This is a genomic window from Gilliamella sp. W8128, from assembly GCF_016100545.1.
GTDB classification, from domain to species: domain Bacteria; phylum Pseudomonadota; class Gammaproteobacteria; order Enterobacterales; family Orbaceae; genus Gilliamella; species Gilliamella apis.
In genome coordinates this window covers 1-54,491 of sequence record NZ_JACFSE010000011.1, presented here as the reverse complement: position 1 = coordinate 54,491, position 54,491 = coordinate 1, and the positions used below count along the sequence as shown (strand labels likewise).

The window sequence follows — 54,491 nt, the reverse complement described above, 5'->3', positions numbered from 1 at the left end:
ATAAATCATAAAATTGGATTGACAAGGATATCTGATATGGATTATAATTTTCAACACACAACACACAACACACAACCTGCCCAACTTATAATTTCACCTTTCTAAAGTTAAGCTCATACCGTTTATTATTTCACCGCAGTTTATTATTTCGACAATTTCCAAAATTTCCGCAATTCCGGCAAAATTTTTCAAAATTTCTTGGTTTAGCCTGTTTATCTCGGCCGATGGTTTTGGTATTAACCGTAATTGTTTTACAGTCTATCTCTTTTTCTAATTATGCATTAACCACTAAAACGACCAATATTATTTATGGCTCAGCGCCTTATTTAACCTTTGATGGAGGTCGAACTCGGGTAACAAATACTGAAGCGCTACTCGGGATATCGCTTTCTGATGGAAGAACATTTACTCCGACAACCAATAATTCGAGTTCAACTAATCCTATTGAGTTACCTGTTGTTGGTCAGAGTGTTAATGATATTGGTATGTTAATACCAACGGATACTAATTCTATTGCATTAAGTTCACTTATTGGCACACCGTATAATTATTGGGGTGATGATGATGGCGATGGTCAGGGAGTTAATGGTGTCACCGCTACTGGTAGTTTAAATTTATCTATTGTCGATAAAAATAATCAAGCTGTTGCCCGTAATGAAGTGCCGACTATTTGTAACGGTAAAGCGCCTTATAAACTAACGTTATCTAATACTAACGGTAGATTAAAAACACGTTATGGTGTGCCTAATGAAAGTTATTTTACGGCAGGTAATGTCACTTATTATATTAAACCTAAGGGAACGGCAGCGATTTGTTATGCAAGACCTAACTTAAGGGGTAGTGGTATTTCTGCTGCCATTTGGAACCCTGATAAGGGTTTTCTAACCCAGTCAGTTACGCCATCGTCTTATAGTTTAAACTTCCCGACTACTGGTGCTAATAATTTATATTTTGATTTAGATATTAGTGGTAGTACTCAGGCCTTATCTTGGGCTCCGGTTTCTCATGGTGGTATTACGGCGACGATGACCGATTCAACAAATACCAGCGTTCGAGTCACCCTAACAGGTCCTGCCGTTACAGACCCTAATCAATGGGAATCAGAAAATCCAGATAGAATCGCCAGACTATCTTTACCGCAGACATTTGAGTTAGTCGGTCGTGATAGCAGTGGTAATGCGGTGGTCAAATATGGATTTGAGTTAAAGCAGTGGTTTGTTAATCGTGGTAATTATGCAAGTACCCATTCTAGTATAGAATCTTGGTGTAATAGTTTTGGATACCGTGTTCCAAAGGTCAAGGAATTAACTAATTCGGTTTGTCGGGAATGGAATTCAGGTCCTTATTGTCGAGGTGCAGTAAGTGCAACGCCTTCGTCACCTGATGAGGATTTCAGACGTCATATTGGTGCAGGATTTTTCACGGAATGGGGGATAATGAGCTCTTACACTGGATACCCTGGAGCCAACTTCAAAGGAGATTACAGTAATGGAGGGCCGTATTTGACGAGTGATAAGTCGAGTCATAACAATCTAATCTTTGTGATTGATGGGTATTATAATGGTTGGGTGCGTTGGACATATACCAACGGCAAAGCCTACGGACTCTGTGTCTATCCTTAGCTATTATTTCTTAATCCTTAGTTATTGAAACTGAGGATAAGAAAAATAATGTTAGGACATTAAACAATCATTGTCTTGCCAAGGCAATGGCGTTGACGAAGTCGGCGATAAAAGCGAACGCAGGCGGAAGGCAGTCACATCGTGACCACTTGCGTGGTCGCCGCGGGAGATTGTAAAGAGGATTGGCGCCAACCCTCTTAACTCGGACGTAATCGCCGTATAGAAACAACCGCAAAACAACAAACGTCCGAAACTCAAACAACCAAAAATTTTGAGGAACGGGGTTTTTAAAACTTAAATTCCTACTTATTGCTAACCCTTTTTTTTGACTTAAAATAAAATAATTAAAAATCAATATGTTGAAAAATGGCTCAAAAAAAGGGTTTTTAATAGTAAAATTGCGCTTTTTCTTTTTGCCAACTGCATTTATAGTATATTGGATTCTAGTTCACTACCGTGTAGGTAGCTTAGAAATGATAAGAAGAAAACTAAGAAAACCAAGAAAAGTTTACTACCGTGTAGGCTTTTTAGTTAGTAATTAAAATGGATTTTTAGTATTTAAAACTCGCTGTTCTCAAATATATCTATGAAATAATTAAAACGCTTATATAAGCGTTTTAACTCTGATTAATATCATTATATCTACTATAAACTATTAGAACATTAATAGTTGTACAATTAAATTGCAGTCATATAGACCTGATTATTCAGTAAGTTTTTAGGATCAAACTGTTGTTTAATTGCACGCATTAATTGGCGATTTGCTTCAGGAATGGCAGCATTGTAATAATTTACTTTCGCCGTTCCGATGCCATGTTCTGCTGAAGGCAAACCTCCTAATTCAAGACATTTTTGATAAAGCGCTTGGTGAACATTTTGCAGATCAGATTGCCATTGTTTGTCATCACGATTATCACGCAAAATGCATAGATGAATGTTACCATCACCAGCGTGACCAAAGGCTAACATGCGCATTTGAGTTTGTGCTTCTAGCTGTTTAGTGAAATTGATAAAATCGCTAATGCGATTTATTGGTACCACAATATCGATCGGATCTTGTTCGGTGATTGCTTCAACTGCACGTACTAGCGAACCACGAATCGTCCAGATTTGACTGGTTTGATTGCTATCTTGAGCAACAAAATAGTCACACCCGCCTAAATTTGCTAGCAGTTGTTTGCGTTGTTGTTCAATGGTTTGTAGATCGGAACCATCAAGCATAATAATTAGATAAGCTTGGCTATTTGGTAGTGGGAATTTAAAGCCTGAGTACTGTTCACCCCACTGTGCGACTTTACGTTCAACAAACTCCAATGCAGTAGGTGTAAGGGTATGTAATACGGTGGTAATACTGTTAATAGCTTGTTCAATAGTGTTAAAACCAACAATAAAAGTTTGTGATACTTTTGGTTTGGCTATCAGTTTTAAAGTACATTGTGTGATAATACCTAAAGTACCTTCACTGCCGATAAAAAGGTGTTTTAAGGCTAGTCCAGTGTTGTCTTTAACATTTTTACTGCCAATATTTAATACACTACCATCAGCCATTACAACTTCAATTGCTTGCACATAATCTCGAGTCACACCATATTTTACCGCCCGCATACCGCCAGCATTAGTACTGATATTACCACCAACGGTGGCATTTTTAGCGCCCGGATCTGGCGGATAAAAAAGGTCATGTTGTTCAACAAACTGTTGCAGGTCTTGCAGTAAAATACCCGATTGCACAGTGACGGTGAAGGTTTGCTTGTCTAGTTCAACAATATGATTCATCATCGATAAATCAAGAATAATACCGCCATTAGGAATAGTAGAGCCGACTAAGTTAGTGCCAGCACCACGGGTAGTAATATTAAGATTATTGGTATTAGCGTATTTAACAATGCCAGCTACTTCTGCTGTAGTTTTGGGGTAGACTAATATCTCGGCATAGCCATATTTTAATTTTAAACCATCAGTTAAATGCGATTGTGGAATAGCATTTTTTGCAATGATACGTTTAGGATCTGTAATAATGTCTGTGAGTTTGTTCATGCTGAATTACCGACTATTTATAACTTTTATCGAAGTGGTTAGCTAACTTGTCACCAAGATATTGAATCACCATCACAATAAAAATAAGAATAATAATACATAAAATGAGGATTTCGGTTACATAGCGTTGATAACCATAACGAATGGCTAAATCACCAATACCACCACCGCCAACAACCCCCGCCATTGAACTAAAACTAATAAGCGAAATGGTGGTAACCGTTGCGTGTCGAATTAATTGTGCCATCGCTTCTGGAAATAAAATACCGAATATAATGCGGATATGCGATGCCCCACTTGCTACTGCTGCTTCGATCACCCCTTTATCTATTTGACTAAATGCATTTTCAGCTAACCTAGCATAAAATGCGATAGCTGCAAGTGAAAGAGGGAAAATTACCGCTTTGGGTCCTACAGTCGTGCCGACGAGTAACGCTCCCAAAGGTAGTACGGTAACCATTAAAATCAAAAAAGGAATTGAACGAGTGGCATTGATGATAAAATTAGCGATACTATTGATAATTCTGTTTTTGAAAAAGAATTGATTTGACATTAAAAACAGTAATAAACCTATGAGTGTACCGAATATTAGACCAGCTAATAATGACCAACTTACCATGATAAATGTTTCGTAAGCTGCTTGCCATAACATTTGCGCCATTTCGGCAATGGTGAGCTTTATCATTAATTTATTTCCTCAATAATAACTTCTTGCTGTGCTAACTTTGTTATCAGTTTTTGAATATTATCAGGTTCCCCAATAATTTCGATCACCAAATTACCTAACGCTTGGTTATCAAAATACTCTATAAAACCATGTAAGATATTGAATGCCACTTGAGTTTCAATTGCTGATTGATATAGTATTGGTTGGGTAGTGTTTTCGTTAATATAACGCAAACGTACCAATTTACCTTTGGCATTTTGTTTGATGATATCAGGTAAATGAGTGTTTTCATCAATATTGAGAAATTCTTGCGTGAAGGGCTGTTTAGGGCAGGCAAACAGATTAAAAGTAGTATTCATTTCCACTATTTCGCCCTGTGACATTACTGCAACTCGATGACAGATCTTTTTAACCACATCGATTTCATGAGTAATGAGTACTATGGTCAATGCAAATTTTTGATTAAGCTCTTTTAATAAATCAAGTATTGCGCTAGTGGTAGTTGGATCTAATGCACTGGTCGCTTCGTCACACAATAGAATTTTTGCATCATTGGCAAGTGCTCTAGCAATGCCAACTCGCTGCTTTTGCCCACCACTGAGTTCGGCAGGGTAGGCATTAGCTTTATCACTTAACCCAACTAAAGCAAGTAATTCGTTGACTCTATTTTTTACAGCATCGCCTTTTTTTCCTGCTGCTTTGAGCACAAAAGCAATATTTTCATAGACGGTTTTCGATGTCGCCAAATTAAAGTTTTGAAAAATCATCCCAACTTGAAAACGAAATGCTTGCAGTTGACGACCGTGCAAGGTTTTTATGTCAACGCCATTGATAATGATTTGTCCGGAAGAGGGATCAGCAAGTCGATTAAGGGTTCTTACTAATGTACTTTTACCTGCACCGCTCGAGCCGATAATACCGAAGATCTCACCTTGATTAACATCAAATGAGACCTTTTTTACGGCTTCAATCACTTGCTGGTTTGCTTCGAATCTTACCGAAACATCTTTTACCTGAATTAATGGGTTAGTTTGCATAATTAAAATAACTGATAATCTGGTTTTTGGAAGGTATAGAAAATACCATTTTTATCATTAATCACTTGAGCAAATTCTGGTGATTTAAGTACTTCGATAATGTCTTGACCTAATTTATCTTTAGATTCATTGCGAATCGCAATAACATTTTTTAGATCTTTATCTAATACTTCTTGATAAAGTGCTTTTGAAAGATCTAATCCAGCACCGATGGCATAATTGCCATTAACTACTGATAATACAGCACTATCTAAAGAACGTGGTGTTTGTGGTGCTTCAATAGGTACAATATTTAAACCATAACGATTTTCGATTACGTTGTTAGGGGTGAGATTATTTTTATCCACATTTGGATCGAGTTTAATTAATCCAGCAGCTTCTAAAATACGTAATGCTCGAGCTTCATTGGTCACGTCGTTAGCTATCGTGACTTGATCACCTTGTTTTAACTGTGAAAAATCAGTGATTTTATTTGAATAAATTCCAGCACCAGCAGTTGGTACAAAGCCAACGGCAGTAATATCTAAATTACGCGCTTGTTTAAAGTTATTAAGGTAAGTTAAATGTTGAAACAAATTAACATCGATCTCTTTATTGGCTAATGCTAAGTTTGGTTGAACATAATCGCTAAATTCACGAATTTCTACTTGATAACCTTTCTTTTCAAGACCAGGTGCGATAGCTTGTTTAAACATATCTCCATATGGCCCAGCGGCAACACCTACGGTAATTTGATTTTCTTTTTTAGCATTGTCACAACCAGTTAAGACAATTAGGGACGATAAAATAGCTAAACTAGCCACAATTAGTTTTTTAAACATGATAATTTTTCCTTGAGTTTGGATAATCTTTCTAAAGCTGCAATTAGCGTTGGTTCTTGTTTTGCAAAATGGAAGCGAATATAGCGATATTCAGGGTGCTTAAAAAAGGCGGAGCCTGGTACGGCAGCTACACCAACCTCTTTAATTAGCCATTCGCAAAATTCAAAATCAGTGTTAAAAGGATTAATCTCTGAAATATCAACTAATACATAATAAGCACCTTGAGGTTCATAATAAGTAAGTCCTAAGTCATCTAATCCCTTTAAAAATAAACGACGTTTATCAGTATAGATTTGGGTTAATTTTTGGTAGTAATCTTCACCTAAAGCTAATCCAGCACAAGCAGCTTTTTGTAATGGTGCTGCAGCACCAACGGTAAGAAAATCATGAATCATCTTGCAACCATCAATAATTTTCTTATCAGCAATAATATAGCCAAGTCGCCAACCAGTTATCGAATAGGTTTTCGATAGTGAGCTACAGCAAATTGTTCGCTCTTTCATATTAGGGAAACTGGCTAAATAAAGATGTTGATGTGGTGCATAAACCATATGCTCATAAACTTCATCGGTAATAATGTAAGCATCAAACTCAATAGCTAGTTGGCTAATATAGTCAAGTTCTGCTTTGGTAAATACCTTACCACAAGGATTGCTAGGGTTACATAAGATTAACGCTTTGGCTCCTTGCTCAAAAGCTTGTCGTAGTTGTTGCTTATCAAATTCGAAGGTAGGTGGAATGAGTGGCACATAGATTGGCGTCGCATCAGACAAAATAGCATCCGCGCCGTAATTTTCATAAAAAGGAGAAAAGATAATCACTTTATCTTTCGGATTACAGACTGTCATCACTGCGCACATCATTGCTTCGGTACTACCACATGTTACCAACACATTTTCATCTGGATTGATATCAATATTCATTAATTTTTGTTGTTTTTTTGCTAACAGATGGCGAAACTCGGCTGAACCCCATGTGATTTCATATTGATGAGGACCATCATCCGCAACTTGTTTTAACGCATCAATTAAAGGCTTAGGAGGCTCAAAATCAGGAAACCCTTGTGACAAATTGATTGCTTGATATTGATTAGCGATCCGAGTCATCCGACGGATAACTGAATCAGAAAAGTGATCGAGTCGATTGGCTAATTTATGCATTGTTTTTTTTGTTTATTAAAATTATGAAGCAAGTGATTATAATATAAAAACTTAATTTAGCTGTTAAATAATATATTTATATATAGTTATATTTTTTTTTTATAACAAAGTTAATAATTGATATTAGTTATGCAAAAAATTTTGAGGAGAGCACTTTTTTAAACGTGAAAATTTATGAAAAAAGGGGACTCATAATTTATATTTTTCTATCAAAGTAAACAAATAAACCTGTATAACTTGATCTTATTCTACGTTAAAATAGCAATCTTATTGTTATGACATACTAAGGAATCAACCTAATGACAACTGAATTGACAACGCTTGATAAGATTAAACGACAAATTGCCGAAAATCCGATTCTTCTTTATATGAAAGGGTCGCCAAAATTACCAAGTTGTGGATTTTCAGCACAAGCGGTTCAAGTATTATCACAATGTGGCGTACCTTTTGCCTATGTCGATATTTTACAAAATCCCGATATTCGAGCTGAATTACCAAAATATGCTAATTGGCCAACTTTCCCACAACTTTGGGTTGAAGGTGAATTAGTGGGTGGTTGTGACATTATGTTAGAAATGTTTCAGACTGGTGAATTGCAGACCTTGATTAAACAGACTGCTGAAAAACATAAACCATAATTGTTTATTTTGTCTATAAAAAAGCAGGATGTAAAAAAAGAGTGTATGTAAAAAAAGAGTGTATGTAAAAAAGAGAGTTCGCAACTCTCTTTTTTATTTATAATTTTGACTTTGTTTTTAATCTAATGGCTGCTCAGTTTCTGCTTTAGTTTGCTGATCGTTATGCGGTAGTGGCCAACCGCCAAGTCGTTTAAAGCGATTAACAATTTCACAAAATAAAATTGCTGTTTTTTCGGTATCGTATAAGGCACTATGGGCTTGTTTATGATCGAATGGCATTTCCGCTGCTTCACACGCTTTAGCGAGAACGGTTTGACCAAACACTAATCCACTAAGCGAAGCCGTGTCAAAAGTAGCAAAAGGGTGGAAAGGATTACGCTTTATGCCTGCTCGTTCTGATGCTGCCATTAAAAAGCTATGGTCGAAATGAGCATTATGAGCAACAATAACTGCGCGGCTACAGTCATTGGCCTTAATACCATTTCTCACGAGTTTAAATATTGCTTCTAATGCAACTTTTTCATCAACTGCATCACGTAATGGATTATTAGGATCAATACCATTAAATGCTAAAGCTGTCGGCTCCAAAATTGCATTTTCAAATGGGTTCACATTGAATTGTAGCGTTTCATCGGGTGCTAAAAAGCCCTTTTCATCCATTTTTAACGTAATAGCTGCAATTTCTAAAATTGCATTTTGATTAGGATCAAAGCCTGATGTTTCAATATCAATTACAACAGGATAGAAACCACGAAAGCGTTCACATAATTTAGCGTTTGGCACAATACATTGTCTTATTTTTGCAAAAATTGTCGGCTATTATGCCAGTTTTTGCTTATTTCGACTAGATTAACCGTAATTTTTAACCAGTTCACTTTGATCAAAAAATGGAAGCGTAGGAAGCTTAAGATATTATTTGAGAAAATTTTGCTTAGATTACCTAAGTTTTTTTATACATCGAAATATTAAATGTCTCGCTAAAGGAATTGAATAATAATTACGATTAACTTAATTATGATAATTAAGCCTATAAAAAAACATAACAATAAATTACAAAATGTTGGCTAAGTTATTTAAATAATATGATGAATGATAAATTAATTTATCATTCATCTAAGTATCAATCTTTATATTCGGCCATAAAACGATCGGCGTCATCCACCATTGATTTAATGCCTACAAAAAATGGTGTACGTTGATGTAATTGCTCTGGTTCCATATCTAAAATTCGTTGGTATCCGTTAGTTGCTTTTCCTCCAGCTTGTTCTGCTAAAAAAGCCATTGGATTTGCTTCATATAACAAGCGGATTTTACCTTTAGGGTATTGAGCTGTATTAGGGTAGATATAGATACCACCTTTTAATAGGTTTCGATGAAAATCAGACACTAATGAACCGATATAACGTGAAGTGTAAGGGCGATGTGTCTTATCATCCTCTTCTTGGCAATACTTGATATATTTTTTGACTCCGGTAGGAAATTTAGAATAGTAACCTTCATTAATCGAATAGGTAGTAGCTTGTTTTGGGAAACGGACATTTTCATGGGATAAGCAAAAAACGCCCAATGAAGGGTCATAAGTAAAAGCATGTACACCACAACCTGTAGTATAAACTAACATAGTCGATGACCCGTAAATAATATAACCAGCAGCGACTTGTTTATAACCAGGTTGCAAAAAATCTTGTTCTGAAATAGGGGTGCCTATTTGGGTAATTCTGTGATAAATTGAAAAAATTGTACCGACCGATACATTTACATCAATATTTGATGAACCATCAAGTGGATCCATTAACACGACATATTTTCCTTCGGTTGCGCGATCTTTACCAAAAATAACCAAATTATCTTCTTCTTCAGATGCTATACCTGCTATGACTCCTCGAGCTTCAAGTGCATTTTTTAACGTTTCATTAGCAAAAACATCCAGTTTCATCTGTTTTTCACCTTGAATATTTGCTGCACCATTTTCGCCTAAAATATCAATTAATCCTGCTTTATTTATATCTCGATTAATAACCTTAGCACCTAATTTAATCGCCGAAATAAGGGCGGTTAATTCTCCTGTAGCATGAGGGAACTCTGCTTGTTTTTCAATAATAAATTCACCGAGGGTTTTCATTGTTTAATAAATCCTTTATATCAATGTTTGTATAATATAAATTTCAATAGTTAAATCGAAATCTATTTTCGATAATATACGTGAGATATTTTGAGAAAGCGACTATAATTAGCTTGTCGTTAGTTAGTTTTTTGCGTGAAAAAAGTTTAATTAATTCAAAATGTTTGATTCCATCTGTGTTTTTTATGCATAGAGCGGATTAAATTTAAAAAGTGAGGTTATTTTGCATCAATTTGAACTTCAAAGAGTCATTAATAATGAATTGCAAGTGACAAGATATCATGACTATGCACCAAATGGATTACAGGTTCAAGGACGATCGGAAGTTAAAAAAATTGTGACAGGGGTCACTGCTTGCCAATTATTGTTAGATAAAGCCGTGGAACTTAATGCTGATGCGGTGTTGGTTCATCATGGCTATTTTTGGAAGAATGAACCACAAACTATTACCGGAATTAAATATCATCGAATGAAAACCTTACTCAAACATGATATTAATTTATATAGTTATCATCTGCCATTAGATGGCCATCCTGTTTTAGGTAATAATGTATTGCTAGGACAAATGCTGGATATTGCAGTTGATAAGCGTGAGGATATTAGCGATCTGTTATTCAAAGGTACTTTACATAATCCACTTACTGCGCTTGAGTTCAAACAGAAACTCGAGCAAAAATTGCATAATGGCCAAACTTCAGTGCTATTTTGTGGTGATAATGCGCCAGCGGTAATTAATCGAGTGGCATGGTGTAGTGGTGGAGGTCAAGAATTTATTGAATCAGCTGCTCTGCAAGGCGTTGATGCATTTTTCACTGGTGAAGTATCTGAACGTACTATTCATATTGCTCGTGAATATGGTATTAACTTTTATGCCGCTGGTCATCATGCAACTGAGCGTTGTGGTATCAAAACATTAGGCGAATGGTTATCAGAACACTATGAGTTAGAAATTATTTTCGTTGATATTGATAATCCTGCATAACAAATGTTGAATTTAAATAAGAAATATCGCATACTTATTCGCAGTTTTTTTAATCTTTAAGTTGTTTTAACAACCAAAAATATGAGAGGTCGCTTTATGTTTACAGGAAGTCTGGTCGCACTTGTTACTCCAATGGATACGAAAGGCAATGTCGACCATGTAAGCTTAAAAAAATTGGTCGAATATCATATTGAAAGTGGTACTTCTGCTATTGTTTCAGTAGGAACTACTGGCGAATCCGCAACACTCAATCATCATGAACATATTGATGTTATTAAACGGACTATCGATTATGCTGATGGTCGCATTAATATTATTGCTGGTACTGGTTCAAATGCTACCAAAGAAGCGATCGAATTAACTCGTCAAGTTGAAAATATTGGTGTGGTAGGCTGTTTAACTGTGGCACCTTATTATAATAAACCAACCCAAGAAGGCCTATATCAACATTTTAAAGCTATCGCAGAGAATACCGCATTACCGCAAATCCTTTATAATGTACCAGGTCGAACTTGTAGTGATATTAAGCCAGAAACTGTAGGTCGATTAGCAAAAATTAAGAATATTGTGGCATTAAAGGATGCAACAGGCGATCTTTCTCGTGTATACAAGACGCGTAAATTGGTTGGCGATGAGTTTAAGTTATTAAGTGGTGATGATGCAACTTTCTTAGATTTTATTATTTTAGGGGGTAATGGGGTTATTTCTGTTACCGCGAATGTGGCAGCCAAACAAGTAGCAACGGTTTATGAGTTGGCAATTAATAATCAAATTCAACAAGCTAGAGCTTTAAATGATACTTTAATGGCGTTACATACAAATTTATTTATTGAACCTAATCCAACTCCTGCAAAATGGGCTTGTACCCGATTAGGTTTAATGGCAAATGGCACTATACGTTTACCATTAGTCCCATTAAGTGATGCAGCTATTCCGGTAGTTGAGCAAGCATTAAAAGATGCTAATTTACTGTAAAATTAACTATAACCCTTAATTTATAAGCAGGAATTTATGTTGAATAAAACTGTATTAAAATGCAAAGCCTTTAAAAAAATAGCTATTTTATCTGCATTTGCTTCTATATTTCTTGTTGGCTGTAGTAGTGATCAAAGTTATAAACGAGAAGTTGAAGGTAATGATGACTACCTTAACTCACCGCCCTTAAAAGCGTTAGTTATTCCTGAAGGTGTTTCTGTACCAGTAGAAGCCGGTGATTTTTATGTCGATAACAACGATATTGAAGGTGCATTAGGTAAACAACTTGATATTCGTCCACCGACGGTGCCGATTCCTACAATTGATGATGCGTTTGTGATTTATAATAATGGAACGGTAACGTTCAATGCACCAATTAGTTATGGTATTTGGAATAATATCCCAAACTCATTAGCGAAACAAAATATTTCGATTATCACAAGTGACAATAATACGATTAAAACAGGTAATTCTATTATTGCTCGTGGTGATGAACAACAACCGGTTGATGCATCATATATTTTTAAACGTCAAATATTGGGTGAAACAGAAACAATTACCATGGTGTTGGATACATTAACACGCGGTAATGAAAATCTTATGTCGCAACCGATCGAAGTTCAGCGTTATATCGTTGGATTATTTAATCAAATAATGGATGATGTTGCTCCTGAATCGCTACGAACCGTACCGGTTAAAGAAAAAACAGATGAAGACAAAAAAGATGATAAAGAATCAGATCCAAATAAAACGTTAAAAGAAGATCTTAAAGATGAGATCCGTGATGGCATCAGAAACGATCGCTAATTTAACGATCCGATTATTTATCATTTAAACGAGTTAAAACAGCATAAAATCTATTTTAACCCAGTAGTGGAGTAACTTTTGATTAACTTTATTGATACTATAATGGAAGATTATACAATAAGGTAACAATACTTGATTTGAAATTAAGGGGCGAATAGCTCCTTAATTATTTATTGGCAATTTGATATAAGGTTATGAACATGAAGAAGTTGGCTGAGCTTTATCGTGGTAAAGCAAAAACTGTTTACACCACTGACAATCCTGATTTATTGATACTTGAGTTTCGTAATGACACGTCTGCCTTTGATGGACTGCGCATTGAGCAGTTAGATCGTAAGGGGATGGTGAATAATAAATTTAACTATTTTATTATGACAAAGTTACGAGAAGCAGGTATTCCAACTCAAGTTGAAGCCTTATTATCAGACAATGAAGTATTAGTTAAAAAACTTGATATGGTACCAGTTGAATGTGTGGTGCGTAACCGTGCAGCTGGTTCATTAGTTAAGCGTTTAGGTGTTGAAGAGGGCAAAATCCTTAATCCACCAACATTTGAACTTTTCTTAAAAAATGATGCACTACATGACCCAATGGTTAATGAGTCACACTGTAAATCCTTTGGCTGGGCAACTGACGAACAGTTAGCTACCATGAAGGAGCTTAGCTTTAAAATCAATACCGTTTTAACTGAGCTATTTGATAAAGCGGGCTTAATTCTGGTTGATTATAAGTTAGAGTTTGGTTTATTTAAGGGTGAAATTACTTTAGGTGATGAGTTCTCGCCAGATGGTTGTCGTCTATGGGAAAAAGAAACCTTGAAAAAAATGGATAAAGATCGCTTCCGTCAAGGCCTTGGTGGTGTTATTGAGGCTTATGAAGAGGTTGCCAAACGTATTGGTGTTCCACTTTAATGTTTGCCCAATTTGATATCTCTTTCTTTCTTTTATTAGGTTTAGCTGCACTGTGTTATATTACGCATAATAACACAGTGACCTTTGCGGTGTTGCTACTGTTGTTATTTAAATTAACACCACTAGCAACCTATTTTCCGTTCTTAAATCAATATGGCTTAACCATTGGTATTGTTATCTTAACCGCAGCAATGATGGTTCCTTTGGCTGATGGATCATTAAAAATCACTGAAATTTTAAAATCATTTACTACTTGGCAATCGATTTTAGCGATTTTAGTTGGTATCTTGGTGTCATGGTTAGGTACTCGAGGAATATCATTAATTGGTGCACATCCCACTATTGTTAATGGTTTAATTATTGGTACCTTGATTGGGGTTGCTTTTTTCAAAGGCGTGCCAGTTGGACCATTAATTGCAGCTGGTATATTGTCACTACTAATTGGAAAAAGTTAATTAATGCTAAATCCTAATAGCACCAGAAAATTATGGGTGTTACAAGGTTGTCGTACCCAATTACTTAATCAAATTAACGCTATAATTAATCAATATCCTGGTGATTGGATTACGGTCACTATGCAGACTGATTTATCGGACTCTATTCACCATTATATTAATCCAAATCAAACTAAATCTTTACTTGGGCAAGAGTTCAAGCATGCCATTTTTGATGCTACTGACGGTTTTAATCTGGATGCTTTTGCTATGTTAGCAGGTACCTTAATTAAAAATAGTGTCCTTATTTTGCTACTGCCTGAAAGTTATTCTAATTGGGTTGATCGAGATAGTTTACGTTGGAATGAATCAATCACCCCAATTATGGTACCTAATTTTATTCGCCATTTACAGCAAACATTGTTGGAATTTGCACATGTTGATATGCCAATTATTCAATCCTTGGATAATCAAGATAGTGATGTAACTCAACAGCAAATAGTACTAACACAATTATTGCAAAGTGATAGTTCATTAAATATATTAATAGCTAAACGAGGCCGTGGAAAATCAGCATTAGCAGGGCTGTTTACTCACCATCGGAGATGTTGGGTAACAGCACCCAATAAAAATGCATTAGTTACTTTTTTCCAGTTTGCTGAGGCTGATATACCATTCTATGCACCTGATCAATTAACGGTAATGGATGATCATCAATTTCCTGATTGGATAATTATTGATGAAGCTGCCATGATACCATTACCAATGCTAGAAAAAATATTGCAATTGGCATTGTCTAAACAAAGCAAAATTTTACTGACCACCACAGTAGAAGGTTATGAAGGTACTGGGCAAGGTTTTTTACTAAAGTTATTAAAAACACAATCCACTAGGCGATTTTATTTAGATAAACCAATCCGTTGGCAAGATAACGATGATTTAGAACGGTTAACTGATAAATTGTTACTCAATGGCGTATCAACTAGCGATATAAAATCGGAAATTGATGAGCATAAAATTAGCTATTCTATCACTGAAAGGCATGATATTGACGCACTAAAAGCAATTTTTTATTTATTGAAAATGGCGCATTATCAAACAACATTAGTTGATTTAAGAAGGTTATTTGATGCAGAAAATTTGTCGGCTTGGCAAGTCAACCATAACGAACAACTTATTGCAGCAGCAGTAACGATTAATGAAGGTAATTTGCCAAATAAGTTAATTGATGATGTATGGCGAGGTATTCGCCGACCTAAAGGTAATTTAGTTGCACAATCACTGGTAGCTCATGCAGGTGAAAAACTGGCAGCCAAACTTAAGTCGGTTAGAATTAACCGTATTGCGGTTATTGAACCTTATCGACGTCAAAAGATAGCAAGACATTTAGTACAGCATATTTATCAACATGCAACGATAAATGATAATGATTTTATTTCAGTTAGTTTTGCTTACAGTGAAGCAAATTATCAGTTTTGGCTTGCTTGTGGATTTGTATTGGTACACATTGCTAGCCATAAACAAGCTAATTCAGGTAGTTATTCTATGATGGCGATAAAGCCAATTACTCAGCAAGGTCATCTGCTAACACAACGTTTAGTACAACGTTTACAACGTAATGCCTATTGGCTTGCGTCGATTATCGATTTGCCGTTTAATCAATTGTTAACAATCGATGATCAGCAAAATTTATCTTTAGATGATTATCAAGTTTTACAAGGATTTTGTGATTATCATCGACCGTTTGAAGCTTGTTATGCTTCATTGTGTCGTTTGGCTAATACAAATGTTAACCATAGTAAAACACCAATGCCATTACTTAAAGCATTAGTGCTACACAAGATTAGTGAGTCAGAATTAATAAAACAATATCAATTAACTGGCCGTAATCAATTAATTAAGTCAATTAAACATGAAGTCAAATCATGGTTTACGAATAACCAACCTGACTGTATGTAAACCAATTAATTTAATACCAAAAAAGCGTAAAGTGTATTGCTGTCGAATTTAATCTACGTTTAAAATGTCGCCAAATTAATGTAAAAGGAATAAATTGTGACAACACCTATGTTAGAACAACAATCGAATCATCAATATTCAAATCCTAACCAAAGTCGAAAACCAAAAAGCGGTATTGAATATTTTTTTGAAGGATGGACATTAGCATTTAGCCCAGGCCTAAAACGGTTTGTCTTCTTACCATTACTTGCTAATATCATTATTATGTCGGCACTTTTTTATTGGTTTTTTGTCTCAATTACTGGCATGGTTGACTGGGGCTTATCATTTTTGCCTAGTTGGCTACATTGGTTAGGTTATATTATCAGTTTTATTGTGATTTTGACCTTGGTAATCTTATTTTGTTATTTTTTTAGTACTATCACTAACATTATTGCAGCTCCTTTTAATGGCTTGCTTGCTGAGCAGGTTGAAGCACAATTAACCGGAATTCCTGCACCAGATACTTCATGGATCAGTTTGATCAAAGATTTGCCTCGAATTTTAAAACGAGAATTACAAAAGTTAGCTAATTATTTATTGTGGGCGATTCCCATTTTACTTAGCTACTTTATTCCTGTCATAGGCCAATCAGTTACCCCAATAGTTTGGTTTTTATTTACCGCATGGCAGATCAATATTCAATATGCTGATTATGCATTTGATAATCATAAGGTATCTTTTTTACGTATGCGTCAATTATTAAAACAACATCGAGGGGATAATTTATTATTTGGCATTTTAATTAGCTTTTTTACCATGGTGCCGTTATTTAATTTAATTATTATGCCAATTGCGGTTTGTGGTGCGACAGCAATGTGGGTAGATCGTTATCGTCACCAAGCTGTTTTTGCTAGTCAAAGTAATGATTTTCGACAATAGATAAACTAGTTTTGCTTAGGTTGAGATGGCCAGTCGTCATCTTCATCATCATCACTATATGGGATAGGTTTTATCCCTTTCTTTTTTTCTAAATAATGTTTATAGCTCAGTTTATTTAGTGCTTTAATGGTATTAATAAAAATTCCAATCAACACGATAATAATTAGCCACCAGTAATCTTTAAGCCATTCCATTACTATCTCCTTAGCATTATAGGTTTACTACTAATTAGTTGATATGCGTGTATTGTCATTCAGATTCACGCAACACGCAAATATCAATTAACTGAGCAAATATTTAAGCAAGTAACAATTTTTCTAAAATATCGATATAAATAGCTTGTAATGTAATGATATCTTGGCAATTAACATTTTCATTTACTTTATGAATGGTTTTGTTGATTACACCAAATTCAATAACTTGACATCCCAATTTAGCAATAAAACGGCCGTCAGAAGTACCGCCACTGGTTGATAGTTTGGTATCAATCTTTGTAAATGCTTTAATGGCACTAGCTGTTGCATCGGTCAGTTCACCTTGGGGGGTTAAAAACGGTTGTCCAGACAATCGCCAGTTCAAGGTATAGTTTAAGTTGTGTCTTTGTAAAATAGCATCGACTTTTGACTTAATCATCTCATCGGTCAACTCACTACTATAACGGAAGTTGAATTGAACAGATAACTCACCAGGCACTACATTTTCAGCACCAGTTCCACCATTAATGTTAGCCACTTGCATCGTGGTTTGAGGGAAATATTGATTACCATTATCCCATACTGTTGCGACTAACTCATTTAGCGCTGGTGCAAATCTATGCACTGGATTATCTGCAAGATGAGGATAAGCAACATGGCCTTGAATACCATGCACGACTAAATTTGCCGTTAAAGAACCTCGTCGACCATTTTTAATTTGATCGCCGAATACACTATCACTTGATGGTTCACCGACAATACAATAGTCAATATGTTCTTGGCGTTTTATCAATAAATCAACTACTTTAACAGTACCATCGCTGGCATCAGCTTCTTCGTCTGAAGTAATTAAGAAAGCGACTCGTCCAGCATGATCAGGATATTTTTTGACAAATGATTCAGCAGCACAAACCATAGCAGCTACACCACTTTTCATATCTGCAGCTCCACGACCATAGAGTATGCCATTTTTATCAATAGTAGGTTCAAAAGGAGGGTAGTTCCATTTACTTTCATCACCAGCTGGTACAACATCAGTATGACCAGCAAACATCAGGGTTTTTCCTGCTAAATCACCATGATAGGCCCATAGGTTTTTAGTATTGCCGATATTGACTTCTTCAATAACAAAACCTAGTGGTTTTAAGCGTTCGATAATTATTTGTTGGCAATTTTTGTCATCAGGGCTTATTGATTTTTCAGCAATCAATGCTTTGGTTAGGGCAATAACGGGTTCAGTCATGGTGATCTCGATTTTATTGTTGAAGTTTAACAAATTCTGAATAGCTTTCTTCAGAAAAGCCTAATAATGCTCGTTTACCAGCAATAAGCAATGGTCGTTTTAAAATTGATGGGTTGGCTAACATAACTTTAATTGCAGCATCTTGATTATCAATTTGATTGCGTAGTGCTTCATCCAATTTACGCCAAGTTGTACCTCGAGTATTTAGTAAACTTTGCCAATCAACTAATTTTAATAAATCGTTTAATAATTCTGCTGATAAGCCATCAGTTTTATAATTATGAAATTGATAATTAATTTGATGCTCATCAAGCCAAGTAAACGCTTTTTTCATGGTATTACAATTTTTAATGCCATAAATAATATACATAGCTATATACCTAAAAAGAGATAGAAAAAATTGATTATAACAGCTAATCATAAAAGACGGCAAACAAGGGAGCTGTAGAGATTAATTTAATATTCAACTAACCCAACAACAATTGAAATTTTTATACAAATGGCAAAGAGGAAATTGTTTGCCAATTATCATGGAAAATTTTATAGAAAGTATAAAACAACAGTTACCAAAAAATTAGTTTATAACTTTTATCAAATTTTGTGGAGTAAAAATTTTGGCTGAAAATTATCGTTATTTAACAAAATACTAACTAGCATTATTACTAAATGAGTTTTTTATAATTATTTTATTTATTCAGACAAAATCTTGTAAATTACTGATTTTTTATTTGTGATTATTGGTAACTAATTTTACAATAGAAACTTAATTTATATGTTAGGTTATATAAAATGTCTATTGCTGTTGTAGAAGTGAATTGTAAATCGATTCTACATAATATTGAATTTTTTAGGAAAAAATCTCCAAATAGCACTTTAATGGCTGTGGTTAAAGCAAATGCTTATGGTCACGGTATGGAAGGTGTGGCTAAGTTAGTTGAAGATAGGGTTGACTGTTTTGGCGTTGCGCGTATTTCTGAAGCCATAGCGTTACGACAATCAGGTATTCGAAGTTCTATTGTACTTTTAGAAGGCTTTTTTCCTCACGATGAAATTAATGATTTACTGGATTTTAATCTACAACCAGTTATTCATTCTAGTTGGCAAATTGATGCATTAAATACCATTCCCTTTGCAAACGAAATCACAGCTTGGTTTAAAATTGATACAGGCATGCACCGTTTAGGTTTTCATCTTGATGAAGCAGTGACAGAATTTAATCGATTAGCCGACTGTAATGTTATTCGTCATCCAATCAATATTATTAGCCATTTTAGTAGCGCTGATGAATTAAGCTCAACACAAACGAATAAACAAATGGCATTGTTTGATGAGTTTATTCATTCGCTTGATGCTAATTTGGTGGGTAGTCAGCAATCAATAGCTGCATCTGGCGGTATACTTGCTTGGCCTAATTCTCATCGTAATATGATTCGACTAGGTATTGCTTTATATGGAGTTTCACCATTTACTGATCAGGTCGCAGATATTGAACCAGTTATGACACTTAAATCAGAGTTAATTACGGTTCGTAAACACCTAAAAGGACAATCGGTCGGTTATGGACAAACTTGGACTAGTGAAAGTGATACCACTTTAGGCGTTGTTGCAATGGGATATGGTGATGGTTATCCACGAGGTATTCCCGCTAATACCCCTGTAAGTATTAATGGTCGAATTGTACCTATTGTCGGTCGCGTTTCAATGGATATGATTGTGGTAGACTTAGGACAACATAGCCAAGATAAACCGGGTGATGAAGTTATTCTTTGGGGCAAAGAGTTACCCGTTGAACAAATTGCCGAGCATACAGGGATTAGTGCTTATGAGTTATTAACGCGCTTAACATCACGCGCAAAAATTCGTTATAAAGATTAAGTTATGATTAAAAAATTATTTGTGTACACGTTACTGACGTTAGTTTTAATTGTCGGTGGTTCATTAGGTATTGGTTACTATTTTTTACAGAAATTTTCACAACAACATATGAATATCACTACAGATAATCAAATGTTTGTATTAAAAAAAGGAACCTCATTACATCAATTAGTTGAGCAAGTAAAGACTAGTAATTTGATGCAACAAGCTTACTTGCTTCCGTATTTATATAAACTCGATCCATCATTAAGCTCCATAAAAGCAGGTACTTATCAATTACATCCTCATATGACCGTTGAAGAATTTTTAAAGTTACTTGTATCGGGTAAAGAAAGCAGTTTTTATGTACAATTTGTTGAAGGAAAGCGTGCTAAAGATTGGTTAAATGTGCTTAGTAATACGCCTTATATTCAGCAAACATTAACGGGTAAGTCTCATGATGAAATTGCTAAATTGTTAGGTATTGATGGCCCATTAGAAGGTTGGTTATCACCTGATACTTATCAATATACTGCAGATAGTCTTGATATCAATATTTTGAAACGGGCATATTTAACTATGAAGACTAATCTACAAAAAGTATGGGATAATCGCGATAGTGATCTACCTTATAAATCCCCTTATGAATTGTTGATTATTGCTTCAATTATTGAAAAAGAAACAGGTATCAGTTCTGAACGTGCGAACGTTGCCTCTGTTTTTGTTAACCGTCTAAAAGCAAATATGAAGTTACAAACTGATCCAACCATTATTTACGGTTTGGGTGAGAATTATACTGGCACAATTAGGCGTATTGATTTGACTGATACCAATAATCCTTATAATACCTATGTAATTGAAGGATTGCCACCGACACCGATTGCGATGCCTAGTTTGGCTTCGCTTGAGGCAGCGGCTCATCCAGCAAAAACCAAATATCTGTTTTTTGTTGCTAATGGAACCGGTGGGCATACGTTCAGCAGCACTTATAGTAACCATCAACAAGCGGTGAATGAATATCGTCGACTAACGAATAATAATTAATTTATTCAATACTACAGCCACACTTTGTGGCTGTTTTTTTAGCTAAAATACTTTCAATCATCCATTCTTTGGTTAGTTGATAATTCATCAAGTTTCTTTATCAACTTTAATAAGTCATCAACATCCATTTCTTGCTGTTTAAATGCTTCTTCAAAATAAGGATGAAGGGCAAATTTTGGTAATTCAGCATTAGCATCGATTAATGCTTGCATTCGTGGGATAAATATCCACTGTAACCATTCATAGGGTTGCATGGTATCAAGCGCAAATGGCTGTTCACTCAAAAACGCCTCAGCTGCTGGAGGCGAAGGTTGCCAAAGTGTCAATCTTTGTAATTCATCTTTAATCAATCTTAATTGATTAGTCATTAAATCTATTTGTTTATGATAATTAATTAGTGATCGGTAATACTGCCAATCAAAATAAGGTCCTGGATCTGTTTTCCTTGTTGGGGCAATATCACTATGGCCAGTAATATGTTTAATTGGATAGGTTTGTTGTAATAATTTGGTTACTATGGCCAGTTGCTGATATTGTATTTCGGTAAAGTCCTCAGTATCACAACCTTCCATTTCAATACCAATTGAGAAATCATTACAATTTTCCTTGCCAGCAAAGATAGATTTGCCTGCATGCCAAGCCCGTTTATCAAAAGGGACAAATTGAATAATTTCACCATCACGTCTTATGAACAAATGGCTTGATACTTGTAATTGATAAATTTCAGCAAAATAGGGGTGTGCGTTTGGGTCTAGTTTACCTGTAAAGAGTTGTTCGACATAAGGACCGCCATATTGCTTAGGTGGTAGGCTAATATTATGAATAACCAGTAATGAGATAGGTTGATCTTCTGGACGGTCATTATAATAAGGCGATTTTATTTGCTTAATATTTTTAATCCAACCATCAACAATTTTTAAAGGCATAATAGCTCCGATACATTTAGATTTGCTATAAATTTCGATCTGTTTCACAATTTTAATTACCACTGTGATGATTGTGGTGATCATTTTGTATTTCAAGTTCTAAAATTTTCTCTATATATTATTTCATTTTTTAAATTAGCTATAAAGTCACACTATCAAACAATTATTTGATTTGTGAGGCTGTTATGCAATACCAATCTGGATTTACTCTATTTGAATTAATGATCGCTATTGTCGTGATAGCAATTTTAACTGCTATCGGTTTACCTGCTTATCAAGGTTATATAAAAAAAGCATCCTTAACCGATATGTTGCAATCAATGACTGCATATAAAACAGCCATTGAAATTTGTGCTATAGAGCAAGGCGCTTTAAGCAAATGTAGTAGTGGTAATAACGGTGTGCCAACGACTAGAACGACCAATTATGTGACGTCAATTAATGTCTCTAATGGGGCGATAACTTTAGTCGGTAAAAGCGCTTTATCAAGTCTAACTGTAACCTTAACACCTACTTTGAATGCTAATTTAGGTAATTTAGATTGGTCACGTACATGTCTAACAAATCCACCAGAGCCAACTTTAGTTACAGCTTGTGAAGATATTTTTAAATTTTAATTGTGATTAATATCGTTAATAGGATAACCGCTATGCAAGAAGAGAATCTCGTCGAAAGCTTAGATAAATTATTGCTTTCAGCATTGGATAAGCGGGCATCAGATATTCATTTTGAGCCTTATCAAAATCATTATCGAATTCGCATGAGAATTGATGGCGTTTTGCAAAATATGCTAACACCGCCGTTAATGTTAGCTAAACAGATAGCAGCTAGACTAAAGGTTATGGCTAATTTAAATATTGCTCAACAACGGCTACCGCAAGATGGTCAACTGGTGATTAATAATTATGCAATGCGCATAGCTACTTTACCTGTCATTAATGGTGAAAAGATTGTATTACGGGTTATGGATAATCATGACTCAGAATTGAGCATCGATGATTTAGGATTAACAGGGGAAGATCTATTAACCTTTAAACAAATATTAGATTATCCACAAGGCTTGATTTTGGTAACAGGACCGACTGGCAGTGGTAAAACTATGACGTTATATAGTGCTTTAAAGCGATTAAATAAACCTAAATGTAATATTTGTAGTGTTGAAGATCCGATCGAAATTCCATTAGATGGTATTAATCAAACAGCAGTTAATCTTAAGGCTGGTTTAAGTTTTTCTGTGATATTACGAGCCTTTTTGCGTCAAGACCCCGATGTGATGATGATTGGTGAAATTCGTGATCCTGAAACGGCTGAGATTGCCATTCAAGCAGCGCAAACGGGGCATTTAGTGTTATCAACCCTACACACCAATTCTAGTATTGAGGCTATCATTCGTTTAAATCAAATGGGGATTAAAAATTACTTGTTATCATCCAGTTTAAAACTAGTTATTGCGCAGCGATTAGTTCGTAAATTGTGCCAACATTGTAAAATGGTAGCCAGTGAGCTTACGTTGATAAATAACGAACCGTCACCACATTTTATCGCCATGGGTTGTGAAAAATGTGTGGGTGGTTATTTAGGGCGGATAGGCTTATATGAACTGTTAATTATTACGCCACAAGTACAACAACAGATTTTAACCAATCAACCGATTACCTCACCAAATATGGTATCGCTTAGACAAGTAGGCAATAAACTCGTTCAACAAGGCATCACTACGCTAGCAGAATTAAATCGTGTTTTAGGTAATAATTGAGTGATAGTTTGGAGATAATGCATGAAGCGACTTTATTATTGGTATGATATTAACTTTCATCAAAATAAAATTATTGCCATATCTAAGCAAGATGTGCGAAGAAAATTGTTATTAGAAGGACAACTTGCGATTAAAATTAGTTCCGGTAACTTAATTACCTCACAAAGTTTTAAACTTAGTGAACTGCTTATTATAACTAAACAGTTAGCTACAATGTTAAAAGCCGGACTATCAATTGTAGAGAGTTTACGATTACTGATTGATGATCAACCTAAAGCGCAATGGCAATATCTGTTAACCGATATTAGTCAGAAAATAACCAAAGGTGAATCACTATCGATTGCATTAAAACAGCACCATTCAGTATTTTCAGAACTTTATTGTGAAATTATTGCCATTGGTGAATTGACGGGAAGATTAGAACAGAGTTTTGAACAATTAACCTATCACCTAGAAAGATCATTATCAATACAAAATCAGATTAAAAAGGCGCTGCGTTATCCACTTTTTTTATTATTTGTATCGGTGATAGTGATTATGGTTATGATATTTATTGTCCTGCCAAAATTTGCCGACATTTATCAGAGCTTTGATGCAGAGTTACCCTATTTTACGCAATTAGTGATTGATGTAGCTAATAATGTTAGACAAGATGGGTTATTTATATTATTAGCTATTACGTTATGTTATTTGTTTTTTCATTATGTTGTTAAAGTACGTTATCAACTTATTATGGATAAGCATAAATTACAGCTCCCTTTAATTGGTCAAATAATCCAATCTCAATGTCTGATGCAAATTTTTCATACATTAGCAATAACTCAACAAGCAGGTATCCCACTTTTGACAGGATTAACCGCCTCGTCTAAAACTATAAGTAATTTTTATTACCGTAATATCATCAAGCAAATTATGACGGGGATTGAACAGGGGAATAGCTTTAGTCAAATGTTAGCTAGCTATCCAGCTTTACCGAAGCTTTGTGTGCAACTAGTTCATGCCGGCGAAGAGTCTGGTTCATTAGATATTATGTTGGATAATATTACTCTTTACTATCAACAACAAAACCAAACCTTAACTGATAATCTAGTCAAAGCATTTGAACCTTCATTAATGCTAATTTTAGCTACAATAATTGGCAGTTTAATTATTGCGATATATTTGCCGATATTCCAAATGGCTGACGTGATCAGCTAATGGCTATACTCTTTTTTTGCCTCGGACTTGCTATAGGTAGTTTTTTGCGAGTTGCTTATTATCGTTATTCACCTACGCAGTCTTTATATGAATATCTGTTCGCTATTACTATTCCTCGTTCTTCATGCCAAAATTGTCATCACAAACTTAGTGCTTGGCAGTTAATTCCTGTATTGTCATGGTTGATGTTAAAAAGACGTTGTTATTATTGTTACCATAAAATAACCAATAGCTATGCTATTTTTGAACTAACTATAGCAATATTATTTTTGCTGATTTATTTAGATAAGGGGCTAAATTTTAGATGTGCTTTACTTATGTTACTTGCAGTTATTTTTTTGTTGTTAGCACTAATTGATATTAACTATTTATTATTGCCAGATTTTTTTACTCAACCATTAATGTGGGGTGGGTTGATAATGGCTTACTTAAATTTATCTTCATTTACTATCAATGATGCACTAGTAGGTATTTTGTTCGGCTATTTAATGCTTAAATTACCGGCAATCATCTTTTTTTGTATAACAAGTAAACAGGGATTAGGTGGTGGTGATATAAAGTTAATTGCTGCTTTAGGTGCGTGGTTACCTTACCAGTTATTACCGTTAATGTTAATCATTGCATCGACGTTGGCTATCATCTATTACATTTTCTCAAAATATCTATTTAAAAAAAGCTATCAATTAATCGCTTTTGGTCCCTTTTTATTAATCTCAGGGTATTTTATTCTCTACTTAAACTGAACAATTTTCTTGTTTCTATCTTAAATGATTTTAATTAGTTATTTTTTGATTCTATTGTCAAATTTTGCTTATAACTAAAAATGATAAGGTTAGTAAAAATCGGTATTTATATTCATTTTCAATAAACGTTATAGTGCAATTAACTCTTTCAGATTTGTAGTTAAGTAATTAAGGAATGCTCAATGACGAATATTATTGCCAACAGCATTAACGCATTAAAAGATGAAATGACCGAATGGCGTCATTATATTCATGCTCATCCAGAAACCGCTTTTGAAGAAAAACAAACTACCGAGTTTATTATCGAAAAATTAAAATCGTTTGGTATTACTGAACTATACACAGAATTTGCACCGACAGGGGTGGTAGGCATTATTCATGGTAAAAATAATGGTCGAACTATTGCATTACGAGCGGATATTGATGCATTAGATATTATTGAAGAAAATGATATTGATTACTGTTCAACGATTCATGGCAAAATGCATGCCTGTGGACATGATGGACATACGGCAACTTTATTAGGTGTAGCAAAATATTTAAGCGTTCATCGAGATTTTTCTGGCACAGTTGTGGTTATTTTCCAACCTGCTGAAGAAAACGAAGGTGGTGGCAGAGTCATGGTCGAAAATGGTTTATTTGATAAATTTCCCATCGAAGCTGTTTATGGTATGCATAATCAACCTAATCTAGCATTAAACCATTTTTTAATTAATCATGGTGCAGTGATGGCATCTTATGATGTTTTTGAAATCAAAATAACCGGGGTGGGTGCCCATGCGGCTGCACCACATTTAGGCAAAGAAACGATTTTAACTGCTACCACAATTGTTAATAATTTACAGACGATTGTTAGTCGTAATCTAAATCCAATTGATTCATTGGTTATTAGTGTGACACAAATTCACAGTGGCGATACTTGGAATGTACTGCCTCAACATGCTGTGATTCGCGGTACTGTTAGAGCCTTGAATACTGAAGATCAAAATTTAGCAGAAGAGCGCATTAAACATATTTCGACAGGTATTGCTTTAACCTTCAATACCAGAGCGGAGGTTGATTATCAGCGACGTTATCCAGCAACTATTAATCACGCTAAACAAGCTGATATTGCCATTAAAGCTGCACAAAAAATTGTTGGTGACGATAAGATTATTGTGGATTCACCACCAACGATGGGATCAGAAGATTTTGCCTTTATGTTGCAAAAAATACCTGGCGCTTATATTAAAATTGGTGCAGGTGAAGGCACAAATGTTCACAATCCTTCATATAATTTTAATGATGAAATTTTGACAACTGGTGCGCGCTATTTTATCGAAATTGTATATCAAGAATTAGGACAGTAAATTTTAATCAGCTGGAATAGGTTTATTCCAGCTGAATTAATATTATTGGTTCTAAACCATTTATACGTTCAATTTAGAAATTCAACAGACTATCTACTTGTCCTTTAACACGGAAATTTGTTTCAATATCAATGCCATTGGCTAACACGACTTGCACATAGATTTGATTATCTTGTTCAAGTTTTAATGCAGCTAATACTTGACCACCTTCTCGCCAATTTCCATCAAGTTCATATTCAAGCTTGTCACCAATTATTGGCAAAGTCTTGCTTTTTCCAACCAACAGATAAAGTCCACGATTATTTGCGCCTCGAAATTGAGCTCTAGCTACCATCTCTTGTCCACAATAACAGCCTTTATCAAAACTAATGGCATTATAATGTTGTAAGTTACAAGCCTGTGGTAAAAGACTTTCAATATTTGGCTCATCAATAATGGCATAACCTGCTTCTAAATCGAGTTTTAACCAATGATCAGCAGATTGTAAGTCGGCTGGTAATGGTTCACTTGATACTTTTATTACTCGAATTTCAGGTAATGGAATTTTGATATAAGTTACATCTCCCCTCGTGAGACAACTATTATCACCTAATTCTGCAATAATCGATTGTTCAATGGCATTATTTTCTAAGCCAATTAGGTTAAGATCAGTAACTGGTTCAACTGTCACTTTTGAAAAAACGGCAAATTTTTTAAGAGCGGCAATTTGTTTTTCGGCAACTGTTTTTCGCACAATATAAAAAATATCTGCTCCTCGTTGAAATAATATTAAATTACTCCACATCCTGCCTTTTGCATCACAGTGGGCTGCAAATAGTGCTGTATATTCATTAAGATGATTAATATCAGCAGTCACTTGTCCTTGTAAAAATGTACGATTGTCAATACCTGATACTTTGACTAATTGCCAATCAGATAGGGAAGTTGGTTTACAATAAGAATTGTTCATTAAAAACACCTTTTTAATATAAAGGACTCTAATACAAAATAACTAGTATAAGTTATGCATAAAAAAACAAACAAAAAATAATAAATAATTGTTAATAAATCATAAAGATATTATTTGTCATCAATTAAAAATTGACATTAATCCAATTAAAATCGATTAATTGAATATTTACAAGTTATTTCTTTCAAAAATGAGGCCTAGTATCCAAAAAAGATAAGTATATCGCACATATTATTGACTTTATTGATTTTCTGTATTAGTTCATGCAAAATAAATCAAAAATGACAAATAAGTTATAAATGGAGGCAACAACCATGGCAAAACTGTCAGGCGCAGAAATGGTCATTCAGTCACTGATTGATCAAGGAGTTAAGCAGATATTTGGTTATCCAGGCGGTAGTGTTTTGGATATCTATGATGCAATTCATACCTTAGGTGGTATTGAGCATATTTTAGTTCGTCATGAGCAAGCTGCAGTACATATGGCTGATGGTTATGCCAGAGCAACAGGTGATGTTGGTGTGGTACTTGTTACTTCAGGCCCCGGGGCAACTAATACTATTACTGGTATTGCAACAGCCTATATGGATTCAGTGCCATTAGTAATTTTATCTGGCCAAGTCGCGAGTAATTTAATTGGTAATGATGCCTTCCAAGAGTGTGATATGGTTGGGATTTCACGCCCAATTGTTAAACATAGTTTTTTAATCAAAGATAGTAAAGATATTCCAGAAACGATTAAAAAAGCGTTTTATATTGCTTCCACTGGTCGCCCAGGTCCAGTTGTTATTGATTTGCCGAAAGATATAGTTAATCCAGCTAACAAATATAATTATAATTATCCAAAGTCAGTAACAATGCGATCTTATAATCCAACGACTCAAGGACATAAAGGGCAAATTAAAAAAGCATTAACTACCTTATTAGCAGCTAAAAAACCTGTGTTATACATTGGTGGTGGGGTAATTAGTGCTGACGCTAGCAATGTGGTTAAATCACTAGCAGATAAACTCAATCTGCCTGTGACCTCAACGTTAATGGGGATTAGTGCTTTTCCCGGAACAGATAAAAAATATTTAGGCATGATTGGTATGCATGGTGTCTATGAAGCTAATATGGCAATGCATAATGCAGATGTTATTTTTGCAATAGGTGCTCGTTTTGATGATAGAACTACTAACAATGTTGAAAAATATTGTCCAAAAGCCAAAATTATTCATATTGATATTGATCCAACGTCTATATCCAAAACTGTTTCTGCAACTATACCTGTAGTAGGTGATGCAAAACAAGTTGTTGAAACCATGTTAACACAACTTGAAGATCTTAGTACTGAACGTGACCTAGATGCTTTAGTTGATTGGTGGAAGCAGATTGAGCATTGGCGAGCTCGCAAATGTCTTGCTTATAGCCATGAAGGTGAAAGTATTAAACCACAAGAAGCGATTGAAGTTTTATATAAGCTGACCAAAGGTGATGCTTATATTGCAACCGATGTAGGGCAACATCAAATGTTTACTGCGCTCTATTATCCCTTTGACAAACCTCGTCATTTTATTACTTCTGGCGGTCTGGGTACCATGGGCTTTGGTTTACCTGCTGCATTGGGTGTTAAACTTGCATTCCCTAAGAAGCATGTAGTTTGTGTAACAGGTGATGGTAGTATTCAAATGAATATTCAAGAGCTTTCAACAGCCTTGCAATATGGTTTACCTGTAATTGTATTAAACCTTAACAACCGTTTTTTAGGCATGGTTAAGCAATGGCAAGATATGATTTATGCTGGTCGTCATTCATCATCTTATATGGAGTCATTACCTGATTTTGCCAAGATTGCCGAAGCTTATGGTCATGTTGGGATGGTAATTAATAAACGAGAAGATCTGGAACCTAAGCTTAAAAAAGCGCTAGCTATAAAAGATCGTTTAGTTTTTATTGATGTCATGACTGATGCGACAGAACATGTTTATCCAATGCAAATTCGCGGTGGGGCAATGAATGAGATGTGGCTTAGTAAAACGGAGAGAACCTAATGCGTTATATATTATCAATTTTAACTGAAAATGAACCTGGTGCATTATCAAGAATTATCGGTTTATTTTCACAGCGTGGGTTTAATATTGAATCCATTACTACCGCACAAACTGAAGATCCAACAATGAGTCGAATGACGATTCAAACATCTGGTGATGAACATGTGCTTGAACAGATCCAAAAACAATTACATAAGTTGGTCAATGTTTATCGTGTTAATGACCTTACAGAGGGGCCACATGTTGAACGTGAAATAATGTTAGTTAAAGTTGCAGCTAAAAGCTCTGATGCACGTGATGAAGTTAAACGTTGTGCTGATATTTTTAGAGGTTCGATTGTTGATGTGACAGCAACACATTATATTGTCCAATTATCAGGTACTAGTGAAAAATTAGAATCATTTCTATCCTCTATTCGTGAGACTTGTAATATAGTAGAAATTGTTCGCTCTGGTATTATTGGTTTATCACGCAGTGAAAAAACGGTCAAATAAGTTATCATCTAAATAAAATGAAAAGCGCGCTAGGCGCTTTTTTTATAAATGAAAAAGTAATCGTCAAATAATTTCCTAAAAATGAGGTATAACGCATCAGGTTCGGACTTATGTCCTAGTTGAAACAAAAATATCTTTATTATAATTGGAACAATTTATTTATTATTTAGGAAATATTATGACTGCACATATTAATGCTAATCCCAATGACTTTGCTCAAACCGTTATCATGCCCGGCGATCCTTTACGCGCAAAATTTATTGCAGAAAATTACTTAACCGATGTTAAAGAGGTTTGTAATGTACGTAATATGCTAGGATATACTGGATTGTATGAGGGCGTTGCGGTGTCAGTAATGGGGCATGGAATGGGGATTCCATCAATAACCCTTTATGCGCATGAATTAATTAATGACTTTAATGTTAAACGTATTATCCGAGTAGGTTCTTTAGGTGCCACACAGCAAAGCGTTAAAATGCGTGATGTCATATTAGCCGTGGCTGCGGGGACGGATTCAATGACTAATCAAAAAAGAGCGAATGGTTATAATATTGCCACATCGGCGACGTTCTCGTTATTACATCGTGCCTATGAAATGGCTAATACTATGGATTTACCAATTAAAGTAGGTAATGTGTTTAGTGGCGATCTTTATTATGACCCTGATGAAACGTTGATTAGCACATTAGAAAAATCAGGGGTACTAGGAATTGATATGGAAGTTGCTGGTTTATATGGAATTGCGCAACAGTTTAATGTCGAATCGTTAGCCATTTTAACGGTTTCAGACCATTGTTTAACTGGTGAAGAGACAACGGCGGAAGAAAGGCAAATGACATTTAATAATATGATCAAACTTGCTTTAAACGTGGCTATTAAATCTTAATTGGTTATTTATTGCCTTTTTCGGATGGAAATATGAAAAATAAATTATCGCTCACACTTATTAGTTTTTTAGCTAACTTTATTATGGCTGGTTTTGCCTCTCAGTTTGGTATGCTAATAGAACCAATAGCGCAAAATTTTAATGCAGATGTAAACAGTGTTGCATTCATTTTTTCTTTATTAAATGGTGGGGCTTTAATAGGAACTATTTTGGCTTTCTTTTTAATCGATATTATTGGGATTAAACGAATTACCTTACTTAGTTATACAATTATTGTTATTAGTTCCTTTATTTTATATATCACCAACTCGCTAATAATACTTGAAGTTTGTATGACTTTGATAGGCTTGTGTGGTGGAATAGGGTTGTGTATCGCGGGTACAATTGTGGTATCGACTTGGCAAGATAAGATACAAAGTACAATGTTAGTGGTACAAGATGCTACATTTAATATTGCTGGCATCATTTTCCCGCTAATCACTACCTATGCTTTAACTCATAATCTATCTTGGGCTAGTAGCTATTTAACGGTTGGAATAGTTGCAGTATTGATGTTAATCATTATTTTATTTACTAATTTCGATTTAATTAATCAGCCTAAAGCAAAACAAGAGAAGCATCAGCGATCTGAATGGAACTTTGGTATTTTATCTTCTGGTTTCGGTTTATTTTTGGCGATGTTAGCGTTATATACGTTTTTAACTTGGGCTCCTCTATTTGTTAGCCAAAAATTTTCAATTTCGTTTGAAGATGCAGGCAACATTATTACTCAATACTGGACAGCAGCCTTAATCGGAGCATTAGTTTCGACGGCGATTGTAACGCGAGTTAAAATTGAGCACTTTTTTATTTCTATCATTTTATTAGCCTTCATAATGACACTGATGATCGTCAATACTGAACATATTGATTATATTGGTTACTATACTTATGGATATGGATTTGTATGCTCTGCTTTATATAACGCTTTTGTGGCTTATGGCGTGACCTTTGTAAAAAAAGCATCAAGTAAAAATGTTTCATTCATTTTAATTAGTGGTAGTGCTGGGGCTATGTTTAGTCCAGCTATAAGCTCGAAATTATATAACTATTTGGGTATTCAAATTATCATGAATGCGATACCTATACTTTATGCTGTTATTATTGTTATGTTGGTGATTTCAATTCTTTTAAAGAAAAGGGTCAATAATTAAAAATAATAGATTAGATTGAAATGGCATATCTTTTATTATTATTGACTATAATTGTACCAAATTAGAAAAAGATAACGCTGTAGATCATTAAGTATCTATACGTTATCGAATATTAATGTGTGAGTGATATGCAATTAAAATCATTAAATAAAGGTCGTTTTAGTCATTATTGGCAAGATAATAATAAGTTGTTTGCTTCAATTATTGAACAATGTATTGTTGAAAAAAAAATCGTAGATGAAAAAACTACGCTTTTTCGTCAAGGATGTAAAGTCGATAATTTAATTGTTGTTTATAATGGTACGATTTCAATACGTTATCAGGCCAATAATGGACGTCGATTTCATATAGGTACGGTAGATTGCGATGAGCATATATTTGGCGAAATGGAGTTCTTCACCAACTATCTATGTCAATTTGATATTATCGCCGAAGAAGCATTAACTATCGCTGTCGTTAGTATTGATAAATTATATCAATCATTACTTGAACATCCTAAATTAGCACTGTTTTTTGCTAGTGCTATCGCCTTTGATTATCAAGAAACCTTAGATATCTTCTTAAAAAGAACATTATATTCAATTTGTTACAACATTGCTTTTGATATGTATCAACATCACCTTAATATTCACCCGGTTAATAACTTTCAAAAAAACTATTTAGAAGCAGAACGTTTTGGCACTACTGACCGTGTTTATCGTCGTGCTGTTAATGAGTTAATTAACTTAGATATCGTACATAAAGTTGCAGGTAAATTAGAAATTAAAAATATCGATAACCTTAAAGAGTTTATCGAATTTAAGGGGAAATTCGCCAAGTAATTTAAATTATATCGTTAATCGCCAATAAAACGTTCTACTGAAAAAGATATCAAAAAAATATTAACTATATTGGGATTAATATTAGACGGATTATCTAAATAATAGATCTTATTTCATTAAGCAAAGTGAGTAACTTATCGATTAAACATAATTATTCAATTGTGAGCTAAGCCATATTCTGTTATACTATTTTCCCGTCTGATTCATCATATATTGCATGGGTTTTATCGTTTAAACTGATGTGATATTGTTCAATTAAATTAATAATGGTCTGGTATTAATGGTCACGAATTATATTTTTGTTACAGGCGGTGTCGTTTCTTCTTTAGGTAAAGGCATTGCCGCAGCATCTCTAGCTGCAATTTTAGAAGCCCGCAATTTAAAAGTCACCATGCTAAAACTTGATCCCTATATCAACGTCGATCCGGGAACAATGAGCCCAATTCAACATGGTGAAGTTTTTGTGACTGAAGACGGTGCCGAAACTGATCTTGATTTGGGGCATTATGAGCGTTTTATCCGCACTAAAATGAGCCGAAAAAACAACTTTACAACTGGACGTATTTATTCTGACGTTTTACGCAAAGAACGTCGTGGAGATTATTTAGGCGCGACAGTCCAAGTTATTCCTCATATCACTAATGCGATAAAAGATCGTGTTATTGATGGTGCAAAAGGTTATGATGTTGCTATCGTTGAAGTTGGTGGTACTGTTGGTGACATTGAATCATTACCATTTTTGGAAGCTATTCGCCAATTAGCGGTAGATGTTGGTCGTGAACACACTTTGTTTATGCATTTAACTTTAGTTCCTTACCTTGCATCATCTGGTGAAGTTAAAACTAAACCAACTCAACACTCAGTGAAAGAGTTATTATCAATTGGTATTCAACCTGACGTATTAATTTGTCGTTCAGATCGGGCTATTCCAGCTAACGAAAGAGCTAAAATTGCGCTATTTTGTAATGTGCCTGAACGTGCGGTAATTTCACTTAAAGATGTTGATTCGATTTACAAAATCCCTGCATTATTAAAATCACAAAATTTAGATACGTTTGTGTGCAATCGCTTCCATCTTGAATGTAAAGAAGCGGATCTATCTGAATGGGAACAAGTGATTTATGAAGAAGCCAACCCTGTTGGTGAAGTGACCATTGGTATGGTTGGTAAATATATTGCGTTACCTGATGCTTATAAATCAGTTAATGAAGCATTAAAACACGGTGGTTTAAAGAATCGTCTAACTGTACATATTCGTTATATTGATTCAGAAGATCTTGAATCGCGTGGTACTGAGTTATTACAAGGTTTAGATGCAATATTAATTCCTGGTGGCTTTGGCTATCGTGGCGTTGAAGGCAAAATTATGGCTGCACGTTATGCTCGTGAAAACAAGATCCCTTACCTAGGTATTTGTCTTGGTTTACAGGTGGCATTAATTGAATATGCTCGTAATGTTGCTGGCATAAAAGATGCTAATTCAACAGAGTTTGTTAAAGATTGCGCAAATCCAGTAATTGCATTAATTACTGAATGGAGCGATGAATCAGGAAAAGTGGTTCAACGCAGTGAAGATAGTGATCTTGGTGGTACTATGCGTTTAGGTTCTCAAATTTGTCATTTAGAGCCTGATTCATTAGTTGCAGGTATGTACAAAAAAGAATCGATTACCGAACGTCATCGCCATCGTTATGAAGTCAACAACAATTTATTACCAGAAGTGGTTAAAGCTGGATTAAAAGTAACAGGATTATCAACTGATAAAAAACTAGTAGAAATTATTGAAATTCCTGATCATCCATGGTTTGTTGCGTGTCAATTCCATCCGGAATTCACTTCAACACCACGTGATGGACATCCATTATTTAGTAGTTTTATTAAAGCTGCCAAAGATCATCAAGATCAGCAGTAAAAATAGTTTATATTTACATTATAGTTACATATCTGTCATATAGAGGAAAATAACATGGCAAAAATCGTTAAAGTACATGGTCGTGAAGTCATCGACTCTCGTGGTAACCCAACTGTTGAAGCTGAAGTTCATTTAGAAGGTGGTTTCGTTGGTCTTGCTATCGTTCCATCAGGAGCATCAACAGGTTCACGTGAAGCATTAGAACTTCGTGATGGTGACAAATCTCGCTTTTTAGGTAAAGGCGTACTTAAAGCTGTTGAAAACGTAAATGGCCCAATTGCTAAAGCAGTTGTTGGTAAAGATGCGTTAGATCAAGCAGCTATCGACCAAGTAATGCTTGACTTAGACGGTACTGATTTCAAATCAAACTTAGGTGCTAACTCAATTCTTGCTGTATCTTTAGCTACAGCTAAAGCAGCAGCAGCAGCTAAAGGTGTACCACTTTATCAACATATCGCTGATCTTAATGGTACTCCAGGTCAATACTCTATGCCATTACCAATGATGAACATCATCAATGGTGGTGAACATGCTGATAATAACATCGACTTACAAGAATTTATGATTCAACCAGTTGGTGCTAAAACAGTACGTGAAGCAATCCGTATGGGTTCTGAAGTATTCCACAATTTAGCAAAAGTACTTCACGCTAAAGGCATGAACACAGCTGTTGGTGATGAAGGTGGTTTTGCTCCTAACTTAGGTTCAAATGCTGAAGCATTAGCTTGCATCAAAGAAGCAGTTGAAAAAGCTGGTTATGTATTAGGTAAAGACATTACTTTAGCGATGGACTGTGCAGCTTCTGAATTCTATAACAAAGAAACTGGTAAATACGTATTAAAAGGTGAAGGTAATAAAGAGTTCACAGCTCAAGAATTTACTCACTATCTAGAAGGTTTAACTGAACAATATCCAATCGTATCTATCGAAGATGGTTTAGACGAAAGCGATTGGGAAGGTTGGGCATACCAAACTAAAGCATTAGGTAACAAAATCCAATTAGTTGGTGACGATCTATTTGTAACTAACACTAAAATCTTCAAACAAGGTATTGAGAAAGGTATCGCTAACTCAATCCTAGTTAAAGTTAACCAAATCGGTACTTTAACTGAATCTATCGCAGCTGTTAAAATGGCGAAAGATGCGGGTTATACTGCGGTTATCTCTCACCGTTCAGGTGAAACTGAAGATTCAACTATCGCTGATTTAGCTGTTGGTTTAGCTGCTGGTCAAATCAAAACTGGTTCAATGAGCCGTTCTGATCGTGTTGCTAAATACAACCAATTAATCCGTATTGAAGAAGCTTTAGGTTCAAAAGCACCATTTAACGGTTTAAAAGAAGTTAAAGGTCAATAATTCGTTTTTATAAACGATGCCTTTTAATAAAACGGTGACTCAGTTCACCGTTTTTTATTGCTTATTTTTATTACTCAAGCGGTGACATAACACCATAAGGGTTGCGTTGCTTTGGGTTGTGTTGTACTCTTAGGCACTTACGTTGAAATGGTGTCTTAAATTTGAAAATAATCATAAATATCTAATTGATAATTTATAATTTAACCACATATAACTCTTTTATATATTAACCAATACAAATACTTTTTTCTGCTTATGAATAATATTACGAATATGTCCCAGCCTAAAAGTAAATGGCAACTTTTTAACTGGCTTTGTTCAGGTAAATTACCACTTAACGAATTATGGCTTAAACCGACTTATCGTTATAAATTTTTTTTTCGAACTCTATTTTTAAGTCCTATTACGCTTAAATTATTAGACAAATTAAGACAATACAAGTTACTTGGTTACTATTTATCATGCCAAACTAATTTACCTTGTAAACTACAACGACCTTATTTAGCTTCTTGTTTGAGTCAACAAGAGCGATACGAGGCATTAGCTTATCATTATGATTTTTTGGCTAATCGCCCTGATAGCATGACTAAAGCCTTTTATAACTTAGATACTCCCTTTGAATTGGCTAGTATTACAGCAAAAAATGAAGCCAATATAAAAATTGCGATTCAAGCACGTAATAAATATGCTCGGGAAGGGGAACTCAGCCTCTATTTTTATGATAATGACGGCATTGATTTAGCAACGTTAACTTTTTCCATCGCTAAATATCAACAAAAGCCAACTCTTTTTATTTCCGGCTTACAAGGAACAGGGCATCATGAAGCTCGAACCCGAGTACAACAGGCAACAAAGCAGTGCTATGGGCTTTTTCCTAAACGCGTGGCAGTTGAGGCAGCGTTAATTATTGCGAGTTATTTTCAACTTGAACAGATTATAGCGGTAGGTAATAAAACTCATGTCTACAACAACTGGCGTTATAATAGCCGACAAGAGAGAATCTTATCGGATTATGATGATTTTTGGTTAACTATTGATGGTAAGCAAGATTCAAGATCGTTATTTATATTGCCAAACCAGATTAACCGCAAATCACTGGAAGAGGTTGCCAGTAAAAAGCGTTCTGAGTATCGCAATCGTTATGCATTACTAGATGAGCTCAAGAACAATATTGAAACACAATTAGCATCATTAAAATAATCTTTTAATCTATCGCTTGCGTTATATTGCAAGCGATATTAAACAAGATCCAAATTTATCTAATACTTTTAATATAAAAATGATAATTAAGGAATGAAATATGTATTTTGGTATTCTTATTGCTTTAGTACCGTTATGTCTAGGTTATTTGATTAGATTTAAAGAGCAAAAATGGATCGCCAAAATAAACCAAGTCCTAAGCTGGATGGTCTATTTTATCCTATTTATAATGGGAACCGAACTAGCTCATTTAGATAATCTCGCTGCTAATTTAAAAATTATCCTGTTTTATACTGGTATTATTTTTATCTGCACTTTTGGTGGTAATTTCATTTTCTTAGCCCTAGTAGATATATTACTGCCATGGCGCACCACCCACAGCAGCCAAACTTATGAGTCACGATTTAAAATGATCTTGGAATCCTTGCGGGTCTGTATTGCATTGATAGCAGGATTTGTTGCAGGACTTTTTCCACTTTTTATTTGGCAATATAGTGAAGATATTACCAAAGTGGTTTTAGTATTTTTACTATTACTTATTGGTATTCAGTTACGTAGTAATAATATTTCGTTAAAACAGATTTTATTGAATAAAGTGGGTATTGCTACTACCATTATTGTCATTCTAAGTACCTTTTTAGGTGGTATTATAGCCGCCTTGATATTGGCACAACCAGTGCGAGTAGGGTTGGCAATGTCATCAGGATTTGGTTGGTATTCATTATCGGGAATACTAATGACCGAAGCTCATGGTCCAATCATTGGTAGTGCTACTTTCTTAAATGACATTCTACGAGAATTATGTGCCATTATCTTAATTCCTACCTTAATCAAACGATATAAACTTACTGCACTAGGTTTATGTGGCGCAACTTCTATGGATTTTACCTTACCTATGCTGCAAAAAGGTGCAGGGGTAAGTATTGTACCACCAGCCATCGTGCAAGGTTTTTTATTAACCTTAATAATGCCAATATTTATGACTCTGTTTAATTCTGGATTATTCTAATTTTTTTCCTAAATTTAACTGGTGAGGTTGATAACTAATAATAGATAGTTTACTGGTGATTATCATTGTAACTATATGATGATTTAAATTTTCGACAGTAATAAAACTACACTATTAAAAGTTGAACATTGAATTATTAATCTATTTTAATAAAAAGTCTCTTTATCAACCAATTAATTATCTGATTAGCTTCTAAATGGTTATTTTTCAGAATTAGCATCAATTTGTCCTGTATTAAAAGCCTAAAAAAGTATTTTTTGTAGTTTAATATTAACTTATTAATCAACTGTGATAAAAATTTTTGCGCGGCAGTAACTAAAATTAGCAATATTTTAGTCTTTATTAAAGTCAGCTAAAACTATTTCAAATTTATAACATAAAATCAAAGCGTTTTAGTTAACTTTACTTTACATTATTTGACAAAATTTAACATTACAAAGTTTGATATGGCTAGTGATATTATTTATACTTTTTTTAGAAAATTGATTTTTCATAATAAAAAATATAATACTTTTACAAAGGATTGATACATGTTACCAAGTAGTTGTTCAGTAACTAAACATAAATTAGGATTATTTAACCGATTAATTGCTGCAATGTTAGCAATATATTTGCCTCAGAATCAACATTCATTTTTTTCTTTTAAAGATTTATTTACTGTTAACTTTTTGTTTTTTAAAGTCAATTTTATAAAATCTTTTTTTTGTTTAAAACCGATGCTAATAAGTGTATTGGTTATAAATAGTTTATTAACCATTTCCGTTAATTCCTCATATGCTTTAAATATAACTACAGTCAATACAATTTATGGTGGTGCACCATATCTTACTTATGATGGAGGTATCTCTAAAGTCGATAGTACGGAAAGTTTATTGGGTATCACTTTATCTGATGGTACAGTAATTAATGCTTCAAATGATGAATCAAGTCTTACTAATCCAATCGAGTTACCGAATCAAGGCGATACTTATGCGAGTATCCAGACCATCGTTCCGTTACCGCAGTCAGGCAATACTAATTACCCTAAAGTGAAAATGTCTGATTTACTCAAGTCACCGTATAACTATTTTGGTGATGATGATGGCGATGGTTACGACGATGTAACCGGTGAAGTTATAGCAACAGCGAGTGGTGATATAGGTGTTACATGGGAAAATATTAATGGCGTTGATGTGACAGACAAAGTTAAAAACAATGCCCATAGTAAATTTATTGAATGTGATGGTCCTTATAAATTAACCATAACCGCAAGTAATGGTGAATTAAAAACCCTATATGGTGAGCCGAATAAAAGTAGTTTTATGGGCGGTAGCCATAATTATTATATAAACCCTAAAGTCGAACCTCATGTCTGCTATGCTCAACCGAGTCTATTATATGATGATAGTACTGAAGCTATTATGACTGGTGGTATTATGTTGTTCGATAGGCCGGGATGGGATTCTGGTATAATTGACTGGATGTATAGAGGTTATCCAAGTAAAGGATTTAAGACTAATGGCGCACGAAACAGCGGTAATTATGATGGTGAAAATTCAGTTTATAACAATAATTTTCCTAGTACAGGCTCTAATGGATTATATTTTTATTTGTTATTGGCAGGAATAAGTCCAGAAGCGGTGATCGCGGCCAATGGTAGTAGCATAAGTGCTGTAGAAGGTGGTAATGTTAGATTAACCTTAAGTACGGGAATAACTGGCTGGCCTCATGATAATTGGTGGGGCTATGGCGAGCCTTATGGTGTACGACAGAAAGGTTTAAAGATAACTTTAACTGGTCCTCGCATAACATCTAATGATAAAAGTTTTAGTCCTTCTACATTTAGACTGTATGCAGATAGTGAAAAAAGTAAGATACTTTATGAATTTAAGTTGATGCGTTGGTATATTCCTACCGATATTGTTTATCAAAATATTAATACCAAAGAAGATTTATTGTTGTATCAGGCGAAAGGTCAAGATGAGTGTCGTCGTTTAGGTACAGGTTATCGGCTAAGTGAAATGCATGATTTGACCAATGATCTCTATTGGGAAATGATAGATGAGTCGTCTATTACAGGCACTGGGGCTGTTAATCCCGCATCTACAAACGCTATTCGCCAGTTGAGCTATCGTAAAGATGGCGAATGGTTCAGTGGAATAATCAATGAATGGGGATGTTTAGATAAAAGTAGCAGAAGGTGCCTTAATTATCCAGATAGTGATTGGTCGCATAGTAATTATTTAATTGCTACTTCAAAATCGAAGATAATTAAGTTTAAGAATAACAACTCTGACCATGACAAAGTGAGAGAACTAATTCCATCATTTGTTAATATGGATGCAGGTCACGTAGGATTATTAGAAAATTCATCAGACAATTATATAGCTTGTGTTTCACCTTAATAGCTATAAGAAGTTTAACAATTAAATTAAAATATTATCCATTGTATTGAGATTTATATGTAAGATTTTAAATAACTATTCGTAAAACATTAGTCTTACAATCTCAATATAAGGGGATATTGTTATAATAAAGAAAGTGTATTTTTACGCGTTTATAATGAGGGTAGCTTTATTGTTACTGAATTATAGATCATGAATTAAAAGTAAGATTTTCACAATAAAAAAATATGTTAATGATTGGATGGCAAGTTGTCGATTCTCATTAGAATAAGTTAAGCAAGCGTCTACCAAATGCGTTATTAACGGCATTTGACGCAGAATTATCGTCTACAACATACATGGTTAAAGTAAAATATAGAGTGTTTCAATTTTAGTTTAAATCGCTGTGCCTTTTTTAGGAGTGAAAAAATTTTGCATATCAACTTGTTCATGTTGCAAAAGCCAAATTTTTTTGTCAATTCCACCGGCATAACCAGTTAAGTTACCATTGGCTCCAATAACCCGATGGCAAGGAATAATAATTGATAAAGGATTGTGACCAACCGCTCCACCAACAGCTTGACTGGACATATGTGGCTTATTACATTGCAATGCCACTTGTTTTGCGATATAGCCATAGGTAATGACTTCACCGTAAGGAATTTGCGCTAATATGTCCCATACCATATGCCTAAATGCGCTACCTTGAGGATCCAGTGATAATTGCTTTATAGATGGTTTTTTTCCTAGAAAATAGTCGTCTAACCATTTTTTAGTCTGATTAAATATTGCTAAATTAGATTTTTCTTGTTTGGTCGAATTAACAATTTGGCCAAAATATTTTTGTCCTTCAATCCAGGCACCAATTAATTTATTGTGTTGACTAGCTAAAGTTATCAATCCCATTGGTGACGAATAGTGGCTAATATAAAACATGAAAAATCCTAATATTACCGATTAAGCGATACTTTATTATAACCAGTTAATGTAATTTAAGTAGTAAAAATAGTTGTTTATTTTAGATTGTTCAATTCAGTAGTTATTAAAATTATTTTTGTTAACAAATTGATTAATAAAAATATTATAAGACTATTACGAATGATGAGTATGAGTAAACTAACTTATTATTTTTATGTATTAATAGCGAAAGTAAAGTGATTAAACAAAGTAGAGTGAATACAATATGACTCAACAATAATAAAAAAAGACTCACGTTAGTGAGTCTTTTTGTAAAGATTATTTGCTAGCTTTGCCTTTTTCTACATAGCTCATATCGCCTAATGATTCAACGATAAATTTACCATCATCAGTATAACGGATTTTAGTTACGCTCGCGTTACCAAGTCCACTCGTGATTGGTTTGTCTAACATCTCTTCAACCATTGCCATAATAGCCATACCGTGAGAGACCACCAATACATTACCACCACCTTGTTCTTGAGCAGATTTAGCAATAGCCTTTAATGAGGCTTGCATACGAGTTTTAACGGCATTATAGTCTTCAGCTTGACCAGATTTCTCAACAGCTTTGATTGCATCCATCATTTTTTTAAGAGTAACTTTACCTTTAGCTAAATCCGCCATTAGGGCTTTGTCTGACTCATAACCTAAATGTTGTGCTGCTGGGTTCCACATGTTTGGGTCAAGATCACCTTCAAAATCACCAAAACAAGTTTCACGCAGGCCTTCCATTTCATTAATGTTTAATTTAGTTTCACCTTTAGATTCAAGTACGATTCTTGCTGTTTGTCTGGCACGACCAGAGTCACTTGAATATACCGAAATAAAATCAACATCTTTTAAACCTCGGCCAAGTTGCTCTGCAACTTCAATACCAGGTTTAGTAAGAGGTGTGTCTGACCAGCCTTGTGCACGATGCACGTTATTAAACATAGTTTTACCATGACGAGTAAAATAGATATTCACATCGGCAGCAACAGTTTGTGCTAGTGATGCGGTAAGAATTGCGGTTAATCCAATAAGTTTAATAAGTTTTTTCATAGTTTTGTCCTTTTAAAACAAGTTAAATCGATAATCAATAACGGTTTCTGCTGATAAAGTCGGTGAACGTTGCGCATGGCCATCTCTTAATTTAGGGGTAATGTCTTTGCTGCTCATGGTTTTATAAGACCAACCATAACCAAATTTTGACAAAATAGATAGATTTTTAAATGTTCCACTGGTTGGTTTCCAGATATTAAACACGTTGATTTCACCATTTTTTAGGGTTTCGTGTTTATAGTTAAATTCACCATAGTTTAGATATAAACCAGTGGTATTATCTTTAAAGAAGTCATAACCTAACACGCTTGATAAAACCACTTCGCCGTCACGCATATAGTCTGCACCAGCCGCAGCCATACCATTATAACGTCCACGGTTATTTTTACCTATGTGACGGCCATAATAACCGATAGCGCCTTTGCGATTGGCGTCGGTATAAGCGATACCGAATTTGGCACTCCAGTCTGCTTCTTTCCATTCAACATCGGCTGCATAATGCCACGCTGAATCATCAAAATCACGCACATTGGCTTTCATTTTGTCATGATTTTTAAGAGCAGTACTGCCATAGATTTGTGAGCCAACGGTTAGTTTTTCTATCGGTTTATAAGAAAACTCAATCGCATGACGTTTAATATAATCTTTTGCTACACCATAAGAGTAGTCAAGTTTAATTACTTTATCTTTATAGGCGATTTCAGCTGTTTTGATATTATCAATTTCAGATTTTCTATCTAAACTATAAAAATGCACTTTTTTGGCCGATTCACGAGGTAGAGCACTATCAATATAAGCTAGCGATAACGCCAAATTAGAGTATTTAAATGTTCCACTATAACCGAGATAACTGTTACGGGTTAAATTTTGCGACGAACTAATTACCCCCATGTCTTTTAAACTATGCCAACCAGCTTTACCATTAAAATTGACATCTTTATTGCCAAATTTGACTTTAGCATAACGTTGTGTAAATTTGTTAAAACCGTGTGCATTGTGTTTATCAGCTTTTTTACCATCATTATAAAGTAAGTTACGAGTTGCAAAGTAATCACTGGCTCCAAGTTTGATGACATTGTCATAAGTAACATCGAATCCCAAGATATCTAACCAATAACCTGATTTATAGTTAAGTGTTAATGCTTGTCCCCATGCACTGTGAACTTCTTTGGGTTGCGATGCATTTTCTTTTAAATACTTCCAATGATTACGTGTTGAAAATTCAAATTTGCTATCTTTGAAAAAACTATTATCAGTATTTAGCGAATTTGCTTCAGCCGCAACAGCTGAAAAACACATAATATTAAGAAGTGCTAGCGAAAGGTACTTTATTTTCATTGTTATATCCTATCTTTATTTTCCCAAAAAAAAACCTAAATACCGCCCACAAACCTATCGGTTGGGCTGATATTTAGGTTTTGCCTGCCTAAGCAGTAACAATCCTATTTTACTAATTTAATTACTAATCATCTAATTTTATTCAGATTATGGTTATTTGTTTGCCTCCAGTTGTTTATTTATTTAGTGATAATTTACCTTGATTAACATAGTCCATACTGCCAATTTCAACTACACTATATTTACCATTTTGATACACAATTTTAACCACGGTAGCATTTGACAATGGTTTGTTTTTATTTGGGTTATCGGTTAAATCAGAAATCATAGCTTGCATTGACATACCAGATGAAATAGCCAAAATATTTTTTTGATGTTTATCCTGAGCTGTTTTTACAATGCTATGTAGAGCATTTTGGGTACGCTCTTTAACCTGGTCAAAATTTTCCGCTTGCTGTTTAGGATCACTCTTAGCGATGGCATTAGTTAGAGTTGCCACGGGAATTTGTCCTTGCACATAACTTTTATAAAAGCTATCAACAGATTTAAAACCAAGAGATTTCATGGATGCAGATACCATCTTGGCATTGCTTCCTCCTTCAAATCCACCATAAAAAACTTCACGTAAACCCTTTAATTCTTGGATCTGGTAATCTTTAACCCCTTTTTGTTGTAACAAAACTTGCATTGTTTCACGCTGACGTCCAGCATCACTGGTGTAATAAGCATCAAATTGAATGTGCTTATCTTTAAATCCTTCGCCTAAATAACGAGCAACTTCAATACCTTTGTCAGTCAATGGTGAATCAGCCCAACCTTGTACAAGATCATAGGTATTAAATAAAGTTTTACCGTGTCGAGCAAAATAAATGTTAATGGCATCATCACTATTATTGCTTGTGGCATTATTTGCTTTATTGCTACAACCAGTAGCAAGCGTTGTTAATAATAGTGCACTAGTAAGGAATACTGCTTTAATTGTTTTATTTTTCATCATTAGCCTCATATAGCATTGTCATTAGTATGATGAGTAAAATTACCGGTAGGGCAGAGGACCTACCGGAATCATCATTATTTTAAATTAGCACCTTTCGATGAAATGACTGATTGATACCAATAAAAACTTTTCTTTTTATAGCGTTTTAACGTACCAGAGCCGTCTTGGTTTAAATCCACATAGATAAAACCATATCGTTTGGTCACTTCTGCTTTAGATGCACTGATTAGGTCAATTGGTCCCCAACTGGTATATCCCATCACTTCAACACCATCATTAATCGCTTCACGAATTTGCACTAAATGATCGTTCATATAATTAATACGATAGTCATCATTAATAGTGCCATCTGCTTCAAGCTTATCTTTAGCACCTAAGCCATTTTCAACAATAAATAGTGGTTTTTGAAAACGTTCATAAAGCAAGTTTAATAAGTAACGGATACCGATTGGGTCGATCTGCCAGCCCCATTCAGACGCTTTGAGATGTGGATTAGGTACCATATCAAGAATGTTACCCTTTTTGCGAAGTGAGTCGTCAGCTGTACCACAACAACTCATGTAATAACTAAATGAAATAAAATCGATAGTTTCTTTCAAATCTTCACGGTCTTGATCGGTAATTGTTAATTCAATATTGTTTTCTTTAAAATAACGATTCATATAAGTTGGGTAATAGCCACGTGCTTGCACATCACCAAAGAACAACCAACCATGATTTTCTAAATGCGTTGCCCAAACATCTTCTGGTTTTGGACTAAGCGGGTAAGCGATAGCACCAAGTAACATATTACCAATTTTTGCATCGGGTATAATTTGATGACAAAGTTTAACTGCCCGTCCACTGGCTACTAATTGGTGGTGAATAGCTTGATAGATTTCCGCTTTACTGCTATTTCTAGCTAAACCGACACCGGTAAATGGTTCATGTAGTGACATATTAATTTCATTAAAAGTTAACCAATATTTCACTTTATCTTTATAGCGTTCGAAAACAGTTTTGGCATAGCGAGTAAAAAACTCAATCACTTTACGGTTTCCCCAACCACCATATTGAGTAACTAGGTAATAGGGCATTTCGTAGTGTGATAAGGTGACTAAAGGCGTAATGTTGTGTTTTAACATTTCATCAAACAGTTTATCGTAAAATGCTAAACCTTTTTCATTTGGTTGTTCTTCATCGCCATTAGGAAAAATACGTGTCCATGCGATTGATGTTCTTAAACAACTAAATCCCATTTCAGCAAACAGGGCTACATCTTCTGGATAGCGATGATAAAAGTCGATAGCACGATCTTTGATACTAGTAATTTCAACATTATTACGATCAACTATATCGCCAAATAGACCATTAGGAGTACAGTCAGATGTTGAAAGACCTTTACCATCTTCATTATATGCTCCTTCGACTTGGTTAGCAGCAATTGCGCCACCCCATAAAAAATCATTAGGAAAAGTGTTAGCCATTTTTTACTCCTTGTTTGCACTTAACGCTAATAGTGCGTCACCATGTTGAATATTATCTTGATTAAATATGCACTGCACATCGATATAGTCATCACTGTTAGTGATAATGATTGGTGTAGTGACTTCAAAGCCGGCTTGTTTAATTGCTTCAATATCAAAGCTTACCAAGCGATCGCCTTTTTTCACTTTTTGACCACTTTCTACATGAGCTTCAAAATGTTGGCCATCTAACTTAACTGTATCAACACCAATGTGGATAAGTATTTCTGCACCTGATTTAGTTTGGAAACCGATAGCATGTTTCGTTCTAAATAGTGACACTACTTCACCATCTTCTGGTGCGACAGCTTCGCCAATAGTTGGAATAATTGCAGTACCTTTACCCATTAAACCACTCGCAAAAGTAGCATCATTAACTTCCTTTAAGTCTATAATTTGACCAGTTAATGGGCTGGCAATAGTGATTGTTTTTACAAGTTCATCACTATCAGTTTTATTGTTATTTGAATCAGAATTTTCTGTTTCATTTTCATTATTTTGATTTTTATCTTTTGGGATACCAAATAGATAAGTGACTAATGTTGCTACTGCAAATGAAATAAGTGAACCAAATACTACCGCATAAAACTTTTCATTAATGCCTGTAGGTGGAATTAATTGTAAAAATGAGAAGATACTAATAAAGCTGAATGAATAGATAACCGAATGATAATAACCAACAATACCACCACCAATCATTGCTGAAATACAGCCGATAATAAATGGACGTTTTAATGGTAAGTTAATACCATAAATAGCGGGTTCAGTTACCCCAAAAATTCCTGATAATACCGATGAACTTGCTAATGTTTTAACTTGTGGATCTTTGCTGCGTAACATAACCGCTAATACCGCACCAACTTGAGCGAACACCGCAGGGAATAAGATTGGGATCATAAAATCTTCTTGATAAACCGAGATATTATTCATCGCAAATGGTACTAATCCCCAATGGATACCAAATACCACCATCACTTGCCAAAGAGCAGCTAAAATCATAGAAGCAATGACAGAGTTAAGTTGATAAACATAGATGATACCATTAGCAACTGTATCACTTAAGAATGACACAACTGGACCAATAACAGCAAAGGTTATTGGTACGGTAATTATCAAACCAAATAATGGAGCAATAAACTTTTTGAACGAGTCATGCATGATTTTGTTCAAGTTACGTTCTAATAATGAATAGAACCATGCAGCTAAGATTATTGGGAAAACCGATGAAGGATAAGGGATTAATTTAATAGGAATGCTAAAAAATTCTGTCTGTAATTCAAATGCATTACCTAACATACCAACCACACTAGGATGAACCAATGCACCACCTAATGCCATACCTACATAAGGATTACCACCGAATTTTTTAACCGCTGAAAAGCCTAGAATGATTGGTAAATAATAGAATGGGGCGTCTGCAATCGCATTTAAGAAGTTAAGGGTTGGTGAGCCGGCTTGAACAAGTTCCATAACCTGTAGTATTGCTACTATTCCTTTAAAAATACCACCAGCAACAAGTACAACTAGCGCAGGGATAAAGATACTTGAAACTAAATCAATCAGTTTTGATACAATACCTTTAGGTGCGGCGGATGGCGCATCGTTGGTCGGTTTTTCATTAAGATGAGTTAATTGCATGATGGCATTAAACACATCTGCAACACTGTTACCGATCACGACTTGGAATTGTCCACCACTTTGTACAACGGTAATAATACCCGCTTGTTTTTTCAAAAATTCAGCGTTTGCTTTTGATTCATCTTTCAACGCAAATCTAAGTCTAGTTGCACAATGTACTAGACTGGTAATGTTATCCTTACCACCTACATGCTCAATAATTACTTCGGCAAGTTGTTTGTTTTTCATAGCTTATCCTTATTTAAGCGCAAAAAAAAACCTAAACCCCCATTCCATTGAGAGTTTAGGTTTTGCTTGCATCAAAAAAACAGTTGATGCAATAACAATCCAAAATTTCTGTATTAATTAAATTAACATAAATTTTATAATATTGTTGCAACTAGTTAATTATTTTGTGATTTCGATCACACTATTATTTTTTAGCTCGGCCCTTAATCTTTCAATATGAATAGTCAAATACAAACTTTCATCATCGGATAATGGATGCTGATATTGTTGGATTAAATGTAAGTCGATCTGTTTAGTACACAAATAGGCTTGTTCATATTTATGCCGAATAATTTCATACAATGATGTATCTTGTTGCGCTGGTTTGCCATGACTCAAAATACGATGAGCAAAAAACTTTAAATGCGTGACGAATCGTTGATAAGAAAGGCTGTTTTCATCGTACTCAAATCTAAAATGGTATTTAACAATATTCAAAATTTCACGCATGATCTTCGTCATATTAACGATATTCGGCATAGTATCATTTAGTTGAGCATTGACTATATGAAAGGTAATAAAACCTGCTTCGTCTTCGGGCAGTTCGACGCCTAAACGCTGTTTAATCACTGATAAAGCATGTAAACCAATTTGATATTCATTTGGATAGAATTTTTTTATTTCCCAAATAAAATTATTCGGAATATCAAATCCCTGCTTATGCCTTTCAATAGCAAAATAGATATGATCAGTTAAAGAAATATAGATACTATCTTGTAATTTGCCACCTAACTGCTTCTTAGCATAATTGATAATGATATCTGAAGTTGTATGAATTTCGATAGGTATTTCCGAAAGCAACTCAGCAAACTTTGGCAGTAATTCTTGATTATTCAATGAAAACTGCTTTTCAATAAGTTGGGGGTCAATTTTGTCTCCTTCCCTTTTTTTAAATCCTACCCCACGTCCAGTAACAATTAATTCATTTCCCTTTGCATCTAATGTTACCACAACATTATTATTTAATATTTTATGAACTTTCATCTGTTACAGTCTAAATTAAAGGTTAAATTATTATGTCTGGCTTAACAAAAATAGAAAGTAATAAAATGAAAAAGTGTGATAGGTATCAAAATTTGGCTTAAAATTTATTGATCTTTTGCAGTAAAAAATAGCAATAAACCCGACAGGCAAGCCATGTCGGGTTGAATATTAGAAATAGAAAATTAACTATTGAGCAAGTAATTTATTCATGGTTTGAATAAATTTACTCGGATCACTTAATGATCCTTTTTCAGCAAGAAGCGCTTGATCTAACAATAACTCAACCCAGTCACTAAATGTTGTTTCATCTTGAGTATTAGCGATGCGTTTAACTAATTGATGATCAGGATTAATCTCAAATGTGTATTTGATCTCTGGCGCTTTCTGTCCTGCTGCAGCAAATAATTTAGCCATTTGGGTAGACATCTCGTCTGCAGCTGTCGTCACAATTGCCGGTGTATCAGTTAAACGATGGGTTAATTTAACTTCTTTAACTTTGTCTGCTAAAACTTTTTTCACACGCTCGATAAATGGCTCAAGTTCTTTTTCAACTTGTTTTTGTTCATCACTATTTTGATCGGCTAATTTCTCGATTGATTCGTCAGATTTACTGATAGATTGGAACTGTTTCCCTGCAAATTCAGTTAAATTGCTCATCATCCATTCATCAATACGATCAGAAAGTAATAATACCTCAATACCTTTTTTACGGAATAATTCAAGGTGAGGACTATTTTTGGCTGCGCCATAACTATCGGCAGTAATGAAGTAGATCTTCTCTTGACCTTCTTGCATACGGCTGATGTAATCATCTAATGATACGCTCTGTACCTCGCTATCACTGTTAGTGGTAGTAAAGCGTAATAACTTAGCAATAGACTCACGATTGCTAAAATCTTCACCAGTCCCTTCTTTTAAAACAAGACCAAATTCACTCCAGAATTGTTGATATTGTTCTTTGTCATCTTTAGCAAGTTTATCAAGCATTTGTAAAACACGTTTAGTACATGCATTGCGTAAATTCTGGGTTACCTTGTTATCTTGCAGGATTTCGCGCGAAACATTTAATGGTAAATCATTAGAATCAATTAAACCTTTTACAAAGCGTAAGTAATTTGGCATAAATTGTTCTGCATCGTCCATAATAAAAACACGTTGCACATACAATTTTAAACCGTGTTTATTGTCACGATTCCACATATCCCATGGCGCTTTAGATGGAATATAGAGCAAACTAGTATATTCTTGTTTACCTTCAACACGATTGTGACTCCAACTTAGCGGATCGGCAAAATCGTGGGAAATATGTTTATAGAACTCTTTATATTCTTCATCAGTTACTTCTGATTTGCTACGCGTCCAAAGTGCTTGGGCCTTATTAACTTTTTCCCATTTAACTTCTTTGCTTTCTTCATCAGTAGTTTGTACTTCAACTGGTAAAGAGATATGATCCGAATATTTGCTAATAATTGAACGTAAGCGCCAATCATCTAAAAACTCTTTTTCATCATCTTTTAAATGTAGGACGATTTCAGTACCACGTGTTTCTTTATTAGTATCAGAAATGGTATATTCACCTTCACCAGCAGATTGCCACATAACAGCTTCATCGGCTTTGGCTGTTGCCGCACGAGTTGTAACAGTAACATTATCAGCAACAATAAATGCTGAGTAAAAACCAACCCCGAATTGACCAATAAGTTGACTATCTTTAGCTTGATCACTACCAATTGATTCTAAAAATGCTTTGGTGCCTGATTTAGCAATTGTTCCTAAATTCTCAATGACTTCATCACGAGTCATACCAATACCATTGTCGGCAATGGTTAAGGTGCCTGCTTCTTTGTTGGTTGAAATACGAACCCCAAGCTCGGCATCACCAGCGTATAAATCTGGATTTTCAAGTGCTTTAAAACGAAGCTTATCAGCTGCATCTGAAGCATTTGAAATTAATTCTCTTAAAAAAATCTCTTTATTAGAATATAAAGAGTGAATCATTAAATGAAGGATTTGTTTAACTTCGGATTGAAATCCACGTGTTTCAGTTCCTTGCTTACTCATTGACTAATACCTCAGCTATATTTGCAAATTCAATTAATATTAACCACAAAATGCTCACCTTCAAGTGATAAATAACATGTTATCTTGTTAATATTAATTGATTAACATTGACATAATAATTTGATTAATTGTTGTATTGCTATATGGGAATAAAAAAGATAATTTCAAGAGAGAGTATTAAGATAACTAATTAATTGCTTATTTTTTAGTTATTTTGTCAATAAAAAAGCCCTGATATTAATCAAGGCTTTTAGATTTAGTAATAAGTTAATTATCGAGTTTCTGGTAAAAATCCACAAACTAAAATAACTACTACGGCTAAAGGAATGATGATGCGAGTCAAGATTGACCATACACCAAACCAGAAATTGCCTAAGTTCAATTCTTTGCGAATGATTTTTTGGTTCATCATCCAAGCACCAAAGATTACAGTTCCTAATCCAGTCACAGGTAACATAATCTTACTAGTTAAATAGTCGAGTAAATCGAAAATATTTTTACCAAATAACGTCACATCTGACCATTCATTAAAGGATAAAATACAAGCAATACCTAATGCCCAAATTAATACACTACTAACCACAGTCGCAGTTTTACGGCCCATAGGCGTTTTCTCTTCTAACAGCTCTACAGTTGGTTCAAGTAATGAAATTGATGAAGTTAAGGCAGCAAAAGTTAGGAAGATAAAGAATAAACAACCTAAAATTGAGCCAGCAGCCATATTACCAAAGGCAATTGGTAAGGTAACAAAAATAAGACCTGGACCCGCTCCAGCTTCTAAACCATTAGCAAATACTAACGGGAAGATCGCCATACCAGATAACATGGCTACAATAACGTCTAAAATAACCACGGTGCGGGCAGTAGATAGTAAATTCACATCTTTACCAAGATATGAACCATAAGCCATCATAATCCCCATACCTAATGATAAGCTGAAGAACGCATGGCCTAAAGCAGCTAAAATAGCGGTACCACTTAATGCTGACCAATTAGGGGTGAATAAAAAGTTAAACGCTACGCCAAATGATGGGCCACTAACAATAGCGGCATAACCAACTAGAATTAAAAGCAGTAACCCTAAGCCAGGCATCATAACTTTACAAGCACGCTCTAAACCACCACCAACGCCCATAGCCACAATAATGGTATTAGCTGCCATAAATACGGTATGCCAAGTTAAAAGACTACCGACATCGCTAAGGAAACCACTAAAAATTTGCCCAGTAGCAGCACCATCAACACCATTAAAGGTGCCATTGATAGCTAAAAAGATATAATCAGTCGCCCAGCCACCAATTACACTATAAAAAGAAAGAATTAAAAATGAGCCAAGTACGCCAATAATACCAACCCAGCGCCATAATTTTGAGCGACCTTCTGATGCCGCAACATCTTCCATGGTATGAATTGGGTTTTTTTGTCCGCGACGGCCGATTAACCATTCTAAAACTAAAATTGGCAAGCCAATGACAAACATAAATAGTAAATAGGTCAGAACAAATGCTGAACCACCCATTTCACCAGCCATATATGGAAATTTCCATATATTACCTAAACCCACAGCAGAACCGGCAGCTGCAAGCATAAATCCCATGCGAGAGCTCCACTGTGAATGACTTTTCTTCATAGTACCTGTACTCATGAATTTATTTTCCCTAGAGTTATGATTAAATATTTAACTTTAGTATCAGCAAAAGCCTAACTATTTTTTTATTAGATCAATAAAGCGCTAAATCATGCCATGAAATAAGTCTATAAACAAGAAGACATTATCATTAATAACGATAGCCAATAAAAAAATTAAATCGTTAAAGTTAGGTTTAATGGTGTTTTGAAGTGATTTACTGTAAAAAAAGAGCTATAAAAAACTTGAGGAACGGGGTTTTTAAAGCCTAAAATCCCGTCCAAGTTTCTCCGAAATTGGTTTTAAAACTAAAATCAGCTTGCTATAAACATAAGAGTTTATTTTTATCAATCAGTTTGGTGCTTCTCATTTAGCGACATTGGCAATGTGCTGACAACTGAGTGAGGTTAGCATGGCAAACAGGGATGTTTGGCAAGGAGCGTTAAGAGCGAACGAAG

The 54,491-nt window shown here is 34.7% G+C and carries 47 protein-coding genes and 1 pseudogene; 26 read left to right on the top strand and 22 right to left on the bottom strand.

Features of this window, described 5'->3' with window-relative positions:
* The first annotated feature begins 224 nt into the window (after positions 1 to 224).
* Positions 225 to 1,622 (top strand): hypothetical protein, encoded by a 1,398-nt coding sequence (locus tag H3U97_RS10910; RefSeq protein WP_198198958.1) that lies wholly within the window; start codon positions 225 to 227, stop codon positions 1,620 to 1,622.
* Between the two features lie 678 nt (positions 1,623 to 2,300).
* Here H3U97_RS10910 and H3U97_RS10905 read toward each other — a convergent pair.
* Genes H3U97_RS10905 through H3U97_RS10885 form a run of 5 tightly spaced genes read right to left on the bottom strand, consistent with a single transcriptional unit; the run spans position 2,301 to position 7,344 of the window.
* Positions 2,301 to 3,659 (bottom strand): FAD-binding oxidoreductase, encoded by a 1,359-nt coding sequence (locus tag H3U97_RS10905; RefSeq protein WP_198198957.1) that lies wholly within the window; start codon positions 3,657 to 3,659, stop codon positions 2,301 to 2,303.
* 13 nt (positions 3,660 to 3,672) lie between these two features.
* The gene (locus tag H3U97_RS10900) at positions 3,673 to 4,344 is read right to left on the bottom strand and encodes a methionine ABC transporter permease (RefSeq protein WP_366939966.1); all 672 of its coding nucleotides are present in this window, start codon (positions 4,342 to 4,344) and stop codon (positions 3,673 to 3,675) included.
* Positions 4,344 to 5,363, bottom strand: a complete 1,020-nt coding sequence (locus tag H3U97_RS10895; RefSeq protein WP_198198956.1) for a methionine ABC transporter ATP-binding protein — start codon at positions 5,361 to 5,363, stop codon at positions 4,344 to 4,346. The genes H3U97_RS10900 and H3U97_RS10895 overlap by 1 nt, the downstream gene beginning before the upstream one ends.
* A 2-nt stretch (positions 5,364 to 5,365) precedes the next feature.
* Entirely contained in the window at positions 5,366 to 6,184 is an 819-nt protein-coding gene (locus H3U97_RS10890) for a MetQ/NlpA family ABC transporter substrate-binding protein (protein WP_198198955.1), read from the bottom strand.
* Complete coding sequence (locus H3U97_RS10885) at positions 6,169 to 7,344, bottom strand: pyridoxal phosphate-dependent aminotransferase (RefSeq protein WP_198198954.1); 1,176 nt, start codon at positions 7,342 to 7,344, stop codon at positions 6,169 to 6,171. The genes H3U97_RS10890 and H3U97_RS10885 overlap by 16 nt, the downstream gene beginning before the upstream one ends.
* A 311-nt stretch (positions 7,345 to 7,655) precedes the next feature.
* Between H3U97_RS10885 and H3U97_RS10880 the strand changes: the two genes are divergently transcribed.
* Positions 7,656 to 7,982: a Grx4 family monothiol glutaredoxin gene (locus tag H3U97_RS10880; RefSeq protein ID WP_034903461.1), complete on the top strand. Its 327-nt coding sequence runs from the start codon at positions 7,656 to 7,658 to the stop codon at positions 7,980 to 7,982.
* A 117-nt stretch (positions 7,983 to 8,099) separates the two neighbouring features.
* Here H3U97_RS10880 and rnt read toward each other — a convergent pair whose 3' ends face one another.
* Positions 8,100 to 8,765 (bottom strand): ribonuclease T, encoded by a 666-nt coding sequence (gene rnt / locus H3U97_RS10875; protein ID WP_199283322.1) that lies wholly within the window; start codon positions 8,763 to 8,765, stop codon positions 8,100 to 8,102.
* A 337-nt stretch (positions 8,766 to 9,102) separates the two neighbouring features.
* A complete protein-coding gene (fbp, locus tag H3U97_RS10870) occupies positions 9,103 to 10,104 on the bottom strand; it encodes a class 1 fructose-bisphosphatase (protein ID WP_086319970.1) in 1,002 nt (333 codons plus the stop codon).
* A gap of 223 nt (positions 10,105 to 10,327) precedes the next feature.
* On the opposite strand from fbp, the gene H3U97_RS10865 reads away from it, so the two are divergent.
* The 7 genes from H3U97_RS10865 to cysZ all read left to right on the top strand — a co-directional run bounded on the left by H3U97_RS10865 (position 10,328) and on the right by cysZ (position 17,093).
* Positions 10,328 to 11,086 carry a Nif3-like dinuclear metal center hexameric protein gene (locus H3U97_RS10865; protein ID WP_198198953.1) on the top strand — a complete coding sequence of 253 codons (759 nt, stop codon included), beginning with the start codon at positions 10,328 to 10,330 and terminating at the stop codon, positions 11,084 to 11,086.
* A 96-nt stretch (positions 11,087 to 11,182) separates the two neighbouring features.
* The gene (gene dapA, locus H3U97_RS10860) at positions 11,183 to 12,061 is read left to right on the top strand and encodes a 4-hydroxy-tetrahydrodipicolinate synthase (protein WP_065578206.1); all 879 of its coding nucleotides are present in this window, start codon (positions 11,183 to 11,185) and stop codon (positions 12,059 to 12,061) included.
* Positions 12,062 to 12,097: 36 nt separating this feature from the next.
* Entirely contained in the window at positions 12,098 to 12,868 is a 771-nt protein-coding gene (gene bamC / locus H3U97_RS10855; protein ID WP_198198952.1) for an outer membrane protein assembly factor BamC, read from the top strand.
* A 200-nt stretch (positions 12,869 to 13,068) separates the two neighbouring features.
* Positions 13,069 to 13,779 carry a phosphoribosylaminoimidazolesuccinocarboxamide synthase gene (purC, locus tag H3U97_RS10850; RefSeq protein WP_065651639.1) on the top strand — a complete coding sequence of 237 codons (711 nt, stop codon included), beginning with the start codon at positions 13,069 to 13,071 and terminating at the stop codon, positions 13,777 to 13,779.
* Positions 13,779 to 14,234, top strand: a complete 456-nt coding sequence (locus H3U97_RS10845) for a DUF441 domain-containing protein (protein WP_065578209.1) — start codon at positions 13,779 to 13,781, stop codon at positions 14,232 to 14,234. The genes purC and H3U97_RS10845 overlap by 1 nt, the downstream gene beginning before the upstream one ends.
* A 3-nt stretch (positions 14,235 to 14,237) precedes the next feature.
* On the top strand, positions 14,238 to 16,172 hold the full coding sequence (locus H3U97_RS10840) for a tRNA(Met) cytidine acetyltransferase TmcA domain-containing protein (RefSeq protein ID WP_198198951.1): 1,935 nt from the start codon (positions 14,238 to 14,240) through the stop codon (positions 16,170 to 16,172).
* Positions 16,173 to 16,280: 108 nt separating this feature from the next.
* Positions 16,281 to 17,093, top strand: a complete 813-nt coding sequence (cysZ, locus tag H3U97_RS10835) for a sulfate transporter CysZ (RefSeq protein WP_065578244.1) — start codon at positions 16,281 to 16,283, stop codon at positions 17,091 to 17,093.
* A gap of 5 nt (positions 17,094 to 17,098) precedes the next feature.
* Here the strand turns inward: cysZ and H3U97_RS10830 are convergent, their stop codons facing one another.
* The 3 genes from H3U97_RS10830 to H3U97_RS10820 form a co-directional block, all read right to left on the bottom strand.
* Positions 17,099 to 17,287: a YpfN family protein gene (locus tag H3U97_RS10830; RefSeq protein ID WP_065578211.1), complete on the bottom strand. Its 189-nt coding sequence runs from the start codon at positions 17,285 to 17,287 to the stop codon at positions 17,099 to 17,101.
* Between the two features lie 103 nt (positions 17,288 to 17,390).
* Positions 17,391 to 18,530 carry a succinyl-diaminopimelate desuccinylase gene (gene dapE / locus H3U97_RS10825; RefSeq protein ID WP_198198950.1) on the bottom strand — a complete coding sequence of 380 codons (1,140 nt, stop codon included), beginning with the start codon at positions 18,528 to 18,530 and terminating at the stop codon, positions 17,391 to 17,393.
* 13 nt (positions 18,531 to 18,543) lie between these two features.
* On the bottom strand, positions 18,544 to 18,900 hold the full coding sequence (locus tag H3U97_RS10820) for an ArsC family reductase (protein ID WP_198198949.1): 357 nt from the start codon (positions 18,898 to 18,900) through the stop codon (positions 18,544 to 18,546).
* Positions 18,901 to 19,319: 419 nt separating this feature from the next.
* On the opposite strand from H3U97_RS10820, the gene alr reads away from it, so the two are divergent.
* Positions 19,320 to 20,405: an alanine racemase gene (gene alr, locus H3U97_RS10815; protein ID WP_198198948.1), complete on the top strand. Its 1,086-nt coding sequence runs from the start codon at positions 19,320 to 19,322 to the stop codon at positions 20,403 to 20,405.
* A gap of 3 nt (positions 20,406 to 20,408) precedes the next feature.
* Complete coding sequence (gene mltG, locus H3U97_RS10810) at positions 20,409 to 21,428, top strand: endolytic transglycosylase MltG (protein WP_065614253.1); 1,020 nt, start codon at positions 20,409 to 20,411, stop codon at positions 21,426 to 21,428.
* Between the two features lie 53 nt (positions 21,429 to 21,481).
* Here the strand turns inward: mltG and H3U97_RS11635 are convergent, their stop codons facing one another.
* Both H3U97_RS11635 and ampD read right to left on the bottom strand, forming a co-directional pair.
* On the bottom strand, positions 21,482 to 21,796 hold the full coding sequence (locus tag H3U97_RS11635) for a YqcC family protein (protein ID WP_370545691.1): 315 nt from the start codon (positions 21,794 to 21,796) through the stop codon (positions 21,482 to 21,484).
* 24 nt (positions 21,797 to 21,820) lie between these two features.
* Positions 21,821 to 22,354 (bottom strand): annotated as a pseudogene (gene ampD / locus H3U97_RS11630) (1,6-anhydro-N-acetylmuramyl-L-alanine amidase AmpD); the annotation flags it as partial.
* Between the two features lie 185 nt (positions 22,355 to 22,539).
* Between ampD and ppdD the strand changes: the two are divergent.
* From ppdD to H3U97_RS10780, 5 genes are all read left to right on the top strand, one after another.
* Positions 22,540 to 22,971: a prepilin peptidase-dependent pilin gene (gene ppdD, locus H3U97_RS10800; protein ID WP_198198946.1), complete on the top strand. Its 432-nt coding sequence runs from the start codon at positions 22,540 to 22,542 to the stop codon at positions 22,969 to 22,971.
* Between the two features lie 32 nt (positions 22,972 to 23,003).
* The gene (locus H3U97_RS10795) at positions 23,004 to 24,110 is read left to right on the top strand and encodes an ATPase, T2SS/T4P/T4SS family (RefSeq protein WP_065651645.1); all 1,107 of its coding nucleotides are present in this window, start codon (positions 23,004 to 23,006) and stop codon (positions 24,108 to 24,110) included.
* 21 nt (positions 24,111 to 24,131) lie between these two features.
* On the top strand, positions 24,132 to 25,307 hold the full coding sequence (locus H3U97_RS10790; protein ID WP_086354046.1) for a type II secretion system F family protein: 1,176 nt from the start codon (positions 24,132 to 24,134) through the stop codon (positions 25,305 to 25,307).
* Positions 25,307 to 26,050 carry an A24 family peptidase gene (locus H3U97_RS10785; RefSeq protein WP_198198945.1) on the top strand — a complete coding sequence of 248 codons (744 nt, stop codon included), beginning with the start codon at positions 25,307 to 25,309 and terminating at the stop codon, positions 26,048 to 26,050. Before H3U97_RS10790 ends, H3U97_RS10785 begins: the two co-directional genes overlap by 1 nt.
* 182 nt (positions 26,051 to 26,232) lie before the next feature.
* The gene (locus tag H3U97_RS10780) at positions 26,233 to 27,399 is read left to right on the top strand and encodes a M20 aminoacylase family protein (RefSeq protein ID WP_065614248.1); all 1,167 of its coding nucleotides are present in this window, start codon (positions 26,233 to 26,235) and stop codon (positions 27,397 to 27,399) included.
* A 73-nt stretch (positions 27,400 to 27,472) separates the two neighbouring features.
* On the opposite strand, the gene ygfZ is transcribed toward H3U97_RS10780, so the two are convergent.
* Positions 27,473 to 28,348: a tRNA-modifying protein YgfZ gene (gene ygfZ / locus H3U97_RS10775; protein ID WP_198198944.1), complete on the bottom strand. Its 876-nt coding sequence runs from the start codon at positions 28,346 to 28,348 to the stop codon at positions 27,473 to 27,475.
* 314 nt (positions 28,349 to 28,662) lie between these two features.
* Here ygfZ and ilvI point away from each other — a divergent pair, with 314 nt between their 5' ends.
* The 10 genes from ilvI to H3U97_RS10725 all read left to right on the top strand — a co-directional run bounded on the left by ilvI (position 28,663) and on the right by H3U97_RS10725 (position 41,636).
* Positions 28,663 to 30,381, top strand: coding sequence for an acetolactate synthase 3 large subunit (ilvI, locus tag H3U97_RS10770; RefSeq protein ID WP_065614246.1), 1,719 nt, complete (start codon positions 28,663 to 28,665; stop codon positions 30,379 to 30,381).
* Entirely contained in the window at positions 30,381 to 30,875 is a 495-nt protein-coding gene (gene ilvN / locus H3U97_RS10765; protein ID WP_065578222.1) for an acetolactate synthase small subunit, read from the top strand. The genes ilvI and ilvN overlap by 1 nt, the downstream gene beginning before the upstream one ends.
* Before the next feature lie 178 nt (positions 30,876 to 31,053).
* Positions 31,054 to 31,761 (top strand): purine-nucleoside phosphorylase, encoded by a 708-nt coding sequence (gene deoD / locus H3U97_RS10760; protein ID WP_198198943.1) that lies wholly within the window; start codon positions 31,054 to 31,056, stop codon positions 31,759 to 31,761.
* Between the two features lie 32 nt (positions 31,762 to 31,793).
* Positions 31,794 to 32,954: an MFS transporter TsgA gene (gene tsgA, locus H3U97_RS10755; RefSeq protein ID WP_198198942.1), complete on the top strand. Its 1,161-nt coding sequence runs from the start codon at positions 31,794 to 31,796 to the stop codon at positions 32,952 to 32,954.
* A gap of 128 nt (positions 32,955 to 33,082) precedes the next feature.
* Complete coding sequence (locus H3U97_RS10750) at positions 33,083 to 33,775, top strand: Crp/Fnr family transcriptional regulator (RefSeq protein WP_065578225.1); 693 nt, start codon at positions 33,083 to 33,085, stop codon at positions 33,773 to 33,775.
* Positions 33,776 to 34,055: 280 nt separating this feature from the next.
* A complete protein-coding gene (gene pyrG / locus H3U97_RS10745) occupies positions 34,056 to 35,687 on the top strand; it encodes a glutamine hydrolyzing CTP synthase (RefSeq protein WP_110453559.1) in 1,632 nt (543 codons plus the stop codon).
* Between the two features lie 54 nt (positions 35,688 to 35,741).
* The gene (eno, locus tag H3U97_RS10740; RefSeq protein WP_065578227.1) at positions 35,742 to 37,043 is read left to right on the top strand and encodes a phosphopyruvate hydratase; all 1,302 of its coding nucleotides are present in this window, start codon (positions 35,742 to 35,744) and stop codon (positions 37,041 to 37,043) included.
* Between the two features lie 255 nt (positions 37,044 to 37,298).
* Positions 37,299 to 38,243: a VirK/YbjX family protein gene (locus H3U97_RS10735; RefSeq protein WP_232343811.1), complete on the top strand. Its 945-nt coding sequence runs from the start codon at positions 37,299 to 37,301 to the stop codon at positions 38,241 to 38,243.
* Positions 38,244 to 38,343: 100 nt separating this feature from the next.
* Positions 38,344 to 39,252 carry a lysine exporter LysO family protein gene (locus tag H3U97_RS10730; protein ID WP_086354050.1) on the top strand — a complete coding sequence of 303 codons (909 nt, stop codon included), beginning with the start codon at positions 38,344 to 38,346 and terminating at the stop codon, positions 39,250 to 39,252.
* A gap of 530 nt (positions 39,253 to 39,782) precedes the next feature.
* Positions 39,783 to 41,636, top strand: a complete 1,854-nt coding sequence (locus H3U97_RS10725; protein WP_110453557.1) for a hypothetical protein — start codon at positions 39,783 to 39,785, stop codon at positions 41,634 to 41,636.
* A gap of 375 nt (positions 41,637 to 42,011) precedes the next feature.
* Here H3U97_RS10725 and H3U97_RS10720 read toward each other — a convergent pair whose 3' ends face one another.
* From H3U97_RS10720 to H3U97_RS10680, 9 genes are all read right to left on the bottom strand, one after another.
* Positions 42,012 to 42,551: a methylated-DNA--[protein]-cysteine S-methyltransferase gene (locus H3U97_RS10720; RefSeq protein WP_198198940.1), complete on the bottom strand. Its 540-nt coding sequence runs from the start codon at positions 42,549 to 42,551 to the stop codon at positions 42,012 to 42,014.
* Between the two features lie 300 nt (positions 42,552 to 42,851).
* A complete protein-coding gene (locus tag H3U97_RS10715) occupies positions 42,852 to 43,616 on the bottom strand; it encodes a histidine phosphatase family protein (RefSeq protein ID WP_065578232.1) in 765 nt (254 codons plus the stop codon).
* A gap of 12 nt (positions 43,617 to 43,628) precedes the next feature.
* Positions 43,629 to 44,954: an OprD family outer membrane porin gene (locus tag H3U97_RS10710; protein ID WP_086357423.1), complete on the bottom strand. Its 1,326-nt coding sequence runs from the start codon at positions 44,952 to 44,954 to the stop codon at positions 43,629 to 43,631.
* Between the two features lie 175 nt (positions 44,955 to 45,129).
* Positions 45,130 to 45,948, bottom strand: coding sequence for a histidine phosphatase family protein (locus H3U97_RS10705; protein WP_086354055.1), 819 nt, complete (start codon positions 45,946 to 45,948; stop codon positions 45,130 to 45,132).
* Between the two features lie 77 nt (positions 45,949 to 46,025).
* A complete protein-coding gene (locus H3U97_RS10700) occupies positions 46,026 to 47,417 on the bottom strand; it encodes a glycoside hydrolase family 1 protein (RefSeq protein WP_065578234.1) in 1,392 nt (463 codons plus the stop codon).
* A gap of 3 nt (positions 47,418 to 47,420) precedes the next feature.
* On the bottom strand, positions 47,421 to 49,322 hold the full coding sequence (locus tag H3U97_RS10695; RefSeq protein ID WP_086362061.1) for a beta-glucoside-specific PTS transporter subunit IIABC: 1,902 nt from the start codon (positions 49,320 to 49,322) through the stop codon (positions 47,421 to 47,423).
* 159 nt (positions 49,323 to 49,481) lie between these two features.
* The gene (gene licT / locus H3U97_RS10690; RefSeq protein WP_198198939.1) at positions 49,482 to 50,345 is read right to left on the bottom strand and encodes a BglG family transcription antiterminator LicT; all 864 of its coding nucleotides are present in this window, start codon (positions 50,343 to 50,345) and stop codon (positions 49,482 to 49,484) included.
* Between the two features lie 186 nt (positions 50,346 to 50,531).
* Positions 50,532 to 52,406: a molecular chaperone HtpG gene (htpG, locus tag H3U97_RS10685; protein WP_065578237.1), complete on the bottom strand. Its 1,875-nt coding sequence runs from the start codon at positions 52,404 to 52,406 to the stop codon at positions 50,532 to 50,534.
* Positions 52,407 to 52,677: 271 nt separating this feature from the next.
* Positions 52,678 to 54,051 carry a sodium-dependent transporter gene (locus H3U97_RS10680; protein ID WP_198198938.1) on the bottom strand — a complete coding sequence of 458 codons (1,374 nt, stop codon included), beginning with the start codon at positions 54,049 to 54,051 and terminating at the stop codon, positions 52,678 to 52,680.
* Positions 54,052 to 54,491 lie beyond the last annotated feature (440 nt).

Coding starts and splice junctions, on each gene's coding strand:
- H3U97_RS10785 (WP_198198945.1), top strand. CDS start 25,307: ATGGCTATACTCTTTTTTTGCCTCGGACTTGCTATAGGTAGTTTTTTG.
- H3U97_RS10695 (WP_086362061.1), bottom strand. CDS start 49,322: ATGAAAAACAAACAACTTGCCGAAGTAATTATTGAGCATGTAGGTGGT.
- bamC (WP_198198952.1), top strand. CDS start 12,098: ATGTTGAATAAAACTGTATTAAAATGCAAAGCCTTTAAAAAAATAGCT.
- pyrG (WP_110453559.1), top strand. CDS start 34,056: ATGGTCACGAATTATATTTTTGTTACAGGCGGTGTCGTTTCTTCTTTA.
- ppdD (WP_198198946.1), top strand. CDS start 22,540: ATGCAATACCAATCTGGATTTACTCTATTTGAATTAATGATCGCTATT.
- ygfZ (WP_198198944.1), bottom strand. CDS start 28,348: ATGAACAATTCTTATTGTAAACCAACTTCCCTATCTGATTGGCAATTA.
- dapE (WP_198198950.1), bottom strand. CDS start 18,530: ATGACTGAACCCGTTATTGCCCTAACCAAAGCATTGATTGCTGAAAAA.
- eno (WP_065578227.1), top strand. CDS start 35,742: ATGGCAAAAATCGTTAAAGTACATGGTCGTGAAGTCATCGACTCTCGT.
- H3U97_RS10790 (WP_086354046.1), top strand. CDS start 24,132: ATGAAGCGACTTTATTATTGGTATGATATTAACTTTCATCAAAATAAA.
- H3U97_RS10700 (WP_065578234.1), bottom strand. CDS start 47,417: ATGGCTAACACTTTTCCTAATGATTTTTTATGGGGTGGCGCAATTGCT.
- cysZ (WP_065578244.1), top strand. CDS start 16,281: ATGTTAGAACAACAATCGAATCATCAATATTCAAATCCTAACCAAAGT.
- H3U97_RS10840 (WP_198198951.1), top strand. CDS start 14,238: ATGCTAAATCCTAATAGCACCAGAAAATTATGGGTGTTACAAGGTTGT.
- H3U97_RS10905 (WP_198198957.1), bottom strand. CDS start 3,659: ATGAACAAACTCACAGACATTATTACAGATCCTAAACGTATCATTGCA.
- tsgA (WP_198198942.1), top strand. CDS start 31,794: ATGAAAAATAAATTATCGCTCACACTTATTAGTTTTTTAGCTAACTTT.
- H3U97_RS10845 (WP_065578209.1), top strand. CDS start 13,779: ATGTTTGCCCAATTTGATATCTCTTTCTTTCTTTTATTAGGTTTAGCT.
- H3U97_RS10780 (WP_065614248.1), top strand. CDS start 26,233: ATGACGAATATTATTGCCAACAGCATTAACGCATTAAAAGATGAAATG.
- H3U97_RS10820 (WP_198198949.1), bottom strand. CDS start 18,900: ATGTATATTATTTATGGCATTAAAAATTGTAATACCATGAAAAAAGCG.
- ilvI (WP_065614246.1), top strand. CDS start 28,663: ATGGCAAAACTGTCAGGCGCAGAAATGGTCATTCAGTCACTGATTGAT.
- H3U97_RS10895 (WP_198198956.1), bottom strand. CDS start 5,363: ATGCAAACTAACCCATTAATTCAGGTAAAAGATGTTTCGGTAAGATTC.
- H3U97_RS10910 (WP_198198958.1), top strand. CDS start 225: ATGGTTTTGGTATTAACCGTAATTGTTTTACAGTCTATCTCTTTTTCT.
- mltG (WP_065614253.1), top strand. CDS start 20,409: ATGATTAAAAAATTATTTGTGTACACGTTACTGACGTTAGTTTTAATT.
- dapA (WP_065578206.1), top strand. CDS start 11,183: ATGTTTACAGGAAGTCTGGTCGCACTTGTTACTCCAATGGATACGAAA.
- H3U97_RS10725 (WP_110453557.1), top strand. CDS start 39,783: ATGTTACCAAGTAGTTGTTCAGTAACTAAACATAAATTAGGATTATTT.
- H3U97_RS10795 (WP_065651645.1), top strand. CDS start 23,004: ATGCAAGAAGAGAATCTCGTCGAAAGCTTAGATAAATTATTGCTTTCA.
- licT (WP_198198939.1), bottom strand. CDS start 50,345: ATGAAAGTTCATAAAATATTAAATAATAATGTTGTGGTAACATTAGAT.
- H3U97_RS10710 (WP_086357423.1), bottom strand. CDS start 44,954: ATGAAAATAAAGTACCTTTCGCTAGCACTTCTTAATATTATGTGTTTT.
- H3U97_RS10890 (WP_198198955.1), bottom strand. CDS start 6,184: ATGTTTAAAAAACTAATTGTGGCTAGTTTAGCTATTTTATCGTCCCTA.
- H3U97_RS10680 (WP_198198938.1), bottom strand. CDS start 54,051: ATGAGTACAGGTACTATGAAGAAAAGTCATTCACAGTGGAGCTCTCGC.
- fbp (WP_086319970.1), bottom strand. CDS start 10,104: ATGAAAACCCTCGGTGAATTTATTATTGAAAAACAAGCAGAGTTCCCT.
- deoD (WP_198198943.1), top strand. CDS start 31,054: ATGACTGCACATATTAATGCTAATCCCAATGACTTTGCTCAAACCGTT.
- H3U97_RS11635 (WP_370545691.1), bottom strand. CDS start 21,796: ATGACTAATCAATTAAGATTGATTAAAGATGAATTACAAAGATTGACA.
- H3U97_RS10715 (WP_065578232.1), bottom strand. CDS start 43,616: ATGAAAAAACTTATTAAACTTATTGGATTAACCGCAATTCTTACCGCA.
- htpG (WP_065578237.1), bottom strand. CDS start 52,406: ATGAGTAAGCAAGGAACTGAAACACGTGGATTTCAATCCGAAGTTAAA.
- H3U97_RS10730 (WP_086354050.1), top strand. CDS start 38,344: ATGTATTTTGGTATTCTTATTGCTTTAGTACCGTTATGTCTAGGTTAT.
- H3U97_RS10885 (WP_198198954.1), bottom strand. CDS start 7,344: ATGCATAAATTAGCCAATCGACTCGATCACTTTTCTGATTCAGTTATC.
- alr (WP_198198948.1), top strand. CDS start 19,320: ATGTCTATTGCTGTTGTAGAAGTGAATTGTAAATCGATTCTACATAAT.
- H3U97_RS10735 (WP_232343811.1), top strand. CDS start 37,299: ATGAATAATATTACGAATATGTCCCAGCCTAAAAGTAAATGGCAACTT.
- H3U97_RS10720 (WP_198198940.1), bottom strand. CDS start 42,551: ATGTTTTATATTAGCCACTATTCGTCACCAATGGGATTGATAACTTTA.
- H3U97_RS10750 (WP_065578225.1), top strand. CDS start 33,083: ATGCAATTAAAATCATTAAATAAAGGTCGTTTTAGTCATTATTGGCAA.
- ilvN (WP_065578222.1), top strand. CDS start 30,381: ATGCGTTATATATTATCAATTTTAACTGAAAATGAACCTGGTGCATTA.
- H3U97_RS10830 (WP_065578211.1), bottom strand. CDS start 17,287: ATGGAATGGCTTAAAGATTACTGGTGGCTAATTATTATCGTGTTGATT.
- H3U97_RS10705 (WP_086354055.1), bottom strand. CDS start 45,948: ATGAAAAATAAAACAATTAAAGCAGTATTCCTTACTAGTGCACTATTA.
- purC (WP_065651639.1), top strand. CDS start 13,069: ATGAAGAAGTTGGCTGAGCTTTATCGTGGTAAAGCAAAAACTGTTTAC.
- H3U97_RS10900 (WP_366939966.1), bottom strand. CDS start 4,344: ATGATAAAGCTCACCATTGCCGAAATGGCGCAAATGTTATGGCAAGCA.